The sequence below is a fragment of the Flavobacterium luteolum genome (genome assembly GCF_027111275.1).
In the GTDB taxonomy this organism is placed as follows: Bacteria; Bacteroidota; Bacteroidia; order Flavobacteriales; family Flavobacteriaceae; genus Flavobacterium; species Flavobacterium luteolum.
Window position 1 is genome coordinate 1730144 of record NZ_CP114286.1, and the last position, 57671, is coordinate 1787814.

The window sequence follows — 57671 nt, forward strand, 5'->3', positions numbered from 1 at the left end:
TCTGCGCCAGTCTCTTCTACTAGTGTTTGCAAATCAATCATATTCTTTTATTGTCATGTTTTTGGAGCGTCAAAGATATTTTAATATTGGTAATTGTGCGATAAACACTTGTTAAAAAAAGTTGCTGTATAACGTATTGAGTCACTTTTATTTATCACTTAATCAAACCTGTTTTTTTGCAAAAAAAATGCAAAAAAAATTAACATTAAAATCAAATAACATCAAAAACATAACATTTTACTTTATAAAATTCATTTCTAAAATTAACATTTGCAGATTGTTGCATTTGGCAAAAGTTTTTCTATAGCTTTGCAAAAAAATTTATAAAAATGAAAACTGTTGACGAATTACGCTTTGACTTAAATGTAAAACTAGAAAGGTTTAGAAGATTTCGTATTGAAAACGGACATATTAACAATACAACTTCTGAAGAAAAATCTAAAAAAGGTTTTTTCAAAAAAATATTCAGCTAAAAAACTGATAAATAAAAAGGACTCGTTAAACGAGTCCTTTTTATTTATTGACTATCTGCAGTTAAATTTAATTTACAAGAAAGCTGAATTATACTCTCTCCTCAAAAGGGATATTACTGTCAAAAATTTCACTGAGCAAATTGGCAATTTCTTCTAAGTAAGAACTCAATATCTCGGGCGTTACTACAATATTTAAATCTTTTTCTTCTTTAAAACCAAAAGGTAAAAAACCAGATTTTAAGTTTTTGAATGAAATAATACCAACTTCAATTGGAAGTCCGCCTGCTTCTCTTTCAAACATATAGGCATACGCTAAAACTTGAATTATTTTATCATTTTTAAGCTCTTGAGTCAATCCGCTCCATGTTTTCAAGATAACATTAGCTTTCTCAACTTTTCCTGTCTTATAATCAATAATTCTAATTCTTCCGTCTCGGCGTTCAATACGATCGACATTTCCTTTAATCAAAACAGGAAATGGCAGTTTCGGATGAACAAACTCGCGCTCAAAAGTTTGTTCTAATGCAATAATCTGAATTGCTTCATTATTCTTTATAAACTCTAATTCCATTTTCAAAAAATTAGAAACGTTTCGTTTTGCTACTTCAAAAGCCAGAAGATTTCGTCCTTTTTTGATTTCTCCTTCCTTGTAAACTAGTTTAAATTGCTTTAAAACTTCGTCATCCAATAATTTGAAACAATTGAGAAGATCCGTCTCCGAAATAAATTTCCCTATAAAAGGTTCGTATAGCGCTTTTAAAGTTTCATGAATAATCGTCCCCAAAGTATTCAAGGCTATATTTTCTTCAACCTCTTCCACTTCACGAATTCTTAATATTTTTTGAAAATAAAACTCAATCGGATTTCTAATATAACTAGTCAATGCAGACGGCGAAAAGCCATTAACGGCAATTTCTTTCAACCGTTCCATTACCAAATCAGATTTAGGAACAGAGATTGGTTCGTATGCTGTATTTGGCAATTCTGGATTATAGATATCAAAAGTAAGATTATGACGTGATTTTTTTTCAACTTCTAACTGCGTAATAAAACGGCTTCTTTCACCAGCATCCAATCCGTCATTTTCTGTATTATAAATCAAATAAATATTTTTTGCTCTTTGAAGCAAATGATAAAAGTGATACGTATAAATCGCATCTTTTTCTTTAAATGTTGGAAGTCCCAACTCTCTTTTAACATCATAGGGAATAAATGAATTCTGAGATTTTCCAGCAGGAAATTTCCCTTCGTTCATAGAAGTTATAATCACCGTTTCAAAATCTAAAACACGACTCTCTAAAACTCCCATAATCTGCAAACCCCTTAACGGTTCACCCTCAAAAGACACTTCTGCCAAATCTATAATTTGCTTATAAATTGAATGCAGTGTATCAATATTATCAATATGATGATGTTTTGAATAATAATTTATTAGCTTATTAATTACCTTAAAAACGCCATAAACAAAAGTTTTGGCAATTTTTTCTTCTTCATTATCATTACTAAAATGTTCCTTTATCACAATTAGTAAAGCCGAAATATTCTTTAAAACTGCAATAGATCCACTCTCCCATTTTTCAAATAATAAATTAAAAAAATTCGAAGGTTCCGGATGAAGTTCCAGAATTTTATGATGCGTAATAAACGTATAATTATTCTCTTTAATAATTCTTACCAACCTTTGTGCATTTGCATAAGGCTCAACCAAAGGATGCGTTAAAATATCAAGAACATCTTTATAGTAAAAAACATAACTTCCGCCTTTTCTGGAAAGTGCATTGGTATGCATTTTAAATAATTTAGCAACAAAAATCTGCGAAGGATTATTCTTTCCCGAATATCCCATTGTAATATTTAGCGCTCCAACTGAAGCAGGAAGCGAATACAAAACCGGAACTAATAAGTTTTCCTCGCCAAGCACAACTGCAACTTTATCTAAAGCAGCATCAGGATTTTGATCGATTAAATTTTCAATTATACTGCCAGCCAATTTAGCTTGTCCAATTGTTTTAGGAGTTCCAATAACCTGAATGTTTTTTGGCTCTGAAAAATCATCAACGATCCACTCAAAAACATTTGACTTATAATGTTTCCAGCTTTCTTTAAAACGCCTTAAAAAGAGCCCCGCATCGTGATACGGATCATTTAGAAATGACTGATCTGCATCCCAATAAATTTTTGCTTGATCTAGCGCCAATAAATGTTGCACAATTTTTTCTTCAGCAGCATTCAAAGCATTGAATCCAGCAAAAATAAAAGTGCGATTTCCGATTGTATTTGAAAAATGATTCAGGTTATTTACCGCTTCTCGATAAATCAGCCCTTGATATCCAATCGATTTGAACAGTAAATGATTATATAAAGACTCATAATAAATCGGGAGTAATTTCCAGAAATCAATATAATTCTCTAAAAGCTTTGTTTTTTGATCCACTTCAAGCCCCCATCTTTTTATATCTTCAATATCTTTTAGATAAGATAATACATGTGAAGGATCTAAAAGATATCGGTCAATTTCATTAAAATCCTGCAAAAGGGTTTTAGCCCAATTTGCAAACAACTCAAATGACTGCTGGTTATTTTTTTCTGTAATGGATAAATATACCTCATAGAATTCGAACAAAAGCTCGATCGAATCAATAGAACGAATTGACGCGACATCTTGAACAAAATCTTCTATACTAGTAATCTGTGGCGCAATTATAGTTTTTGAAGTTGCATTTTTAAGCGCTTCAATCAAGAAAACTTTTGCCCTTTTATTAGGAAGAATTATAGTTATTTCTGAAAGTTCCCCTACATAATCCTGAATTACGATAGAGGCAATTTTTTGAAGAAAAGAATCATTTACCATAGTATAAAAATAAAAAAAGCCATTCAATTAAGAATGGCTTTTCCTTTTTATTTAGAAACTAAAATTATAGTTTTCCTTGGTATTTAGAACCAATGTGTCTAATTTCAGTTCTTCTGTTTTGTGCTTTACCTGCAGCAGTTTTGTTACTTGCAACTGGTTTAGAAGATCCAAATCCTTTAGCTTCTAAGTTTTCTGGATTAACACCTCTTTCGATTAAAGCATTTTTCACAGCGTCAGCTCTTTCTTGAGAAAGTTTATCGTTGATTTTAGCAGAACCTGTACTATCTGTGTGTCCTTCGATAGAGAATTTCGCGTTTGGATAGTTTTTAAGGATTTCTTTAATTGCATCTAATCTAGCTGGAGTTTCTTTGTCACCAGTTTTGAAAGTAGCTTTTCCTGAGTTGAAGTAGATTGCTCTAGCTTGAACTTTAAGATCTTCTAAAGCCTCAGAAGTTACTTCTGGACATCCTCTGTTACTAGCAGGACCTGCAACTGTAGGACAGTCGTCATCTTTGTCAGCAACACCATCTTTATCAGCATCTAAGAATGGGCAACCACCATTTTCTTTAGGACCAGCAACTGTAGGACATTTATCGTCTTTATCAGCGATTCCGTCACCGTCAGTATCAGGACAACCTTTTAAAGCAGCTAAACCAGCAACATCTGGACAAGCGTCATCTTTATCAGCGATTCCGTCTCCGTCAGTATCAGGACATCCGTTTAATGCAGCTAAACCAAATACATCTGGACAAGCGTCAGAAGCATCAACGATTCCGTCACCGTCAGTATCAGGACATCCGTTGAATTGTTTTAAACCAGCAACATCTGGACAAGCATCATCTTTATCGTAGATTCCGTCTCCGTCAGTATCTTTACCTCCGAATTTGAAAACTAAACCAGCTGTGTGTTGAAAAACAGATCTGTCATAAGTTTTATCTTCATTAGCAGCAACAGCCCATTTGTACTTTGTAGCTAACTCTAAACCAATAGCATCTGTAAACCAGAATGTGATACCAGCACCTGGGTTAACAGTTCCAAAACTGTTATCTCCGAAGAAAGTATAACCTCCACCAACAGATAACGAAGGATCAACCACTTTAGATTTGATTAATTCTTGGAAGCTGTATTTGATAGTAGCATCAATTCCATAATACATTAAATCCCCAGGATTAGTTACTACGTTACCTCTACCATCATGAGCAGGATTACTTGGATCAAAAGTAACAAATTTATCAATTTTGTTCACAGAACCTTGTAAACCAACTGAGAAACCATGACCAACATATCTATTTACTCCAATGTAAGATAGAGAAGGAAGAATATTCCAGTTGTCTTTTACAGCGAATGGTTGAGAGAAGTGCTGATCGAAAAATCCACTTCCTGAACCTGAACTTGTTCTAGTATCCACAGCATTAACCCCGAAAGAGATCGCCCATGGATTGTTACTGTCTTGCGCGTGAGAACTTAAACCCATCGCCATCAATACAGCAACTAAAAGTTTGTTAAGATGTTTCATACTTAATTTTTTTAATTACAATTTAGTTAATTACAAGCAAAAGTAACACCAAATTTTTTAAATACAAAATGAAATGTTAAAAAAAACCTACAAAAATTTAACGGAAGTGGTAATTATATAACTTTTAACATTTTACCGACAACTGTAAAGGCATATATAGCTTTATCCAAGTGCTCTTTTTCATGGGCCGCAGATAGCTGTACACGTATTCTCGCTTTGTCTTTTGGAACCACAGGAAAGAAAAACCCAATAACGTAAATTCCCTGTTTCAAAAGTTCGTTAGCCATTGTCTGAGATAATTTTGCATCATACAGCATAACAGGAACAATTGCAGAATCTCCATCAATAATATCAAAACCTGCTTTTTTCATACCGTCTTTAAAGTAGTTGGTATTCCACTCTAATTTATCACGAAGCGTTGTATCTTTTTCTAATAATTCAAATACTTTAATTGAAGCCCCAACAATTGCTGGTGCCAACGAATTTGAAAACAAATAAGGCCTTGATCTTTGGCGCAACAATTCGATTATTTCTTTTTTCGCAGTAGTATATCCACCCATGGCTCCACCTAAAGCTTTTCCAAGAGTTCCTGTAATGATATCCACTCTTCCCATTACTCCTTTTGCTTCAAGAGTTCCTTTTCCAGTCGCTCCGATAAAACCAGCCGCATGACACTCGTCTACCATTACCATCGCATCATATTTATCAGCCAAGTCACAAATTTTATCTAATGGTGCAACTAATCCATCCATGGAGAAAACCCCATCAGTTACAATCAATTTAAAACGAGCTCCTGCTTCATTTGCTTTTATCAACTGCTGCTCTAGATCTTCCATATTATTATTTTCATAACGATATCGAGCCGCTTTACACAAACGTACCCCATCAATAATAGAAGCGTGATTTAAACTGTCTGAAATAATTGCATCATTTTCACCTAACAAAGGCTCAAACACACCTCCATTAGCATCAAATGCAGCCGCATACAAAATAGTATCTTCCGTGCCATAAAAATCAGCAATCTTTTTCTCTAATGTTTTATGAATATCTTGTGTTCCGCAGATAAAACGTACAGACGACATTCCAAAACCATGTGTATCCATTGCGTCTTTAGCCGCTTGGACCACTTCTGGATGCGAAGAAAGTCCTAAATAATTATTCGCACAAAAGTTCAACACTGTCTCTCCTGTCGAAATTGTGATTTCAGCGCCTTGAGGAGAAGTAATAATTCTCTCTTTTTTGAAAATTCCATTTTCTTCAATCGTCTGCAATTCTTTCTGCAGATGTTCTTTTATTTTACCGTACATTTTTTATTTATTTAAAACGTTAAAAATTAACAACTTAACCAAAATTAAGCTTCGTTTTTTCTTTAACATCTGATTAATTTTTTCACAAATTTACTACTTCAATTTCTTCGCCAATATACACAAGAGCCTTTTTTAACACCTTGTACCCCAAATCTTCAATTGCATCCTGATAGTCTTGAATTTGCTGCTGATACTTAGCATTAGATACCCCTGTTTTATAATCCAGCAGATAAGCTTCTTTACTATCTAAAAACACAACACGATCAGGCTTTAAAATTCTCCCTTCTTTCTGAACAATCGTTTGCTCATTTAACACAGTATGATTTCCATCAAAACACACACTGAGTTCCGAATGATTTACAATTTCTTTCAAGGTCTGCAGCACTTTATCAACTTGATCATAAGTTATCAAACCGTTTTCAAGTGATTTTGCAACCGCCAAATCAATATCTGATTTATCTCTAACAAAAGCCAAAATTTCATGCACTATATTTCCATACGAAATCGCTTCTTGTTGATGCGTTCCCCACATTAAAGCTTCGCGTTGTGCGATTTTGATATTTTTAGGATTCAAAACCTCTCTCACAATCGGAATCGATTTAACCATATCGACTGTTTTGGAAGATTTTGACAGTCTAGTCTTATTTCCAAACTCGTAATTCAATTTTTCCTCATCATAAACTCCTGCATTAATCAAAAATTTAATAAAAAAGGAAGCCATATTATTTGGATACTCACCATCAGTTTTAGCTCTCAACGATTGAGAAATAACATACAATTGCTCTTCGGCGCGAGTCAGAGCAACATAAAGTACATTTATATTATCTAAAAGCTCTTCTTGCTTTTTTAAATTGAAAACTGCCGATGCACTTTCTCCAAAACCTTCAACTGCACTGCTATTATCAACCAATGCTTTTGGAATCCCTAAATCTATTTCCTCAGTATCAAGCCACAATTTATCTTTTGGTTTTCGATTATAATCTTCATCTGCAAATGGCATAATTACAACTGGAAATTCCAAGCCTTTTGATTTATGAATGGTCATGATTCGAACAGCATTATTCCCTTCTGGAGACGGAATACTAAATTTCTCCGCATTCTTATCCCAGAAGATTAAAAAATCTGCAACTCCAGCTTGATTTCTAATATCTCTTTCTAAAACAATATCCAGAAAAAACTGCACATAGGCATTTCCTTCTGACGGAAGAATAAATTTAGAAATAATAATTTCAACTGCTTCATACAAAGATTTTTTTCGAACATCTTCAAAAGAAAAAGAAACATCAAACGTTAAAAGCCATTCTTCAAAATCTTTTTCAAATCTATGATTCATTCCCATTGCAATAAAATCATGGATAGGCATAGACAAATCTTTGGTTGAAGCTAAGAAATGTAAAAAGTTAGCTTTTGACTCTAAATCTGAGCTATTATTTAAATATCTAAGAAGATGAATTATAAGACGAACTTCCGACGCATTTTGAATCATCAAAGTTTCAGAAGACAGCAGAGGAATTCCCTGTTCTGTCAAATAGTTTGCAACTGCAATTCCCTGATCTCTTTTTCTGGTCAGAATTACTATATCTTTATATTCAAAACCTTGCTTAACAACTTCTTGAATCATATTTAAAGTAGCTAAAACATACAAATCCGATTTCTCCACCACATCGTCTTCATCTGCAAAGTCATTTTTATCAATAATCGGAAGAAAGGAAATGTTTACATAACCGCCTTTTTTTGAATTAGTATTTTGAAAACTATGATTCTCATACAGATTTTTATAATCTTCATTAGAAAATTCACTAGAAATCAATTTGAAAAAAGCATTATTAAACTCAATAACTTCGCTATAACTTCTGTAGTTTGTATCTAGATGTCTTACTACTTTTTCATGATGAAAAAAAGGTATTTCTTCTTTACTCAACTCGATAAATTGTTCTGCTTTTCCTCCGCGCCAGCGATAAATAGATTGTTTCGGATCTCCAACAATCATAAGAGTCCCTTTTTTTCCAAAATCATCCAAACCAGAAAGCGAATTATCAATTAGCGGAATCAAGTTCTGCCACTGCATTTCTGAAGTGTCTTGAAACTCGTCAATAAAGAAATTGCGATAACGCTCACCTAAACGTTCATAAATAAATGGCGCTGGCTGATTTTGAATCTCACGGTGAATTATCGCATTGAATTCCGAAATAGACAAAACGTTCTGTTCTGATTGAATTTTTGCAAGTTCGTTACTTACTGTATTCAACAAAGAAAGCGGTGTAATATTTTTTAGGAAAGCTTTATAAAAATCTCTTTTTTCAAAATTTTGATAAACCTCTTTTAATATCTGAAGTAATTCTGGAATAATATTTTCGATTAAAGCTCGATCCTTTGCCGTTTTATTAATGGCAATATCTTCAAACTCATGAAAAGTTTTATTCTTTGGATTAAACTTTCCGTCTCTAATACTTTGCAAATGATTTGGAAAAGTTCCTCTTGAAAATGATTTTTGATCGATTCCATTTTTATCAATTAATTCAATTGCTTTCGTTGCAAGACCTTCGTTAGTTTCTTCCAATTCTTTGCAAAGCGTTTGCATTTTCTTTTTAATCTCAACAAACTCTCCGATTGTTTTGTTTTGAAAATGCAGAATCTCATTACGATTATTCTCATTCAAAACCAATCTTCCCGTATCGAGAATTTCTCGCGAGATATCCCAGCTTTTGTCATCATCGGTTTTTTCCATTGTAAAATCGATGAGCAATTTGGTCAATGTTTCGTCTTCACCCGCTTGTGCAATAATGGCATCAACAGCTTCAACCAATAAATTTTCGGTATCCAATGTAACCTCAAAAGTCATTGGAAGATTTAAGTCATGTGCAAAAGCACGGATAACTTTATGGGTAAATTTATCAATAGTAGAAATATCAAAAGCAGCATAATTATGAATTAAGTGCTTAATAATTTGCTGTGATTTGGTTTTAATTTTAATAATCGAAAGTCCAGTATCGCGAGAAAGATCCTCCATCAAATCGGCCGCTTTTGGAGACGGATCGTCTTTTGCAAATTCGGACAGGTTTCCAACAATACGGCTTTTCATTTCATGAACCGCTTTATTGGTAAAAGTTATGGCTAGAATATTTCTATATGCATCGTTTTTTGGAGAAGAAAGAATAATTTTTAAATATTCTTTTACCAATGTATACGTCTTTCCTGATCCCGCAGAAGCATCATAAATGGAAAAAGACGGACTTTGCATAGTTTGATTTTTTTGTATTGTAAAAATAATACAATAATATTAAATGCCAATAATGAAAAATTCCAAATTCCAATATCTATTTATTGCGAATGCCTTAAATATTGGAATTTGGAATTTTGAGAATTTTGGAATTTATGTGTGTTTTGGGAAAGCTCTTCTATTAAAAACCAAAAGTATGCCTACACCTGTAGAAATTGCAACATCGGCTACATTAAAAATAGCATTAAAGAATGCAAAATGTTTTCCTCCAAATAAAGGAAGCCATTCAGGAAGATTTCCTTCCCAAATAGGAAAATAGAACATATCTACTACCAAACCATGGAACCAAGTTCCGTATGGGGCTGGAGAAAAAATTGTCGCAAGATTATGAGTACTATCATCAAAAATAACTCCGTAGAAAACAGAATCGATAATATTTCCTGCTGCTCCAGCAAAGATTAATGCAATGGCAACAACTAAATATGTAGAGTGACGTTTTTTTATAGAGTCAGAAAGCCACCAGCCAATTCCGAAAACAGCAAAAATCCTAAAAACCGTTAGAATTAATTTTCCATATTCTCCAGGTATTTTTGTCCCCCAAGCCATTCCTTCGTTTTCTATAAAATGAATTCTAAACCAATCTGCAATTACAACTTCTTCGCCCAGAACAAAATTTGTTTTGACATAAATTTTAGAAAGCTGATCAACAATTAAAACTAGAAATATAAGGAAATACGCTTTTCGTAATGACATTTTATGATTTTTTGATGGGCAAAAATAACAATTAAATCAAAAAAAACGCTCCTAAAGGAGCGTTAATTCTTTTGTAACAAACTAAACAAGTTTATCTGCTAATCTAAACCGAATAAAGTTTACTTTTTCACAGCAGCTTTTGCCGGGGTTTTCGGGCTGTCGGAGAAAAATTCTGAAATCGACTTAAAAATCCCTTTGCTTTCTTTTCCGGCAGCCAGCTTCTTAGCTTCGCCCTTTTTTACATCTGCTTTAAATTTAACACGCAGTTTTTCAAATTCTTTCATTCTGCGTTCTACATCAGAGTTTACTTCTTTGAATTTCAATACTTTAGCCATAATGTAAGTTTTTCGTCGTAAATAATTAAAATTATTACTGATTTGGTACTACAATGATACATAATTTAATTTATATTTGTTAATAAAAATTAACACTTGTTTAGGATAGCATGAATTAATTTTTGAAAACGAATACCAACACAAACTAAATTTAACATTCCTCCCAAAATCCTACAAATCATGAATGAAATCACAACTACACTAAATGACTTCCTTGTCAGCACCAAATCTACTGCAGCATTAATTTTAAACGGAAAAGGAAAACTCATTACCTCCTTAAATCTTGACTATGGCGACAGTATTGCCGCAATGAGCGCAGCTATTTTATCTATGAGCGAAAAATTCTTAATTGATTTAGAAAAAGGCTCTTTAAAACAATTATACCTAAAAAGCGCCGAAGGCGTTATTGTTGGAAACAAAATAAGCGGTTCTAACTTTATCGTTGCTTTTTCTAAAGAAGGAAGCAATCTAGCATTATTAATGCGTTCTACAGAAGAAGTTTCTGCTGAATTAAGCAAAAATTCACTATTGAAATAACATAAAATTCTATTAACAAATAACCCAAATGAACTATGAGCAATGATTTTTTAAACGTGTTTTTAAACGAAATGAAAACTAACGTAAACGGCTTTATCGCTGTAGCAGTAACAGAAATTGAATCTGGATTAAGCTTTGGAAATTTAACTATCGATCCGGGTTTTGACCCTGAATTAGCTGCGGCCTATAACTTAGAAGTTGTAAAAGCTAAATTGAGTGCCGTAAAAGCACTAAACTTAAACCAGGACATCGAAGATATTTTGATTACGCTATCGAATCAAATTCACATTATCGATATTTCTCCGAACAAAAAATTCATGATCTATCTTGCTGCAGATGCTTCAAAAGCAAATTTAGGTATGACAAGAGCTATTTTAAGAAAACACAAAGCAGACGTTGAAAAAAATCTAGCATAATGATGTAACATTTTTACTTTTAAAAAACCGCCATTCATTAAGGCGGTTTTTTTTTGTATTTACTCCTAGGTAATTCTACTTGTTTTATTCTTACAAAAAAAATCGACATTAAAATTAATTAATTTTGACTAGTTATAAATAATTTCTTTCAATAACAGCTTGTAGCTTCAAAACAAAGCTTCATCAAACATTAAACAAAAAAAACGCTCCTAAAATTAGGAGCGTTTTTTCTATTTGATAAGATATTTTTATAATTATCTCTGCAAATTTTTAGCTTCGATGCTCATTGTTGCATGAGGAACGATTTTAAGCCTTTCTTTGCTGATTAATTTACCTGTTACTTTACAAATACCGTATGTTTTATTTTCAACACGGAATAAAGCGTTTTTTAAGTCACGAATGAATTTCTCTTGCCTGATAGCCAACTGAGAATTTGCTTCTTTTGACATGGTCTCACTTCCTTCTTCAAAAGCTTTAAATGTTGGAGAAGTATCGTCAGTTCCGTTATTCAAATCGTTCATATAGGCACTTTTGATCAAATCAAGATCTTCTTGTGCTTTTTTAATTTTTGCTTGGATTATTTCTTTGAACTCCGCTAAGTCAGCGTCTGAGTATCTTGTAATTTCATCTATCATGGTATTATACTTATTTTGAAATTAATATCATTGTTCTAATATCATCAAACTCAATTTCTGTGCCGTTTTCTAAAACATCCACAAAAACCAAATCATCTGTTAATGTCTCAGACTTAATATAGTCTTCATTTTTTGAAACTGCATCTTCTAAAATGCCATCTCTCTTTATCTGTACTTTGATCTTATCAGTAACTTCAAATCCTGAATCTTTACGGATATTCTGAATTCTGTTTACTAATTCTCTCGCGATACCTTCATTTTTCAATTCTTCAGATATTGTGATGTCAAGTGCAACGGTTATTCCGTTTGAATTTGCAACCAGCCAACCTTCAATATCTTGTGATGTTATCTCGACGTCTTCTAATGATAAAGTTACATTATTTCCAGAAATAACAATATCTAGCGTTCCCTGCTTGTCCAGCTGGTTGATCTGCTCTGGCGAAAAACCCTGTATCTCCTTAGAAATCAGACCCATATCTTTTCCAAAACGTGGCCCAAGAGCTTTAAAATTAGGCTTGATTTGTTTTACCAAAATACCCGAAGCGTCGTCTAAAAGTTCAATTTCTTTCACGTTTACTTCGGCTTTTACTAGGTCAGAAATCGCTTCTATTTCAGCTCTCTGATTCTCGTCAAGTACTGGAATCATTACCTTTTGCAAAGGTTGGCGTACTTTGATCATTTCCTTTTTTCTAAGTGATAAAACCAAAGAAGAGATTGTCTGCGCCTTCTGCATTTTGCTCTCTAACGTTTTATTAACAAAGTTTTCGACAAATTTCGGGAATTCAGCCAAGTGAACACTAGCAAAATCCTCGGTTCCCGTCGAAGCAGTCAAATCTCTGTACAATTTATCCATAAAAAATGGAGCTACTGGAGCGCTTAATTTACTGATTGTTAACAAGCAAGTGTAAAGCGTTTGGTAAGCTGCAATTTTATCTTTAGCATATTCCCCTTTCCAGAAACGACGACGACACAAACGAACATACCAGTTACTTAAGTTTTCCTGAACGAATTCAGAAATAGCTCTTGTCGCTTTTGTTGGCTCGTAATCTTCATAACATTCATCAACAAATTTCACTAAAGTATTCAACTCAGAAATAATCCATTGATCGATTTCTGGTCTTTCGTTTAACGGAATTTCTGCTTCAGCATATTTAAATCCGTCGATGTTAGCATATAACGAAAAGAAAGAATAAGTGTTGTATAAAGTTCCAAAGAATTTGCGTTTAACCTCAGCAATTCCTTCAAGATCAAACTTTAAGTTATCCCACGGATTTGCATTCATGATCATGTACCAACGTGTGGCATCAGGACCGTATTCTTCAATGGTTTTAAACGGGTCTATTGTATTTCCTTTACTCTTAGACATTTTAATTCCGTTTTTATCTAAAACCAAACCGTTTGAAACAACGTTTTTATACGCTACTTTATCAAAAACCAAAGTTCCGATTGCGTGTAATGTATAAAACCATCCACGTGTTTGATCTACTCCTTCTGCGATGAAATTCGCAGGAAAATCCTTGTTCCCATCAATTTTATCTTGATTTTCAAAAGGATAATGCCATTGTGCATAAGGCATTGCTCCAGAATCAAACCAAACGTCGATCAAATCGTTTTCGCGTTTCATTGGCTGGCCTGAAACCGAAACCAACGTAATTTGATCCACTACATTTTTGTGCAAATCAATTAAATCATAATTTGATTCAGACATATTTCCAATTTCAAAACCTTTAAACGGATTTTCTTTCTGAAAACCTGCTTCGATAGATTTTTCGATCGCATTGTACAATTCTTCAACAGAACCAATAAGAACTTCTTCTTTTTTATCTTCAGTTCTCCAAATTGGCAACGGAATTCCCCAATATCTAGAACGAGATAAGTTCCAATCATTAGCATTTTTAAGCCAATTTCCAAAACGTCCTTCACCAGTAGATTTAGGTTTCCAATTGATAGTTTCGTTCAGGTCGAACATTCTATCTTTTACATCGGTTACTTTGATGAACCATGAATCTAGGGGATAATATAATAACGGCTCGTCAGTTCTCCAGCTGTGTGGATAACTGTGCACGTATTTTTCAACTTTAAAAGCTTTGTTTTCTTCTTTTAAACGAATTGCGATTTCAACATCTACAGATTTCTCTGGCGCTTGTCCTGCATCGTAATATTCGTTTTTAACGTATTTACCAGCAAGTTCACCAACATGAGAAGTGAATTTTCCTTGTAAATCTACTAATGGAACTGCATTTCCTTCTTCATCCAATACTAACATTGGCGGAACTTCCGGCTGTGCTTCTTTTGCTACCTTAGCATCATCTGCACCAAAAGTTGGAGCTGTATGTACAATTCCTGTTCCGTCTTCTGTTGTTACGAAATCTCCAGAAATTACTCTAAATGCGTTTTCAGCATTTTGATATGGCAATACGTAAGGCAACAATTGCTCGTAACGGATTTCTACTAAATCTGCTCCTTTCGCCTCAGTTAAGATTTTGTACGGAAGTTTTTTGTCGCCATTTTTAACATTGTCAAAATCAGCATCGTCTTCACTTACAAAATATCCTTTTCCAAATTGTTTTCCAACTAAGTTTTTAGCCAAAATCACATTGATTGGCTCAAAAGTATATTGATTGAACGTTTTAACTAAAACATAATCGATTTTTGGTCCAACTGTCAAAGCTGTATTTGACGGCAATGTCCAAGGAGTTGTCGTCCAAGCCAAAATGTGAATATCTCCAAAACCTTGTAAAAAGCTTGGAAGTGTTTCTGGCAAAGTTTTGAATTGTGCTACAATTGTAGTATCCGTAACATCTCTGTAAGCTCCAGGCTGATTTACTTCGTGAGAAGACAATCCCGTTCCTGCTTTTGGAGAGTAAGGCTGAATCGTGTATCCTTTGTACAACAAACCTTTATCATAGATTTGCTTTAAAAGCCACCAAACCGATTCCATGTATTTTGGTTTATACGTCACATATGGATCTTCCATATCAACCCAATACCCCATTTTTTCGGTCAAATCATTCCATACGTCGGTATAACGCATAACGGTTTTTTTACACGCTTCGTTATATTCTTCAATAGAAATCGTTTTGCCAATATCTTCTTTTGTAATTCCTAATTCTTTTTCGGTACCCAATTCTACAGGCAAACCGTGAGTATCCCATCCAGCTTTTCTTTTTACTTGAAAACCTTTTTGAGTTTTATATCTGCAAAAAATATCTTTAATCGCACGTGCCATTACGTGGTGAATTCCAGGTAATCCGTTTGCTGAAGGCGGACCTTCAAAAAATACGAAAGGCTCAGCACCTTCGCGAGTTGTTACACTCTTTTCAAATATATTTTCTTTCTTCCAAAAATCAAGAACTTCAGACGCTACAGTTGGCAAGTCAAGTCCTTTGTATTCAGTAAATTTTGTACTCATTTTATCCTTTTCTTAAACGAGGTGCGAAAGTAAGAAATTTTGAACTATTGACCGCCAATTTCCTTAAATTTCACAAACTTTTGTTGAGATAATAGATACAAAAACATAAGAATTGGTTACTTTCTGATATTATTCTCATTTTTTTGAGCGTAATAAATCAAAAAATAACCAATTCTTAAAGCAGCTTCTAATAAGCTAAAATATTATTTAAATCCTCCGAAATAGACTTCTTTCATAAAAATTCGATTTCCGAAAACTGGATTTATCTCCACCTTTTCTCTGATTTCCTGATAAAAAGTCTCGCCATTAAAATCTTCAATTTCATAGTTGATCTTATGAGGAATTTTTCCAGAATTTAATGCCGTTACAGGGCGATAATCACCAAATAATTTTTTCTCAAAAAAACTTTTATTACCATTATCAAACTCTGTTTTTTCTGTAGAAACTATATTGAAGTTTTCTTTATCAATAAAAACATGATAATCTGTTTTAGGAATTGTTCTGTTTCCAGAACTTAATGTTTTTTCAAAATAATTTAAATGATAACATAATTTCCCTTCATACATTTCCTCACCCAAAACCTCAAAATTATTCCATAGATCGAGTCTTAAATCGGTTAAGAAATTTACCAAGTCAACATTCTTAGACAAATTGCTGTAATCATAAGCGGTTAATTTTGCCCATTTAGCATTTACGCCTTTTTCACGATCGTCATGACTCCATGCTTCTGCTCCATTAACTATTTCATAATAAGATTCAGGCATTTTTTTCTTAAGAAGATAATGAGATGTTGTTGCCCATTTTTCTTCTGTTTGAGGAATATTGGTTCCTTCGATTGAAATTTTAGAATACAAATGTGCTTTTTCTACTTTTTTCAAGGCTTGGCTTCCTCCCAGATTATCGACTACTTTTGCCAAAAGATTTGCATTTAATTGATACGGTATAGAATCAAGTAAATTATGTCTTTGGGTTTTAATCTTTTCTAAATAAGCTTCACGATTCGATTTTTCGATTTCCCATTCTGCATCTTGCTGCTGAATCTTTTCAAAAAATGCTAACCTTTTTTCTTCTTTCTCTTCCGCTATTTTAAGTCCAAGTTTTTTAAGCTCAACAAAACGATTGGTATGGCTTCTGATTTTTTTATCTACAAAATTGGCATTATTTACTCTTTCAATAATGGAAGAACCTCTAGAATCCAACTTGTCATTTTCGACTAATAAATTGGCATATAAAAGCGCTTTTTCTTTATTTTCAAGCAACAAATAGGTTTCAGCTAAATTGTTTGTAACAATGAATCGAATGTTTACGTTCTGTGGCGAAGGCGGATATTTAACCAATAGACTTTCCAAATATTGCAAATGAGGCATCAGCAATTTTTCATCTAAGCCTTTTTCAAGTGTTATTTTCTGCATCTGAGCTGTAATCTCTGTTTCAAAATCCAACATTTGCTTGTATTCTGAATGTCCTTTAGAGGTTACAAATTCAAATCTTACTTTAGATTCGTCAGTAGTATATCCAAATTTATAATTTAGGAAACTCTGTACTCGGCCTGCAGCTTTATAAATAACATTTTCAAAACCATCATCACTATAATCTGAATCGCTAACAGCTGCTCTGATTTTTTTATCATGTTCTGCGGCCGCAATTCTCATAGCCCCCATACTATTTCCAACGCTTATGGAATAAGATTCTGAGCCTCCAAAATCCTTAGTCAATAAAATCTTATCACCATATCTAACATCCAACCTTACACTTGTAACATAGTTCGAGTGTGCATCGTAAACCCATCTATTTTCTTTTTTATTATAAGAACTATCTATTTGTGTTGTTGTATATTTAGGAAGGTCAAAAGTCAGATAAATTTTCAGCTTTCCATTTACAGGATCTTTTATATATCCATCTATATTAAAATAATACTTTTTCAGTTTGGATTCTTCTTCTTGCAATGATTTGTCCATCTGATAAAAAGCAGTCTGTGTCAATACATTGTCTAAAGCAGGATATTCTGAATATCTAATTACAGGGATGTAGAATTTCTTTTTTTTAGAGCTTATTTTTTCTTGCGCTTGAATTGAAGCAATTGCAAGCAAAGCCATAAGGAGTAATATTTTTTTCATAGGCAAAAAAAAGCCATCAGAATCAGATCCTGATGGCTGTATCTTTTTTTTATTTTTCTTTCTTATTGAAGATTTGGATTGACTTATCAGAAACATAAAAAATATTCTGAGTTGCAGGATCCACTTCATAAATTGGTTTGTTGTTGTTAAAAATAATTTTATCAACTTCAACTCCATCAACTTTACTCACTTTTACAAGAATTTTTTCTCCAGAATCTGCTTTTGCAAAAATATAAGAGAAGTCTCTGTTTTGTTTCATTGCATTAAAACGAGAGTTAAATTTAGCAGCCACTATACCTAAAGCCGCTGATCCAGCTGCATAAGTTTTTGCCTGATCTTTATTTGCTTGATCTCCTTTTGCAACTACGGTTCTCATGTTACCGTCAGCATCACGATATGTCATAGTCAAATCAGCACCTTTAACTGAACTTACTCCTGAACCAATTCCTAAACCAATACTTCCTGCAATTGCAGCACTTTTAATTAAACGTCTTGTTCCTTCTCCAGGCTGTGAATAAGTAAGGTGGTATTTAACTGTACCATCCATATTAACTCCCATAACTTCAAGTGGGCCAGAAAGCACAACTCCCCAAGGAAATTGCTCGATACTATTTAATTCTTTTTCTTTTTTGATATTTACTTTAGCAAATGGTTCTGGTTTGTCGCTAATGCTTGGATCAAATTTGTACAATTTCTCGTCATTATAAACTAAGTAAGAATTTGTAGCTTCATCATAAGTTGGTAATACTGGACGGTCTTTTTCGAACTTAATATTACGTTTCCAAAGTTTAACTCCTGTCTTGTAGTCCACCATGTTTCCGTAAGTTCCTGTAAGGTACATTACTTTTTCGCCTACTTTTCCTAAGTAGTAAATTGGATCTTCTTTGTCATCAGAAATTTCGATGAATTTTTTCCAAAGCTTTTCTCCGTCTTTGTTGATTAGCATCATTTCATTTTCTGCAACGTATAAGAAATCTTGATCGATCGGAATTACTCTTTTCAATCCATCACCACGAGCATCTTTTTTCCAGATTTTCTCTCCTGAATTTAAGTCAAAAAAGTTAAATCCGCTATAATGAGCCACTAATATTTTAGTTCCCCAATCCTCAAGATAAACAACTCTCTTTGTTTTGATAGATTCTTTCCAGATACTTTTCCCAGTTTCTGTATTTAATACATTCAAATATTGTTTTGAAGAAAAAGTTCCTGTGTTATTTACCACAACAATATTTTTATCGTTTTGTGTTAAAAAGAATTTAGAATAATCTTCTTCTCCTTTCCAGTTTAACTTTCCAGTAGCTCTGTCAAAAGAATATAATTTTCCGTACAATAAATAATAAATTACTGAACCATGTACTGTAGCAACGTTTGTGTTTACTGACTCTTTGAAAGAAAAACTAAACAATGATCTAGCTTTATCAACAGTTGTATTCCATTTTAATTCACCAGTTGCCATATCTAGCAAAGCAATTGCCATATCTCCATCTTTTTTCACAGTAAGCAGATACTCGTTTGTTTCAGGAATAAAATCTGACTGTGTAACCCAGAAAGACTCTTTTGCAGAATTATAAACTACTTTACCGGTATCTGTATTGATAATAAGGTATTTACTTTCAAGATAAGCTTCTACGTATGGGCTTCCAGGAACATTCGTTAAAGTACTTTTATCAGCGAAAAGCTTTGTAAGATCGGCATCACCTGCCATATCCAATACTGATCTACCTCCAAAATCTTCTTTAGTCAAAGTCCAAATCACTTTTTTTGTCTCTGGATCAAGACCTTTAATACTTGCGCCTTCTTTAAAGACAACAACTCCAGTAACTCCATTCTGTACCAAATCCTGTACAGCGTTTTCTGTAGTAACTATTTCATCATACTTTCTTTGGGCAATTGATGAAACTGCTACCGACAGAAGCAAAATAATCGAAAACGTAATTTTCTTCATGGTAGATTTTTTTTTAAAATTAGTTGGTATTAGATATTTATGAGAATTTGCTTTTTACTAAAAAATGGGATTTTTTTAGTAAAAATTTACTGAGCAAATATATAAAAATAGAAAAGCGATTATGAAAAAAATTCTTTCAAAATATCCAATGATTTTGGGCACTTAAAACCTTCTAAATGAGCAGAATAAAAATTAATTAAAATCTTTAACAATATTTGTCTTTCAATTACATTAAAGATTTTTTGACTGTTATCAAACTTTAGCTCAATAAGTTTTTTTAACAAATTGGTTTCATGCTCAGAAAGCGCGGTTGAATTGTGGAAAACCGTAAAAATCCCTTCATTTATTTCAAAAAAAGGAAGATCAATATCGGACAGATCAGGATAAAATCCGAGATATTTTGTAATTTCTAAAAGAAGAATCAAATGAAAGTTAGAAATTTCGTCATGATGATCCAGCCAAGTCAGCGCAGTTTCTAAAAACAAGAAAAGCTGTTCGTTTTTCTCTTCTTCCTGAATAGAATAATGAAGCATCTCTGAAAGAAACATCACCATGGTACTTTTTACAATATCAGTATGAATACTCTGAAACGGAACGGCAGTTTTTATCTCTTTAAAATTTTCAAGCGTTCCTTTATTTTTATGAACGGCTTCAATTTCTAAAATCGAAAAAGGCTGAAAATAAGCAATTTTCTGACTTGCTTTTCGGCTTGAAAAAGCATCGCGTACAAAATACGATTTCAGTCCGCTTGAAAGTGTAAAGCATTTTACGATCAAGCTTTTTTCCTGAAATTTTAAAGAAGAGATTACTATGGCTTTTGTTTTGACGAGCACAATTTTTGTTTTATTTGTTTCAAGCTTAAAGTTTCAAGTTGTCGAACGAAATTGAAAACTGAAACTGCGACTGAGTACTATCTTATAATCATTACTTTTTTAACCTTAGTTTCTCCTCCGTCTTCTGCAGAAATAAAAACCATATAAACGCCAGACGCAACTTTGTATTTACCAAATGCAGTGGTATCCCATTCAATTGTTCCGCCTGAAGATGTGATTTCATAAACCAAATTTCCTTCAATATCAGTGATTTTTACATTCGCTTTATCAATTAATCCAGCAACTTTTACTGTTCCACTATAATTAGGTCGAACTGGATTTGGATAAACATATACATTGCTCAAATCATCGTTGGCTTCTGTGGCAATTCCGTTAAACGAAACTAAGCCTTTATTGGTAGCTATAAAGACTTCGCCTGTTTTAGCATTTATTTTGATATCATTTATATAATTACTTGGCAATGGTGAATTATTTATAGTAAAATGATATTTGGTTTCCTGACCATTTGGCGAAACCATAAAAACTCCAGAATCTGCCGTTCCAATCCATTTATTATTTGCCCCATCAACAACGATCGAAGTAATAAATTGCTCGTACATTAATTCCTGTGCCAAATTATCTTCTGTAATAATAATTGGATTTGCTTTTAACTGACTTTCCGATTGAAAACTTCCTATATTCGACAAAACTCTCAAACCTTTTGTTGTTCCTATCCAAAGCTGATTTTTTGTATCTAAAGCTAAAGTTCTAACATCGGCTATTGGCAGATTTCCTGTATCGACACCAAAAGTCATTTTTTTGAAAACATTCGTGGTTTCGTTAAAACCAATCACCCCATCTTTATCTGTTCCAATCCATTTTACATTGTTGCGATCAATAGCTAGGCTTGAATAATTACTCTCTTCTGCATTATCCAGAATCGAAGTCATAGCATAACTTCCCCATTGTCCATTTGTTTTTAAAACTTTCAGACCATTTTTTATTCGGCTGTTTGTAACCCAAAGATTTGCAGATTTATCAAATGATGTTGCATTAATACGAACATCAATATAATTTGGACCTTCTGTAGTTATAGACTCCAAACCGCTATTTTTTTCATTGTATAAAAAACTCGGTACATCGTTTTCAACTTTTACTAAACCTGAAAAGAAAGAACTCGCATAAACTTGTTTTTCATTGTTTGGATTAACAAGAACTCTCGTAATTGATTTTGCATCATACACTTCAGAATACGGAATATTTAACCATCCCGAAGTATTGTATTTGCTTATTCCATAATTATCTAAAGGATAAGGATTGTATGAAACATCATAATCTCCGTAAACTGCCCATAAAACACTTGAACCTGTATCTATAGCAAAAATATTGTTGCGGACTGGCCCAGCTGGAGTATTATTTTCGAAAACTCCACCGCTATTAAGAGAAGAAGCAAACAGACCTTTTTCTTTTGTTCCGATAAAAATCTGATCTCCAACCGCCGTTGCACAGCTAAAATTTAAAGTATTATCTAAAACCTGAGAATTTGCAATTTGACGGTTCAAAACCATCTGATTATTGTATACATAAACTGTATTGGCAGTTGTAATAAATAAATTATGATTTTTTGCTCTTGTATCGACCGCTGCTTGAGGCAATTGTGAAAACCCTATAAATGTATTTGAATTGAATCTGTGAATATACCCAGAATCATTTACCGCAATAAGCTCCATATCTAAAGTTTCTACGCTCGACCAAACTCCCGTATTTACAACCGACCATTGATTGTAATCTATCAGATTGGCATTTGTCTTATCTGCTTTTCTAATGCCACTCGATGTTGCAGCAAAAATAAATCCATTAAATATGGCTGTTTGCTTAACATTTATTTCAGCTCCATTATCGCCAATAAAATATGTGTCGCCAAACTGAGAAGTTTTCAAATTAAATTGTACAATTCCAAAATCGCAAGAAACATAAACCAGCCCATTATCTTCCATAAAATGGTTGATCTTCTTCTTGTTTGCTGGAAGCTGTTTATTAATTATGTCAACCACTTTTAAAATACTACCATCAACTTCATTAACTAAAATCATCAAACCGTTTTCGTAACCAATCAATGTTTTTTTGAATGTTTCACTATAATAAACTGCAGAAATTGTCTGACCTGATAGTCCGTCAACAGTAGTTGTTGTTTTAAGAATATTTGTTGAGATATTTTTAGAAAAGAATGCATTTTCGGAAGCTGCAAATACCCCCGTAGTCGATTCAGAAATATCTTTTATTTCATTAAATGAAAAATATCCCTGCCAAGACAATTTGCTTTGTGCTCCGCAAAACTGAATTAGAAGTAAAAACAAACCGCAGAAAAATATTTTTTTCATCATTTAATGTATTCTATTAGGACAAATATACTACAAACGAGATTTTATTTATTTTTTAGCACAAATAAAATACCCCCGATATCTTATAAAGATAATCGAGGGTATTTTTTATAGCAGTAAGTAAATTTTAAACAACACCTTGTGCAAGCATTGCATCAGCTACTTTTACAAATCCAGCAATGTTTGCTCCTTTTACATAGTTTACATATCCGTCTTCTTCAGCGCCATATTTTTTACATTGGTTATGAATTCCGACCATGATTTCTTTCAATCTTAAGTCTACCTCTTCACTAGTCCAGTTCAAACGGATTGAGTTTTGAGTCATTTCTAATCCAGAAGCAGCAACACCACCAGCGTTTGCAGCTTTTCCTGGAGCAAATAATACTTTATTATCTAAGAAAAGTTTAATAGCATCTAATGTAGAAGGCATGTTTGCAGCTTCAGTCACACATAAAACGCCATTATCGATTAATTTCTTAGCATCATCACCGTTTAATTCATTTTGAGTAGCACATGGAATGGCGATATCAACTTTTACTTCCCAAGGGCTTTTCCCTTTATGGAATATTGCGTTTGGATATTTCTCTAAATATCTTTCTGCTCTATTATCTCCAGTAGCTCTCATTTCAACCATATGGTCAATTTTTTCTCCAGAGATTCCTTCTTCATCATAAATGTATCCGTCAGGTCCAGAAATTGTAACAACTTTACCTCCCAATTCATTTACTTTTAAAGCTACTCCCCAAGCTACGTTTCCGAATCCAGAAATAGCTACCCTTTTACCTTTAATCTCATGCCCGATAGTACGAAGCATTTGATCTGTAAAATAAACTACTCCATATCCTGTAGCCTCAGGTCTGATTAATGAACCTCCGTAAGCCAAACCTTTTCCAGTTAAAACTCCAGTAAATTCATTTCTAATTCTTTTATATTGTCCGAACAAATAACCGATTTCTCTTGCTCCAACACCAATATCTCCAGCTGGAACGTCAAGATCTGGACCAATATGACGGCATAATTCTGTCATGAATGACTGGCAGAAACGCATAATTTCTCCGTCTGATTTCCCTTCTGGATCAAAATCAGAACCACCTTTACCTCCACCCATTGGAAGAGTTGTCAAACTGTTTTTGAAAACCTGTTCGAAAGCTAGGAATTTTAAAACTGATAAATTTACTGTGTGGTGAAATCTAATTCCTCCTTTATAAGGCCCAATTGCAGAGTTCATTTGAATTCTGAAACCTCTATTTACAATAATTTCTCCTTTATCATCTACCCACGGAACTCTGAATATTATAGATCTTTCCGGTTCAGCGATTCTTAAAAGGATATTCTTTCCATCATACTTTTTACGTTCAGATATAAACGGAATTACAGTTTCTGCAAATTCTCTAACAGCTTGAAGAAATTCTGGCTCGTTTGGATTTTTTGACTCAACAAGAGCCATAAATTCATTTATTTTTTGTTCCATCTTTGAAATAAATTTTCAGATAATTTAGATTTAATTTTCACTCTTATAAAATAAGAAACTACGTTTAAGAAAACGTTTTCGTTTTAACAGACAAAGATATAGCAAATAATGATTCGCTGTTATATTTTTCGCTTTTTTGAATCGATTTGTGTTTTTTTCAAACATTCCAAAAAAAAGACATTTTTCATGTAGGTGTTTACATGCAAATTGCCTCTTAAAAATTAGTAAATTAAGTATTTTGTTACTTATTTTTCAATACAGGTATTTAATATTTTGAATCGATTAGGTTTTTTATATATTTGCCCAGATTTGTAAGCCCCCAAAAAATGCGTAAAGCCCTATTTATCACATTATTTGCCTTGTTAGGCATCTCAACTACAGTATCAGCACAAGGATTAGCCCAAGAAATCGGAATATACGGAGGACCAGTTACTTTACAGTCTGATTTTGGAGAAAGAAATAACTTCGATAATAATGTTGGAAACACAGGTTTTGGCATTGGAATTATGCACTTCATAAACTTTTCTGCAAATAACAATAGAGAGAATTATTTCACAGAACATTTCAAAGTAAGATCTGATCTTTCTTATAGCAAAACTAATTTAAAGCATCATGGCCAGTGGGTTGATTACAAGCCTAACGGATTATTTGCAAGACAATTAAGAAACATGCATGCAAGTTCTAGCATAGTTAGCTTGGGAGCACAAATGGAATTTTCTCCTTTTATGAAAATTCACGATTTTGAAAACACAGTTGGTAGCTTCAGCCCGTATGGCGCTGTAGGATTTCAGGTAAGCTATTATTCAACAAAAGTTGGATCTCATCTAGGAGACATTACACTTCCAGCTAATACTCCAGGAAAATACTTAACTCCGTCTGATGGCCGTGCGCATGGGTTCTCTACTGAAACTGGTGTAGCTTTATCTGCAACAGCATCAGTTGGTGTTCATTATAAATTATCAGAAATGAGCGATTTAATGTTCGAAACTCGTTTCCAAACGTATAACTCAGACTGGATTGACGGATTAAACCCAAATAAAGATATTTACAAAGAAAACAAATCTAATGATTGGCAGGTTTGGTTTAACTTTGGATACATCTACTATTTAGAATTCTAAAAAAATTAAATCTCAAAACATAAAAATCCCAAATTCCAAAATTATAAAAATTGGAATTTGGGATTTTTTATTGGAATTTATCTATCTTAAGCTAAAGCTTGCTCTAAATCTGCGATTAAATCTTCTGCATCTTCAATACCAACACTCAATCTTACTAAATCATCAGTAATACCAACTTCTGCTCTCTTATCTGCAGGAATAGAAGCATGCGTCATTAATGCAGGATGATTGGCCAATGATTCTACTCCACCTAGAGATTCTGCTAGAGTAAATACTTTCAGTTTTTCTAAAAATGCAATCGAATCTTCTTTCTTTCCCGATTTAAAATCAAAAGAAACCATTCCGCCAAAAGCTTTCATTTGTTTCTTGGCAATTTCGTGAAACGGATGATTCTTCAAACCTGGATAATAAACTGTTTTAATCTTTGGGTGATTACTCAAGTATTCAACTACTTTTTCTCCATTTTCACAATGTCTCTGAACTCTTAAAGCCAAAGTTTTAATTCCTCTTAAAACTAAGAAACTATCCATTGGTCCAAGCGTAGCTCCAGTAGCAAACTGTTGAAAATGCAACTGATCTCCTAAAGCAGCATCTTTTACAATTAAAGCACCAGCAATAACATCAGAGTGTCCGCCTAAATATTTTGTTGCTGAGTGCATTACAATATCAGCTCCCAAATCTAATGGTTTCTGTAAATATGGAGTTGCAAAAGTATTATCTACTGCAAGAAGAATTTTTTTCTCCTGAGTAATTTTTGCTATTTCTTGGATATCTGCCAACTTCATCAACGGATTTGTTGGTGTTTCTACCCAGATTAACTTCGTATTTTCGTTGATTAAACTTTTCAATTTTTCGATATTCGTCATATCAACAAAATGAAACTTAATACCTGAATCTTTGTAAACACGAGAAAACATCCTGTATGTTCCGCCATATAAATCATCCATCGCAATAATTTCGTCTCCGGCTTTAAAAGATCTTAAAACACAGTCTGTCGCAGCAAGACCAGACGAAAATGCTAATCCGCGAGTTCCGTTTTCAATACTTGCCAAAGCGTCTTCTAAAGCAGTACGAGTAGGATTCGAAGCTCTACTATATTCATAATCTGCCAAAGGTTTTCCTGGACTTGTTTGTACAAATGTTGAAGTCTGATACACTGGTGGCATCACAGCTCCTGTACTTGGATCATGATGTTGTCCTCCGTGAATTACTTTTGTATTGAATTTCATATAGTTATAAATTTTAATTCCTTAATTCTTTTACAAATTTACCGCTTAATTTATTTTATCGCGACACAACTTCTTACCTTTGTAGATAATTAACACTTTTTGATATGAAAAATTACTTATTTATACTCTTTTTGTGTTTGATTTTTACAAGTTGCAAAAAAGAGCTTTCATTTGAAAATGAAACGTTTGAAGAGAAATCTACTGTACCGTGCACAAATGACTGCCCAAAAATCACCATAGAAGTTCCAATTGCTAAAAATATTAAAGTAACATCAGACAGCATCAATAAAAAAGTCTTTGCTGTTATTAAGGAGATTGTTTTTTTTGAAGAAGATTCAGTAAAAGTCAATGATTACAAAGCGTTGTCAAAATCTTTTATTACTTCATACGAAGAAATGCATCAAAAATTTCCGAACGATACTTTTGGCTGGGAAGCAAAAATAATCGGGAATGTAGAATTTCAATCAGACCAAATTCTGAATTTAAAAATTGATCATTACACTTTTACTGGTGGCGCACATGGTTATCAAGGTTACCGTTCGTTACTATTCGATAAAAAAACAGGAAAAACCATTTTCAATAAACAGTTGTTTAAAAACGAAAATGAGTTTAAAACTTTTGCTGAGAAAACATTTAGATCGAAATATAAAATTCCCGAAAAAGCCAACATTAATGCTACAGGTTTAATGTTTGAAGGTGACAAATTCCAACTGCCGCAGAATATATTTTATACTTCTGAAGGTTTACTTTTATATTACAACTCATACGAAGCCGCTTCTTACGCAGATGGTCCAAAAGAGCTTTTATTCCCATACGAAGAAGTAAAAAAATATTTAAATTTTCAGTAGATAATTTCAGTATGAATTAGACACACTGCAGTACGTGTCTACAGAAAAACCTTAGAACCTTAGTATCTCAGCAACTCAGAACCTTAGTTTACTGAACATCATATTTCATTTTACGCAAAACTCGTAAAGCTTCTTTAAAAGAAGAATAGATATTCTTATAAGGTTTCAAAAGCAATTTTGCATCAATTAGCTTCTGTCTGGCATCTTCGAAACCATTCAGATGGCAAATCATAAAAGTAGAAGGAAGGTTTTCTAAATCTTTCATTTCACGTTCAGATAATGACATCTCTTTTTCCAGTTTTCTAAGCAGCGCTATATTAGAATTATAAATATGGTGCAACATTTTTCGGTTAAACTCTGGTGGCTGAAAAAGCATTTGGCGATCAATTTTATAATAACCGTTGTCAAAAAAATAAATCGTTTGTTCTTCTAACGGATAATAACTCGTTTTGTCATTTAAGCCAAGTGGCACGTACTCTGTGATGGTAAAAGTATCATCATTATATTCGATTGTAACAACGTCCTGAGCCGAATAAAAAAGCTTAATCTGTTCGTTTATCAGTTCAATATCAACACGAGACAAATAAGTTTTATCGCGTAATTTTTTGGGAACTCCAGCCCAGCAAATCACGAATAATTCTTTAAAAACACGATATTTTGGCGACATATCTTTATGTCTGAAATTCATAAAATCGATAACACCGTCTAAAGTATATTGAATACTATTTCGAGAGCTGTTTTCTATTCCGATTACGGTTTCGGTATTCTGATTGCTTTTTTCGATTTCCTCGTGTTCTTCTAAAGGAATCGAATTACTGCCTCTCCTTATAAAAACACTATTAGCAAGAATGGTGTGGATTCCTTTTTTAAAGTAAGAGATTTTACTTTTGGGTTTTATAGTAACCAGGCCGATTACTTTGTCTTTTGGAAGGTTTGGAAAAGGGACGTTTTCGTATTGAATTTTCGGTGGATTTTCTAAGAAAGCATTGACCAGATTCTGAATTCTGCTATCATCAAAGAAGTCATCGCCTACAATTTCGTTATCTTGATCTTCTACGCCAACAACGATATAAGAATTATTATTTGGGTTGGAATTGGATAATGCACAAATGTGCTTTAAAAACTTTCCTTTTCCTTCTCTGGAATGTAGATTCAACTGCCTTTTCTTATCATAAAAACTGCTTTCGTCATTATGAGCGAGGAGATTTTTTATTAAAAGGCGTTTATTAATCATTATTCCGGATCTTTAGACTGACTTAGATTTTTAGACTTCTTAGATTGGTTTTCAGTTTCCTAAGTTAAACTAAAGATCTGATTTTCTAAGAAGTTTAACCATCTAGTTTTAAATATTCTTTTTAACAATCGTCGAAGACGCCTGCGCTGTACTCATAACAACCAAATCTGCTATATTTACATGATAAGGTCTCGAAACCACAAAATGAATAATATCGGCAATATCTTCTGCTTGCAATGGATCAAACCCTTTGTAGACGTTTGCTGCTCTTTCAACGTCACCTTTAAAACGTACTTCGCTAAATTCTGTCGCTACCATTCCTGGATGAATACCTCCAACTCGAATTCCAAACGGATTCAAATCGATTCGCATTCCAGCAGTTATAGCATCAACCGCATGTTTAGAACCGCAGTATACATTTCCATTCGGATAAACTTCTTTTGCCGCTGTTGAACCAATATTAATAATATGTCCCGATTGTCTTTCGACCATTTGCGGAATTATCGCTTTTGAAACATACAAAAGACCTTTCACATTAATATCAATCATGGCATCCCAATCATCTAAATTTCCGTTCTGAATCGGATCTAAACCGTGGGCATTTCCAGCATTATTAATTAAAACGTCGATTGTAGAAAAATCATTTGGCAAAGCTCCTATTTTTTTTAAAACTTCTTCTTTGTTTCGGACATCAAATGATAAAGAATGAACTTCTGTAAAAGCCGAAAGTTCTTTTTGAAGTTCTTCCAAACGATCTGTACGTCTTCCGCAAAGAATAACTTTATAATTGTTTTTTGCTAGAATCTGAGCAGTTGCTTTTCCAATTCCGCTTGTTGCACCAGTAATTAAAACTGTTTTTTTCATTATTTTTTCTTTAAAAAAGATTTTTTGCCACAGATTAAAGGATTAAAATGATTCTTTAATCTTTGGTAAAATATTTCTAATTCTTATTTTTCCACTCCTCCAAATTCAACACCATATTGAGCGCTGTCCAAGTTTCTCCATCTACTTCTCTTAAGTATTTTTTATCGGGATTTAAAGTAAACCCAACTTTTTCATAACACTTTTGAGCTCCGATATTAAAATCAAAAACATTCAATTCGATTTTTTTTTCTTTTCTGTTTTCAGAAATATATTGCAGCAATAAAGCTACCATTTGTTCGCCAATTCCTTTTCCTCTTTGGTTTTTATCCATAATTAAGATTCGACCTAATTTTGCAAAACCGTCGTAAAAATAAATTTCGCAATGTCCAATAGTATTTCCATTAGAAACATCTACAACTCTAAAAGCAATTCTGTTTTCATCAGAAAGTGTTTTATCTATCTGCTGTTCTGTTAAAGGAAAAGTAAACTCTGGTCCGCCAAATTGCATTAAATCTTTTGCGCTTTTGACAGAATTGATCAATTCAAAGTAATCTTTTCTCTCAAATTTTTCTAGGTATATCATTTTCAGAATAGTACAAAATTAAGGCACATCGTCGCCCATGCTCTCTGTCCAGATTGCAAACCAGTCTTGCGTATCCATTTCCAATTCTACTGCTTTCATTAAAGACTGAATTCTGGCAATATTTACAGTTCCCGCAATAGGAATTATTTTGGCAGGGTGTTTTAAAATCCAAGCTAATAATAAAGTATCAGACCCTAAATGGTATTTTTCTACTAATTCAGAAAACAGTTTTTTCAAACGACGTGTTTTTTTGGTATCTTCTCTAAAAACAGTTCCAAGCGGATTCCAAGACAACGGACGAATTCCATGTGTTTGCATATAATCTAAACTTCCATCTGTCATTGCTTCATAATGAGTTGCCGAAAATTGTACTTGATTATAGCTCACTTCTGTTTTACTACGGATTAATTCGGTTTGAGAGCTCGTAAAGTTAGAAAGTCCAAAATCGATAATTTTTCCTTCTCCTTTTAACTTTTCGATTGCTTCGGCAATTTCATCAGCCTGCATTAACGGACTTGGTCTATGAAGTAAAAAAACATCTACATAATCTGTTTTTAAATTCTTCAAAGATGTTTCTACAGACTTAATAATATAGTCTTTAGAATAATCATAATGTTTGATTTTGTTTTCAGGGCGTTTTTCAGCAATCATCTGAATTCCGCACTTGGTAATTAATTGTAGTTTTTCACGATCAATTTTACTTGCGTGAAAGGCTTTTCCAAAATCGGCTTCGGTCGTATACGAACCGTAAATATCCGCGTGATCAAAAGTCGTAATTTTGTTTTCGATACTTACCTGTATCATGTTTTCCATTTCTTTGGTTGTAAGGTTTTTATCCCAAACTCCCCAATTCATAGTGCCCGAAATTATAGGCGATAAGACTGTTTTGCTCATAATAATTATGCGTTATTTTTGGTAATAATTATGCTTTACTAAAGCATAATCATCAAAGTTCTTAAAAATATAAAAATAGATTCACAATTAGTCCTTAAAATTAAGTCATTGGTCGAAGTTTTAACCATTCTTTAACATCTTACTTCTCAAAAAATATTCAATTTGCACTCTCAAAAATAAGGCGTAAAAATCAAGGTTTTAAAAATATTTATATGGAAGAAAATACAACGACTTTAGACATTAGAGCGATAAATGAAAAAATTGAAAGAGAAAGTGCTTTTATAGACCTTCTTACAATGGAAATGAACAAAGTTATTGTGGGTCAGAAACATATGGTCGAGCGTCTATTGATCGGATTACTTGGACAGGGGCATATTTTATTGGAAGGAGTTCCAGGTCTGGCAAAAACTTTAGCCATTAATACGCTTTCTCAAGCGGTTCAGGGTTCTTTCAGCCGTATCCAGTTTACGCCAGATTTATTACCAGCCGATGTTATCGGAACCATGATTTACAACATTAAAGCAAACGAGTTCTCAATTAAAAAAGGACCAATTTTCGCCAATTTCGTACTTGCCGATGAGATTAACCGTGCTCCTGCTAAGGTTCAGTCAGCACTTTTGGAAGCAATGCAGGAAAAACAAGTTACTATTGGTGACACTACTTTTAAACTAGATCGTCCGTTTTTAGTATTAGCAACACAAAATCCTGTTGAACAAGAAGGAACATACGCACTTCCTGAAGCACAGGTTGACCGTTTTATGCTAAAAACTGTAATCGACTACCCAAAAATTGATGAAGAGCGTTTTGTAATTCGCCAAAACTTAAAAGGATCTTATGAAAAAGTAAATCCGGTAGTTTCTGTAGATCAGATTTTACGTGCGCAAGAAGCTGTTCGTGAAGTTTATATGGACGAAAAAATTGAGAAATATATCTTGGATATCATTTTTGCTACTCGTTATCCAGAAAAATACAAATTAGCCGATTTAAAACCGCTTATCAGTTTTGGGGCTTCTCCTCGTGGAAGTATCAACTTGGCTAATGCTGCAAAATGCTATGCTTTCATCAAACGTCGTGGTTATGTAATTCCAGAAGACGTTCGTGCAGTTGTTCACGATGTGTTACGTCACAGAGTTGGAATCACTTACGAAGCAGAAGCAGAAAACATCACTTCTGTAGACATTATCAACAAAATCGTTAACGAGATTGAGGTACCTTAAAAATTTGTTTCAAGTTTCAGGTTTCAAGTTGTTGCAAGGCAAACTTGAAACTTTTAAACTTTAAACTTTAAACAAATCAAATGGATACAAAAGAGCTTTTAAAAAAAGTACGGAAAATAGAAATCAAAACGAAAAGACTGAGTAATCACATCTTTTCGGGAGAATACCACTCTTCATTTAAAGGACGAGGAATGACGTTTAGCGAGGTGCGTCAATACCAATACGGAGATGATATTCGTAACATCGATTGGAATGTAACCGCACGCTACAACGAAGCTCACGTTAAAGTATTTGAAGAAGAACGCGAATTAACCATGGTTTTAATGGTTGATATTTCGGGTTCGGAATCTTTTGGTTCTAAAAATCAATTTAAAAAAGACATTGTAACCGAAATTGCGGCAACGATGGCTTTTTCGGCTACACAGAATAATGATAAAATTGGTTTAATATTATTTTCTGATACTGTAGAATTATATATTCCGCCAAAAAAAGGACGTTCGCACGTGCTTCGCATCATTCGTGAATTGATCGAATTTGAACCAAAAAGTCATAAAACGGACATTGCTCAAGCCTTGAAATTTTTATCTGGAACCCAGAAAAAGAAAGCTATTATTTTTATGATTTCCGATTTTATGTCTGACTCTTATGAGCACACTTTAAAAATCGCGTCTAAGAAGCATGACATCACTGGTGTTCGTGTGTATGATATCCGTGAAGAAAGAATTCCAAATTTAGGAATGGTAAACATGCTAGATGCAGAAACTGGAAAAATACAATTGGTTGATACAAGTTCAAAAGCTGTTCGTATGAATTATGAAAAGCACTATCAGGAGAAACTAAATTATTTTAAAGATACTTTCCGTAAATCTGGAGCAGGAATTGTTAATACCAGAGTAGACGAAAATTACGTTACTAAATTATTAGGCTATTTTAAATCGAGGTAAGATTTTTGATTTTTGATTAACGATTTTTGATTTATGATGTGTGAGATTTGAGATTATAAGGAAGTATTTAAGAAATGACTAAGCAAGAATTAGAAAATAGATTGATTGATTTTGCAGCAACAATTATAATTATAGCAAGTAAGTTTGAAAAAAATTATGCAGGAAATCATTTATCTGGGCAAATAATTCGATCGGGAACATCGCCAGCGCTAAATTACGGTGAAGCACAAAGTGCAGAGAGTAAAAAAGATTTTATTCATAAAATGGGAATTTGTCTGAAAGAATTAAGAGAAACATTTGTTTGTTTGAAAATAATAGAAAAAGCAAATTTATCGACAGACAGAGAAAGTTTAATGCAGGTAAAAATAGAAGCAAATCAATTAATTTCCATTTTTGTATCCAGCATTAAAACATCAAAAAATAATTCATAAAAATTAAAGATTACAATTTTAGAAAACTATTGACAATCCTTGGAAAAATCAAAAATCAAAAATCGTTAATCTTCAATCACTAATCAAATGAAATTTAAACTTTATATATTTTTATTGCTTTTTTCAACTATGATTTTTGCTCAGCAAAAACCAGTAGAAACAAGCATTGATACTACAAAAAACAAAATTGGTGCAGAGTTCAAACTGACACTAAAAACGGTCGTAAACTCAAAATCAAAAGTTGAATTTCCAAAGCTTAAAAACATTGGACCATTAGAAGTAATTCAATCTTATCCAGTTGATACGGTTAAGAAAGATGATACTTATGAGTTAATCAAAAAATATGGTTTAACACAGTTTGATTCTGGTCGTTATACAATTCCAAGTGTTAAGATTTTAATAGATAAAAAGCCTTTTTATAGCGATTCTATTAAAGTTGAAGTTGCCAATGTAAAAGTGGACACACTACAGCAAAAAATGTACGATATTAAAGATATTTCCACTGTTGACGAAGGCATCGGCAATTGGTGGATTTATGTTTTAATCGCTTTAGTGATTATCGGAATCGGAGTCTTTGTTTATTGGTACGTTAAAAAACGTCAGCTCAAAAAAATCGAAGAGGAAGTTTACAAAACACCTATCGAAAAAGCGACAAGCTTATTAAACAACTTAGAACAAAAAGAACTGGTTCAAAAAGGTGAGATTAAAGAATACTACAGTGAATTAACTGATATTGCACGTAATTATATCGAAGAAGCGATTCATATTCCAGCAATGGAAAGTACTACTTCTGAGTTAATTTCAGCAATTAGAGATGCTTCTACTAAAAAGAAAATGACGCTTACGCCAGAAACAGTTGAAAATCTAGAACGCGTTTTACGTCAGGCCGATTTAGTAAAATTTGCAAAATCGAAACCGCTTGAATTTGAAATTAAAGAGGATAAAAATAAAATTCAGAAAGTAATTTTAACGCTTGATAATGCAATTCCGACAGAAGTTCCTGAGGATATTGAAAATCAACTATTAAACGAAGCGCAAAGACAAAAACAGATTCAGGCACAGCTTAAAAAACAACGTAATGCACGAATTGGTTATGCGGTTGGTGCTATCATACTTTTATTGTTTGCTACAACAACGTTCTTTGTGGTTACCAAAGGATTCAATTATGTAAAAGACAATATAATTGGACATCCTTCAAAAGAATTATTAGAAGGCGAATGGGTAAAAAGTGCTTACGGAAGCCCAGCTGTTATTATTGAAACTCCAAAGGTTTTAAAAAGAATGGATGCTCAAAAAGTACTTCCAAAAGAAGCAATGGCACTTATCAAAGAAATGCAACTTTTTACATACGGAAGTATGATTGACAATTTTTTTGTAACCGTTTCAACATCCAAATTCAAACAGCCAACAGATATTGATCTAAGTAAAACTCTTGAGGGTAATCTAAAAATTATCGAGGCTCAAGGCGGACAAAATATTATTTTAAAACAAGAAGATTTTCAAACAAATGAAGGTATTCAGGGAGTAAAAGGTTACGGAACAATGACTGTTTTGAATCCAGCAACCAAAACAAGTACGAAGGCGTATTATGAATTACTGCTTTTCAAACAAGATCAAGGTTTACAGCAAATTTTGATTTTACATGAAGAAGGCGATACTTATGCAAATGAAATCACTACCCGAATACTAAATTCTGTTGAACTTCAAAGAGCAAACAACTAATGAGCAAGATCACTTTTTTAAATCCAGAGTTTCTTTGGTTGTTTCTATTAATTCCGATTGCGATAATCTGGTTTTTCTGGAAACGCAACCAGCAGTCGGCTACCTTAAAAATGAGTTCGACAGCAGGATTCCAAAATAATGAATCGTTTTGGACCAAGTTCAAACCTGCTTTATACGTTTTCAGAATTCTTGCTTTATGTTCATTGATTATAGCATTGGCTCGACCAAGAACAGTAGACATTAGCAACCAAACCAAAACAACAAAAGGAATTGATATTGTAATGGCAATTGACGTTTCTGGATCTATGCTGGCAAAAGATTTAAAGCCAAACCGTATGGAAGCTTTAAAAAGAGTGGCAGCAGATTTCGTTGAAGAAAGACCAAATGATAGAATCGGATTGGTTTTGTACGCTTCTGAAGCCTATACCAAAACTCCTGTAACAAGTGATAAAGCAATCATTCTTGAAGCTATAAAAGGCATTAAATACGATACGGTTTTACAAGACGGAACTGGAATTGGAATGGGATTGGCAACTGCTGTAAATCGTCTAAAAGACAGTAAAGCAAAAAGCCGCGTTATTATTTTGCTTACAGATGGTGTAAATAATGCTGGATTTATCGAGCCAGAAACTGCCGCTGATATTGCAAAACAATACGGAATAAAAGTTTACACTATTGGTCTTGGAACAAACGGAATGGCAGAATCTCCATACGCATACGCACCAAACGGAGGTTTCTTATTCAAAATGCAAAAAGTTGAAATCGATGAAAGGCTGATGAAAAGTATTGCCCAAAAAACAGACGGAACATACTTTAGAGCTACAAGTAACGATAAATTAGCAGAAATATACAACTCAATCAATAAACTGGAAACAACAGAAATTCAAGAATTAAAATTCTATGATTATGATGAAAAGTACAGAGCTTTTGTTTTATTTGCAGGCTTTTTGCTGTTACTAGAAGTTGGATTAAGAAATACGGTTTATAGAAGCTTTATTTAATATTTTAGTCGCAGTCGCAGCTTACAGTAAACAACTGAAAACTGTGACCAAAAATTGGGACTGAAAACTAGAATTAAAAAATGGAATTAGACGAAAAAAAATATTTATATCTCTTACTGCTTATCCCAATTGTGGTGTGCATTTTCCTTTTCAATATGTATTGGAAAAGAAGAACACAGCGTGAATTTGGTGACTTGGAAATGGTAAAAAGATTAAGCCCAGAGAAATCGGTTTTTAAACCTGTTTTAAAAATTGTAGTTATCCTTTTGGCACTTACCTGTTTGATTATCGGTTTGGTAAATCCGAAGATTGGAACCAAGATGGAAACCGTAAAACGAGAAGGTATCGACATCGTTTTTGCTATTGACGTTTCTAAAAGTATGCTGGCAGAAGATGTCGTTCCTAGTCGTCTAGACAAAAGTAAACAGCTGGTTTCTCAGATCATTAATAATTTAGGAAGCGATAGAATTGGAATCGTAGCTTACGCAGGAAGCGCTTTCCCTGTTTTACCAATTACATCAGATTACAGCGTTGCAAAAATGTTGTTACAAAGTATGAGTCCAGGAATGGTTTCGTCTCAAGGAACATCTTTGGACGAGGCGATTAAATTGTCTTCGACTTACTTTGATGAAAAAAGTAAAACCAGCAAATTATTAATTCTGATTTCTGATGGCGAAGATCATTCTGAAGGTGCAGCTGGCAGAAGAAGCCAATAAACTAGGAATGAAAATCATTACAATTGGTGTTGGTACAGAAAGAGGAGGAACAATTCCATTAAAAGAAAATGGTGTTGTAAGAGGCTATCAGAAAGATCAAAACGGAGAAACCGTAATTACCAAATTAAATCAAGAAGGTTTAAAAACAATTGCAAAAGCAACAAAAGGTGGTTATGTTTATGGCGCAAGCACAAAAGAAGTTTTAGAATATGTCAAAAATGCTTTAAACAATATTCAGAAAACAGAATTTGAGGCAACACAAATGGCCGAGTTTCAATCGCAGTTTCAGTGGTTTATCGGATTTGCATTTTTATTGCTTTTCCTAGACATTTTCTTATTAGAAAGAAAAACAAGCTGGATCAAAGAGTTGGATTTATTTAATGAAAAGAAATAAATGTTCAGAGTGAAATTCAGAACAGAAAACAAAATTAGAATGAAAAATTTACTCCTTTATATTTTACTAACCGTTTCTTTTGCAGTTTCTGCTCAAGAGAAAGACAAAACGTTGCCTACTGGTAATGAAGAATATAAGCAGAATAAATTTACTGATGCTGAGGCAAACTATAGAATTTCGGAATCAAAATTTCCTAAAAAATCAATAGCGCCTTATAATTTAGGAAATACGATTTACAGACAAAATCAGATTTCGGAAGCTAAATTTGCTTACGCGAAAGCGATAAAAAATGCCAAAACAAGACCTGAAAAACACAAGGCTTATCATAATCTTGGAAACACTTTCATGAAAGAGAAAGATTATACTCAGGCAGTTGAAGCTTACAAACAAGCGCTTCGTAATGATCCAACCGATGAGGAAACACGTTACAATTACGCTTATGCAAAACAAAAGCTAAAAGAAAATCCTCCTAAAAACGATCAGAAAGATAAAAATAAGGACAAAGACAAGGATAAGGATAAAAACAAAGACAAGGACAAGGACAAGGATAAAAATAAAGATAAAGACAAGGATAAAAAAGACGATAAAGGCGATCCAGACAAAGACAAAAAAGATGGCCAAAATGATCCTAAGAAAGACGACAAATCAGACAATCAAGGCCAGCCAAAACCACAGCCTGGAGGAATATCAAAAGAGCGTGTTCAGAATTTATTAGATGCGGTTAATAATGAAGAAAAGAAAATTCAGGACAAAGTAAACGCTCAAAAAGTAAAAGGTAGTCCTAAGAAAACAGAAAAAGACTGGTAAAATAAGTTGAATCGTTTAATCGTTTATTTGTTATTACAAAACGATTAAACGGTTTAACAGTTAAACAAACAACGACTAAAACAAGTAATGAAAAGATATTTAATTCTATTTCTAATCACTTTTCAAGGACTTATGGCTCAAGTACAATTTGAAGCCAGAGTCAGCAAAAACTCGCTTGGAATAAATGAAAGACTTCGTATAGACTTCGTCATGAATGTGGACGGAGATAATTTCGAGCAACCTTCTTTTGACGGATTTAAAATGGTTGCGGGACCAAGCCAACAGATTAGCCAATCTTGGATAAACGGACGCAGTTCTTTTCAAAAAATATACTCCTATATCTTACAGCCTGAAAGAAAAGGTGCCTTAACAATAAAACAGGCCGCTATAGAATTCAATGGACAGGTTTACAAAACCAATCCGATAAAGGTTACAGTAACCAATGCTGTGGCTCAAGAAAGAGATCCAAATGACAGACCACAAGGTTCTGGAAATGAATTATTGGAACTTGTTGCTGAAATTTCAAAAACAAACCCTTATCTAAACGAACCTATTACAGTCGTTTACAAGCTGTATTTCAATAATATTGGCGTTACTGGTTTTAAAGAATTAGCAAAACCTAAATACAATGATTTCTGGAATCAGAACATTGATGTTAAGCAACTTTCTGTACAGCAAGGTTCTTACCAAGGCCAGCAAGCTTATTATGTAATCTTAAAAAAGACTATTCTATATCCTCAAAAATCAGGAAGACTTACAATTGAGCCTCTTTCACTAGATATTGGCGTACAGTTACCAACAAATCGTCGTGACATGTTTGGTCAAATGATTATTGCAGAAGACAATAAGGTAGTTTCTGCCGGAGCAAAAACAATCAATGTGCGACCGCTTCCAGAAACAAACAAACCAGAAGGATTTACGGGTGCTGTCGGAAGATTTAATTTTACCGTTACTCCATCAAAAACAACACTTAAAAATGGTGAAGGACTTGACTTAATCGTAAGCGCACAAGGTAGTGGAAACATGAAGTTATTCACACTTCCAAAACCAGTTGTTCCAAATGCGCTGGAAATGTATGATCCAGTTCACGATGAAAACGTAACCACTTCTTTGACTGGCATGTCTGGAAGAATTACAGATAAATATACTATTGTACCGCAATACAGAGGAAAGTATGCGATCAAACCAATGCAGTTTTCTTATTTTGATTTGAGTACTGGCACATATAAAACCATTACTTCAAAAGAAATTATGGTTGATGTTTTAGACGGACCAACGCCAGCGGAAGCAAATACAGGAGCAGCATCTAAAAATGTTGTAGCCAAAGCTGATCAATTCAAAAACATAAAACCTAAAACAATATTAATTCCTATTGCGAAAAAAGATTTTTATGATTCAAATCTATATTTAGGATTGTTGTTAGCTCCATTTATCATTATTCCGATCATCATTTTAGCTAGAAAGAAAAAAGAGGCTATGGATAGTGATGTTACTGGAAATAGAATTAGAATGAACAATAAGCTGGCTAAGAAATATTTATCGCAAGCGAAGAAACATCTTAACAACAAAGAGCCTTTCTATATCGCACTTGAAAAAGCAATGCATAATTTCTTGAAAGCAAAACTACATATTGAAACTTCAGAAATGAGTAAAGACAATATTAGAGAGTTATTGTTATCTAGAAATGCAAATGCAGAAACGGTTCAGAATTTTATTGCTTTGACTGAAAACTGCGAATTTGCACGTTATGCACCAGCATCGAGCGCTTCAATTCAGCAGGATTATGATAAAGCGGTTATGATTATTTCTGAATTAGAAAAACAGATTGTTTAAATGTAATAAAACAAACCTGACAGGTTTTGAAAACCTGTTAGGTTTAAACAAAATAAGATGAAAAACATACTATATCTCTTTTTATTCGTCACGCAGGTTTTCTTTGCGCAAGGTCGCTTTGAATCGGCCAATGCATTGTACCAAAAAGGGCAATATAAAGAAGCAGCACAGGTTTATGAGAACATCATAAAGGAAGATAAATTACATTCTGCCGAAGTGTATTTTAATCTTGGAAACTGTTATTACAAACTAAATCAGGTTGCGCCTTCGATTTATAATTATGAAAAAGCTTTGGTGCTTAAACCAAATGATCCAGAGACTTTAAATAATCTAAAATTTGCCAAAAAACTAACTATTGACGAAATCAAAGAAGTGCCTAAAGTTGGTTTTGCAAAACTGATTCAGAACTTTACTTCCATTTTTGATTATAATACTTGGGCTAAAATTTCTGTTGTCCTTGGTTTTGTGTTTTTATTGAGTTTTATTGGATATTATTTTTCGAGCGTTACAATTGCAAAAAGGATTTATTTTGTCGGAATGTTTATCATTTTGGTAGCTTTTGCTTTAAGCATTTCGGCTGGAATGTCTGAAAAAAGTCATTTTGAAAACGATCGTGTTGCCATTGTTTTTTCTGAATTAAGCCAAGTGAGACATGAGCCTCAAAAATCTTCAAACGGAATTATTTTATTGCACGAAGGGGCAAAAGTTTATGTTTTGGAAAGTGTTGCAGGCTGGAAAAAAATCGAATTGACAGATGGAACTCAAGGCTGGATTGAATCGGCAACAATCAAAGAAGTAAAATAAGGTTTTAAAAATATTCAAATAAAAAATTCCAAATTCCAATTTTAAGTTGGAGTTTGGAATTTTTCTTTTTTGAAATTTACTGATTAATTCACTGCATCAACCAATCGAACAAATTCAGATCTGTAACCATCTTCATCATTTGACAAACCAGATTTTGCTAATCTTTTGATGTCCGAACTTGAACTGTTTGCTATATATTTTGATTCACGCAATTTTAATCCGAACCAAGAAACCGCAGTTGTAAATTTAAAATCTGGAGAGCTATTTTCTAAATCTGTTTTCTGATCTGCTATAATATTTACGATTTCAATACTTTTGTTGCCATCAGGTTTTTTATATCTAAATTTTACTGTCGCCAATTCATCACTGTAATTTCCCTCTGCTTGTTTTGTTTTAGTGTATTTCAGATCTGACGGAACATAGTCACTTTCTACACCTATTGGAACGATTTCATACAAAGCGGTAACTGAGTGTCCGCTTCCCAATTCACCCGCATCAATTTTATCATTTTTAAAATCTTCAGCATTCAGCTTTCGGTTTTCATAACCAATTAATCGATACGCCTGAACATGTTTTGGATTAAACTCAATTTGAATTTTTACATCTTTCGCGATAGCAAACATAGATCCTTTAAATTCTTTTCCAAGAAAACGGTTTGCTTCCTGAATGTTATCGATATAAGCGTAATTTCCATTTCCTTTATCGGCCAGAATTTCCATTTTACTGTCTTTATAATTCCCCATTCCAAATCCTAAAACGGTTAAGAAAACTCCAGACTCTCTTTTTTGTTCAATCAATTTTAGCATATCATCATCTGAAGAAGCTCCAACATTAAAATCACCATCTGTAGCTATTACCACTCTATTATTTCCCTCTTTAATGAAATTTTGTTGTGCAAGTTTGTACGCCAATTCGATTCCCTCTCCTCCTGCTGTACTTCCTCCAGCATGCAAATCGTCAAAAGCATCCATAATTTCATCTTTATTATCGCCAGAAGTTGGCTCTAAAACGACTCCCGCAGATCCTGCATAAACTACGATCGAAACTTTATCAATGCTTCTCAGTTCTTTTACCAAAATTTTCATGGATTCTTTAAGCAAAGGCAATTTATTTGGTTCATCCATAGAACCAGAAACATCCACTAAAAAAACCAGATTAGAAGCCGGCAAATTTGCCATTGGCACATTCTTTCCCTGTAAACCAATCTTTAGCAATCGACTGTTTTTATTCCACGGACAATCGCTGTATTCTGTATTAATTGCGAATGGATGCTGGCCATCTGGCTGTGGATATTTGTATTTAAAAAAGTTGATCATTTCTTCCACACGGACAGCGTCTTTTGGAACTTTTTGCCCTTCGTTTATAAATCGGCGAATATTGGTGTAGGACGCATTATCAACATCGATGGAAAAAGTAGAAAGTGGTTCTTTTAGTGGAGATTCAAACGGATTTTCTTCTAATCCTGCGTAGCTTTCTGTATTCGGTTCAATGTACATTTCCTCTGGAATTGCATCGGTCACAGCCGCAGCAGAATCAACTGCCTCGTAACTTTGGTCTGGTGCATACGCTTTCTTACAGCTAAAAATAGTAAGTACAAGGAATGCCATCATAAAGAAATTAAGATTTCTCATAAAGTAAGTTTTTAAAAAATTAATAAAAGGTTATAGGCTTCAAATAAGGACTAGCATTCCGGATTTACTAGAGGCGATTATTTGCAATTTTTCGAGTAAGCAAAATCGTGCCAATTTTTTTACAAATATTTTTCTTACGTGAAAATAAAATGAGAAACCCTTATTTTTAAAGGGATTTGGTGTGGAATATTTTTTTGAAATGCAAAGATTTTTTTGCCACAGATTAAAAGGATTAAACGGATTGTTTTTTAGAAATCCTTTTTAATCCTTTTAATCTGTGGCATTAATTTTATTTAAATTGATATATTTTATCAGGCGTAACGCAATAATCCAATTTAATATCCGATTCAAAAACATCATCAATCTCGTTTACGGCTTCAAAAAACGAAAGTCCGATTTTGATGGTTTCTGGTTTGCATTCGGCGAGGAATTTATCGTAGAAACCTTTTCCGTAACCAATTCGATTTCCATGAATATCAAAAGCCAAAAGCGGAACAAAGACAACTTCAATTTTAGACGAAGGAACTTCAATTCCGTCAATTGGTTCCGGAATATTGTATTCGTTCTTTTTAATTTTGGTATTATCTGTTAATAGAAAATGAGTCATTTTTCTAGATTCGAAATCGCTTTTAGAAATCAAGATTTCTTTGTCTTTTCCAGAAAGCAAATGCAGAACATATTCGGTATTCACTTCTTTATGCTCTTCAATCGGAAGGAAAACATGATAATAACTTTTATCCCAAACTGGCATTTGAATTAATTGATTGGCAATTGCCAAACTTTTTTCTTCTATATCTTCAAAAGAAAGCGCTTTGCGGAGATTTTTATATTCTAATCGGAGTTCTTTTTTACTCGTCGGCATTGTCTGGAATTTTAGATAAATGATAGATTGCGTCGCCTTCATAAACAATTGGCGAATGATTGGCATTAATTACATAACCATCATGGGGCGCTTTTACTTTTTGCTCAAATTTACCAAACGGATCTGTAATGATTGCCAGGATTGTGCCTTTAGTAACAAATTTTCCGACCAAATTAAAATCATGAAGTAAGCCAGAACATTTTGCGCGAAGCCAAACCGATTGCTTGATATAAATGGAAGGAGTCAAAGCTGGCTCAGCAATTTGTTTAGAATCGAGCATTCCTAAATAATGAAGCAAACGTTTGGTTCCCAAAACACCTTGATTTGCAATTTCGTTATTGATATCTAATGATTTTCCGCCTTCAAAAAGCAACATTTTCACATTGGCATTTTCAGAAGTTTTTCTAAAAGAACCATTTATGTTTTTAGAATACAATGTAAATGGTGCATTAAAAATGTCGGCCAAAACTTTTAATTCAGGATTATTCTCTGTAATTCTGATTTGCGGAGCATTAAAACGGCTTGCACCACCTGCATGAAAATCGACTGCATAATCTAAAATCGGTAAAATTTCTTCGACAATATGATACGCAAATCGACTGGCAAGTGAACCTTTTTTGCTTCCTGGAAAAACACGATTCAAATCACGCCCGTCTGGAAACTCGCGTGATTTATTTACAAAACCATACATATTGATTACCGGAATGCAGATAATAGTCCCTCGCGACGGTCTGTTGATTTTTTTACTGATAATCTGTCGAACAATTTCGACACCATTAATTTCGTCGCCATGAATTCCTGCAGAAAATAAAACAGTCGGCCCTTCATGTTTGGAACGACGTACAATAACAGGAATATTTAGTTTTGTTGTAGTATGAAGCCGAGCAATTTCGACATTTATTGTTCTATGTTCTCCCGGCAAAATCGATTCGCCGAAAATAACCAATGGAGCACTATTTTTCATGTAGAATTATAAAATCTAAATATAGAAATTATTCTTTTGATTTTGTAAATTTGAAACTAATTCAATGTTAAGCTTCTTTTAGAAACAGGAATGGTTTTTGAAAAGCTTATCAAACATCTTCAGAAACACAATAGAATGCAAAAACCGTCCTTAGATCTTCAAATTTTAACGTTGCCTGATAGTCCAGGCGTTTATCAATATTATGATAAAGACGGGAAAATCTTGTATGTCGGAAAAGCTAAAAATTTAAAAAAAAGGGTTTCATCCTATTTCAATAAAATTCACGATACTGCCAAAACTAATGTATTGGTAAAAAAAATCGTGACGATAAAACACATTGTAGTTCCAACCGAAACAGATGCGCTTTTATTAGAAAACAATTTAATTAAAACACTTCAGCCAAGATACAATGTTTTGCTTCGTGACGACAAAACGTATCCATGGATTTGTATTAAAAAAGAACCTTTTTCGAGAATATTTTCAACTCGAAACATGGTCAAGGATGGCTCTGAATATTTTGGTCCATACACCAGTTTCAAGACAGTACATACTATTTTAGATTTAATTAAAGAATTATATCCGCTTCGAACTTGTAACTATGACTTGAGCGAATCAAACATTAATTCAGGAAAATTTAAAGTTTGTCTGGAATATCACATTGGCAATTGTAAAGGCCCTTGCGAAGGTTTGGAACCTTTGGAGGAATACCAAAGACAAGTCAATGCTATTCGCGAAATCCTAAAAGGAAACTTCAAAGAAAGTTTAAAGGATTTCAAGAAATTGATGAACAACTATGCTCAGAATCTACAATTTGAAGAAGCGCAAAAAATAAAGGAGAAAATTGAGGTTTTAGAAAACTATCAATCAAAATCGACCATCATTAATCCGAAGATTACCAATATTGATGTTTTCTCTATTGTTTCAGACGAAAGTGCTGCTTATGTCAATTTTCTTCAGATTTCTCACGGTTCGATTATTCGTTCGCATACTTTAGAAATGAAGAAAAAGCTAGATGAAAGTGATGAAGAATTACTGGAACTAGCCATCGTAGAACTTCGCGAGCGTTTTCAATTGTTATCAAAAGAAATTATTGTTCCTTTTGAAATGGATTTGGGCGAAAACATCAAAACTACTGTTCCGCAACTTGGAGACAAAAAACAGATTTTAGATTTGTCCATTCGAAATGCTAAATTTTATCGAATCGAACAATTAAAACAATTGCAAATTGTAGATCCGGATCGTCACGTAAATCGAATTATGGCGCAGATGCAAAAAGATCTACGTCTTCCGTCAGAACCTAGACATATCGAGTGTTTTGATAACTCCAACATTCAAGGAACCAATCCGGTTGCGGCTTGCGTGGTTTTTAAAGACGGAAAACCGAGCAAAAAAGATTACCGCCATTTTAATGTTAAAACCGTTGAAGGTCCAAACGACTTTGCTTCGATGACCGAAATCGTATATCGTCGTTACAAAAGATTATTGGATGAAAATGAACCTTTACCGCAATTAATTATTATTGATGGTGGAAAAGGACAGCTTTCGGCAGCATTAAAAAGTATCGACGATTTAGGCTTACGCGGAAAAGTAGCAATCATTGGAATCGCAAAACGTTTGGAAGAACTTTTCTATCCTGGTGATTCGATTCCGTTATACTTAGACAAAAAATCAGAAACTTTAAAAGTGATTCAGCATTTAAGAAATGAAGCACACAGATTCGGAATCACATTTCATAGAGATAAACGCAGTAAATCGGCACTTAATTCTTCGGTTGAAAGCATTCCGGGAATTGGCGAAAAAACCATGACAACATTAATACAACATTTTAAAAGTGTTAAAAGATTGAAATTGGCTACAGAAAAAGAAATTTCAGCTGTTGTAGGTGTTTCGAAAGCCAAAAAAATTGTCGACTTTTACAAAACCAATTAAAGTTTTTATGCGTTCATTCCAACTGTACATTTCAAAAATTCGGTTCAAAGGAGCTTATTCGTACGCATTCTCATTTGTTTTATTGATAACATTTTTGTTTTCGCAAGAATCTTTTTCGCAGGAAACAAAAAAAGACAGCGTGAAAAGACCAAAAATTGGTTTGGTTCTAAGCGGCGGCGGTGCCAAAGGTTTTGCTCATATTGGAGTTTTAAAAGTTTTGGAAGAAGCAGGAATCAAAATCGATTATATTGGAGGAACCAGTATGGGTTCTGTTATTGGCGGACTTTATGCTTCTGGCTACAATGCCTCTCAGATTGATTCTATTTTTAAAAAGACCAATTTTGACGAATTAATAAACGATTACATTCCGCGTTCGTCCAAAAACTTTTATGGCAAAAAGAATGACGAGTTGTATGCCGTTGTTTTACCTTTTAGCAATTTCAGAATCGGCATTCCAGAAGCGCTTTCAAAAGGAATGTACAATTATAATTTATTGAGCAGTTTAACTAGAAATGTACGCCATGTTCGCGATTTCAACAAACTGCCAACTCCGTTTTTATGTATCGGAACCAATATTGAAACTGGCGAAGAAGTTTTATTAAACAAAGGAAATCTGGTTCAGGCCATGATGGCAAGTGCAGCTTTTCCTTCTCTATTTACTCCTGTAGAAATTGACGGAAATCTGTTGGTTGATGGTGGTGTTGTAAACAATTATCCTATAAAAGAAGTTCGCAATCTTGGTGCTGATATTATTATTGGAGTTGATGTTCAGGACGATTTGCTGAAAAGAAAAAACCTTAAAAATGCTACGAGAATCTTGGTTCAGATTACCAATCTGCAGTCCATCGAAAAGATGAAGAGCAAAGTAAAAGATACCGATGTCTATATCAAACCAGATATTCGTGACTTTGGTGTTATTTCATTTGACCGAGGCGAAGAAATCATCAGAAAAGGAGAAGAAGCCGCTTTTGCTGTTTACGAAAAACTCAAAACATTGACGGATGAAAGCAATTTTTATAAAAAACCAAAATTAAAAGTTGCAACAGATACTCTTCATATTAAAGACATTAATACTGATAAATTAGAAAATTATACTAAAGAATATATTCGCGGTAAGCTTCGTTTTAAACCTGAAAGCACCATAACTTATGATGGACTTAAAGCTGGGATAAACAACTTAAATGCAACGCAAAACTTTAGCACAATCTCCTATTGTCTTCAGCCAGATGGCGACAAAGACGACTTGGATTTAGTTCTAAGAGAAAATCCGACCCAAACTTATCTAAAACTTGGACTTCATTATGACGGTCTTTACAAAAGTGCCGTTTTATTAAATCTTACTCACAAAAAGACTTTCTTAAAAAACGATGTTACTTCGTTGGATATTATTTTGGGTGATAATTTCAGATATGATTTTAACTATTATGTTGAAAATGGTTTTAATATCAGTTTTGGATTCCGTTCTAGATTGAATCAATTTAATCGAAATGTAACTACGAGTTTAAGTGGCGTTCTAAAAGAGAATCCCAATGTCAACCTTATTAATGTTGACTTCATGGATATAACCAATCAGGCCTATTTCCAGACCATTTTTGTACAGAAGTTTTTAATGGGTGGCGGCTTAGAATATAAATATCTAAAAATTAGCTCACCGACACTTACCAACGAAGACAACATAATAGAAAAAAGCAATTATTTTAGTGCCTTTGCCTATTTAAAATACGATTCGCTAGACGAAAAATATTATCCAAGTTCTGGATTATATTTTTCTACAGATTTGCAAACTTATATGGCATCATCAGATTATACAAAGCAATTCAAACCTTTCTCGATTGCCAAAGCTGAAATAGCAGTTGTTAGACCACTATTTAAAAAAGCAACTATAAAATTTGGAGCCGATGCTGGATTTAATATTGGCAGCGATAGTGTTCCGTTTTTTGATTTTATATTTGGAGGTTATGGATACAACAAAATAAACAATTTCAATTATTTCTATGGATATGATTTTCTAAGTATTGCCGGCAACAGCTATATTAAAACGGATATTAATATTGATTATGAAATCTTCAAAAAAAATCACATCAATTTATCTGCTAATTTTGCCAACTTAGGAGATGATATTTTTTCATCTGTAGATTGGATTTCTATGCCAAAGTACACAGGATACGCAGTGGGTTACGGTTTAGAAACTATTATTGGTCCTATAGAAGTAAAACAATCTTGGTCTCCAGAAATGTCAAAAAGCTTTACTTGGTTTAGTATTGGGTTTCAATTTTAGTAGTATAACAGAGAATACTTCAATAAATTCTACCTATTTTTTTACATCATAAAAATTATATCAAAAAAACTAAGTTATTTTATAGTAATAAATAATATAATTTTTATTTTTACTTCGAAAAAATTACGACATTTGTTATAATGAAAACAAATTGGACAGGTTTATTAGAGTATCTTCAATTCCTCATCAAGAGAAATCCTGAGTAATGGCTCTATCGAATTGAAATAATCAGTCAATTGCAAAAATTGAACTGATTATTATCTCTGCAATTCAAATTTTCGAATTATCTAATTTACTAATTATCTAATTGAAAAAGCCATGCCACTATATCATAAACTTGGGGATTTTCCTCAAAAGCGACACACCCAATTTGAAAAACCAAATGGCGGTTTTTACTACGAACAATTGTTTGGAACTGAAGGTTTTCATGGACATTCGTCGCTATCTTATCACGTACACAGACCAACACAGGTTAAAGAAATTTTAAACTCTTATTCGGTTGAACCTAAAATTGCAATCGGAAAAAATATAAAATCACTTCTTTTTAAAGGTTTTGAATTAAAACCTGAAAATGATTTTCTAGACAGCCGAAAAGCGATGTTAGTCAATAAAGACTGTATTATTGGTTTGGCTGCGCCGAAAGAATCGCTTCGAAATTATTTCTACAAAAATGCCGATGCCGATGAAATGCTTTTCATTCATAGAGGAAAAGGAAAATTAAGAACCATGTTAGGAAATATTCCATTTGAATATGGCGATTACCTAATTATTCCACGTGGTATTATTTATCAGATCGATTTCGAAACAGAAGACAACCGATTATTTTATGTAGAATCGTACTCTCCTTTTTATACTCCTAAACGTTATAAAAATCAGTCAGGGCAGCATTTAGAACATTCTCCATTTTGCGAGCGTGATTTTATTCTGCCAAACGAATTGGAAACACATGACGAAAAAGGTGATTTTTTAATTAAAATCAAAAAAGAAGGAATGATGCACGAAGTGGTTTATGCCACACATCCGTTTGATGTTGTAGGCTGGGACGGCTACAATTTTCCATACGGATTTTCAATTCATAATTTCGAACCTATAACTGGACGTGTTCATCAACCGCCACCAGTACATCAAACTTTTGAAACAGCAACTTTTGTTGTTTGTTCATTCTGCCCAAGACTTTACGATTATCATCCAAAAGCTATTCCAGCACCATACAATCACAGCAATATAGATTCTGACGAAGTACTATATTATGTTGATGGTGATTTTATGAGCCGTAATAATATCGAGCAAGGTCATATCACTTTACACCCTAAAGGAATTCCGCACGGTCCAGCGCCAGCCGCAATGGAACGTAGTATTGGTCACAAAGAAACTCAAGAATTAGCTGTTATGGTGGATACTTTCCGTCCGTTAATGGTTACTGAAGAGGCTATGGGATTGGATGACGGCCAGTACTATAAATCTTGGACGGAATAGTTTTTTAATGTGACAATGTGTCAATTAGATAATTAGAAAATTTCTTTAATTAGAAAATGTGTCAATTTGGAAATTAGACAATTAAATATTGTAATTTTAAACCTACAAAATAAATTATCTCATTATCAAATTTTCTAATTATCATATTAAACAAATGACTTTTAACGAAAAATATAAAGACAACGCTCTTTTAATAAAAACCTTCAACTTTGCATTAAATATAATTGATTATACAACCGAACTTCAAGATCAAAAGAAATTCGTAATTGCAAACCAATTATTAAAAAGCGGAACATCAATTGGAGCTAATTCAAAAGAGTCACAAAACGCAGAAAGCAAGGCAGATTTTATTCATAAATTAAAAATTGCAATTAAAGAGGCAGATGAAACAGAGTATTGGTTGTTTTTATGTGATGCCCATAAGGAATATCCAAATTGCAAGCGTTTAATAAACGATCTTTCAGAAATTTTAAAAATTTTAAACAAAATAATATCAACATCTAAGAGGAATTAGAAAATTAGAAAATGTGTCAATTAGAAAATTGATAAATTAAAGCATTTCAAAAATTATCTCATTTTCTCATTATCAAATTATCTAATTATGAGTAAAGAAGTTAAATCAGTAGAATACGGATTAGAAAAAATATTTGAAGGAGCACAAGATTTCCTTCCATTATTAGGAACAGATTATGTAGAATTTTATGTAGGTAATGCAAAACAAGCAGCTCATTACTATAAATCTGCATTTGGATATCAATCTTTGGCTTATGCTGGATTGGAAACTGGAGTAAGAGACAGAGCTTCTTATGTTTTAAAACAAGACAAAATCAGAATTGTTTTGACAACGCCATTAACAGCTGATTCTCCAATAAACGAACATTTGAAAAAACATGGCGACGGAGTAAAAGTTGCAGCACTTTGGGTTGAAGATGCTACAAAATCTTACGAAGAAACTATGAAACGTGGCGCTCGTTCTTTTATGGAACCAACGGTTGAAGAAGATGAATTTGGTCAGGTTGTTCGTTCCGGAATTTACACTTACGGAGAAACGGTTCACATTTTTGTAGAAAGAAAAAACTACAATGGCGTTTTCTTGCCAGGCTACAGAGAATGGAATTCTGACTTTAACCCAGAATCAACCGGATTAAAATATATTGATCACATGGTTGGAAATGTGGGTTGGAATGAAATGAATACTTGGGTAAAATTCTACGAAGACGTTATGGGATTCGTGAATTTCTTATCTTTTGATGACAAACAAATTACTACAGAATATTCTGCTTTGATGAGTAAAGTAATGTCTAACGGAAACGGAAGAATTAAATTCCCAATCAACGAACCAGCCGAAGGAAAGAAAAAATCTCAAATTGAAGAATATTTAGACTTCTACGGCGGACCTGGAATTCAGCATATCGCTATCGCTACAGATGATATTATTAAAACGGTATCACAATTAAGAGCTCGTGGTGTTGAATTTTTATCGGCTCCTCCTCATACATATTACCAAGCAATTCCTGAAAGATTGGGCGTTCATATGGATATGATGAAAGAAGATTTAAACGAAATCGAGAAACTTGCCATCATGGTAGATGCTGATGAAGATGGATACTTATTGCAAATATTTACTAAGCCAGTTCAAGACAGACCGACGCTTTTCTTCGAAATTATTCAAAGAATGGGTGCAAAAGGATTCGGTGCAGGTAACTTTAAAGCCCTTTTTGAGTCAATCGAAAGAGAGCAAGAATTGAGAGGAACGCTGTAAAATGTTAATTTTCATGCATAAAACAGCATAATTCTCCAAAAAACGATGATTTTTTTGCAAATGTTATGTTAAACTTGACTTTGGCTATTTGTTTTTTGAACTTTCTATCTATCTTTGCACTCGCAAATCAGGAAGGGGTGGTTTCCTTCCGAATTGATATAAATTTCATAATTTATAGTTTTTTGGTTAGTTAATAGCATAAAAACTCAGTCATCTTTGACTGAGTTTTTTTGTTTTGGTACATTTGGAATAAAATTTGCATTTGTCTACCTTTATAAATAAATGTAAAGATTGTACTATGAAAAAGCTCATCCTCATTATATTAGCACTAACACTACTTGCTTTCAGCCCTCAAAAAGAAGACGCTTTCGACACAGGAGAATATTTCAAATTTAGAATACATTACGGAATTGTAAATGCTGGATATGCAACACTTGAAGTAAAAGATGCTACCATAAACAACAAAAAGGTATTTCACTCTGTTGGAAAAGGTTACACAACTGGAATGTCCAAATTTTTCTTTAAAGTAGAAGATTTGTATGAAAGTTATTTTGACAAAGAGACAGGAAAACCGTACCGCTATGTCCGAAAAATTGATGAAGGTGGCTACACCAAAAATCAAGAAGGTTTTTTTAATCAGAATGAAAATAGAGTTTTAGTAAAAGACTATAAACGCAAAACAGAAAAAACAATCATTGTTACGGAAGGCGTACAAGATATAGTTTCTGCTTTTTATTATCTGAGAAACCACCCAAACATTGACAAACTTAAATCGGGTGAAGCCATTACAATTGACATGTTTTTTGATGATGAAATCACAAAATTTAAGTTAAAATATGTAGGTCGTCAAGATATTACGACTAAATTTGGAACCGTTTCTACGATGGTCTTCAAGCCATTGGTACAAACGGGAAGAGTATTTAAAGAAAAAGAGAGTTTAACGCTCTGGATAACAGACGATGTAAACAAAGTTCCAATTAGAATTAAAGCAGATTTGGCTGTAGGATCTCTTAAAGCCGATCTCGATGAATATAAAGGATTAAAAAGTCCACTAAAAGCAAAAAAATAATGAACCCTACAGATCATTCTGAAGCAATTTTAAAAGAAATTGACCTAAAATTTCAAGCCATAAATCAAAAAACTGATGTTCAATTAGAAGGATTGCTTTGGGCTAAACCAATCACTTATTGGGATTATATTCAAACTGATGCTCTATTAAATTTACAAATTCAGCGCACCACACTTCCTGACGAAATGGTTTTTATCATGTACCATCAGGTAAACGAATTAATCTTTAAAATGATTTTGTGGGAAATTGACCAGATTGCAGAAACAGAAAACATTCAGGTTGATTTTTTTAGCGAAAGACTATCAAGAATCACTAGATATTTTGACATGCTTACCAATTCGTTCAGCATTATGGAAAACGGAATGGAAGTAGATCAATACATGAAATTTAGAAATACTCTTACTCCAGCAAGCGGATTCCAGAGTGCTCAATATAGAATGATTGAATTTGCCTCTACAGATGTTATCAACTTAACAGATCGCAGATACAAAGCAAACTTTGATGAAAACACCGATTTAGAAACCAGTTTTGAACACCTTTATTGGCAAGCTGCCGGAAAAGACTATCACACTGGCGAAAAATCGTATTTACTAAATGAATTTGAAAAAAAATACAAAGAGCAATTTTTAAGACAAATGGCTTCGTTTAAAACGAAAAACATTTGGCAAAAATTCACGCAATTACCAATTGAAGATCAGCAAAATGCAGCGTTGATAGATGCAATGCGCCATTATGACAAAACGGTAAATATTACGTGGGTAATGCAGCACTTAAATACTGCAAGAAAATACATCTTGGAAAGCGGAAAAGGCAATGGAGAAGCAACAGGAGGAAGTGACTGGCAAAAATATATGCATCCAAAATACCAAAGACGCATCTTTTTTCCTAAATTGTGGACCGAAGAAGAATTGTCCAATTGGGGAAATGAAACTGAAGTTTAATTTCACCGCAAAAAAATAATAAAGTTTGAAAAGAGCAGTCGTAATTTTAATTGTCCTGTTTTCTATTTTTTCATGTAAAAAAACAGAAGAAAAAGTAGAAGCAAAAATTACTAAACCAGCAACCAAAAAAATAGAATTCGGTTTTAATTACGCAGACTTTAATGTTGTTAATGATACTATTTCAAAAGGAGATTCTTTTGGCTCCATTCTTCAAAGCCAAAATATTGGAGACAAAAAAGTCCATGATATTGTTGAGCAAGTAAAAGATTCTTTTAACGTAAGAAGCATTCGTTACGGCAAACCTTTCACTTTACTTCGCGCCAAAAACAAAACCAATAATTTAGAGGTTTTTATTTATCAGCCAGATGCTTTAAGCTATTATGTTATCGATTTAAGAGACAGTATTGCTAAAGCTTATAAAAAAGTAAAACCTGTTACTTTAAAAAGAAAAATTATTGGCGGAGTTCTAAAAAGTTCATTGTCTGAAACTCTAGGAAACGAAAGTGTAGAAACAGCTTTAGCAAGCAGAATTACAAAAGTTTTTTCTTGGTCAATTGACTTCTTCAAACTAAAAAAAGGAGATCGTTACGGATTAATTTTCACAGAGCGATTCATCAACGGAAAAACGTATGATGGCGTTGAAGAACTAGAAGCAGCATTTTTTGAATATAAAGGCAAAATTGTTTACGCCTTTCCATTTGAAAGAGATACCACTTCTGGAAAAATTGAATATTATGACGATCAGGGAAGAACACTTAAAAATTTCTTCCTAAAAACGCCAATTAAATTCAGCCGAATCACTTCGAGATTTACTATGAATAGATTTCATCCGGTACAGCACACTTGGAAAGCCCACAAGGGAACCGATTATGCAGCGCCAACCGGAACACCAATTTCTACCACAGCATCTGGAGTTGTAGAAACAACTGGATATACGGCAGGAAACGGAAATTTTGTCAAAGTAAAACATAACGGAACCTACTCTACTCAGTATTTACACATGTCTAAAATCTTAGTTCGTCGTGGACAGCGTGTTACTCAAGGTCAGACAATTGGTTTGGTAGGAAGCACAGGTTTGGCTTCTGGCCCGCACGTTTGTTATCGTTTTTGGAAAAACGGTGTTCAAGTTGATGCGCTTCGATTAAATCTTCCAACTGGAGAATCTTTAACAGGAAACGACAGAACTCGTTTTATGACACAGATTGAACCTTTGAAAAGAGAATTGGACAGCATTGGGAATCTGTAAATAATCTATTTTGCAATCTTTTTTGAATCAAAAGTCATGAAAAATGAACGCCTCAAAACCATTTACCATGAAACTTTTTCTGGTTTAAAACTATTCTACAGAGATACGAATCTTTCCGAAAGTTTGATTTCAAATTACAAAGTCGAACAGATTATTCAAGAAAAAGGTTTTACCGACATGAGTTCGATTGGCGGAGGCCTTTTTGGAAATTTCAGATATTTAATTGCAAGCGCGCATGCCAAAGATTTATCAAAATTCAATCCCGACTCTGCTAAGAATGGTCACTTTCTTTTAGATTCAATTGCTTATTTCAAAGTATTGGACATTCAAAAAATTGGTGACAAAACGCAAGTTTTTCTTTTGAATATTCCAGACAATTCAATCTCACTTTTCAAAAATTCATCTTCAAACTTAGAAGAAGAAATTATAGAAAAAGCTCAAAAACGCTTTCGCGAAAGAATCGATGCCGATTTAATTCCGGAATTGCAGACCGAAAATTGGAAAGAAAGAACAAAATCTCCTCTCGGAATGAGTGATAATGGTGAACTTTTTTTTGATGATTCTAAAATTAAAACAGAATCCCCTAAAAGAATTGATGTCGATATTTCGAAGAAAATCATAGAAATCAATAAAAAACCTTGGTGGAAGTTTTGGTAAAAGCCAAAGTTTCACAAAAGCATTTTTTAAAAAACGGTAAGTATTCATGAAAAAAAACTTATTGATACTTTTATCACTAATCACTGTGGGATGCTCCAATCCGAAGGTTTTTATTTTAAATGATAAAGAAGAAAGCAAATCCTTTGTCCAGAAATTAGTCGGCACAGCCTATGAAAAAGATTTAATTGGAAATTCACCTTTAATTGTAATTGATGGAATTCCATTTAAATACAACAAAAAAAAAGATACCATCCTATTGCCACTTAAAAAGTCCGACATCCTTACTTTAGATTTTTTAAACAAAAACAGCAGTCGTATCATTTACAATGAAAAAGAAAATGATGGCGCAATCATCATAACTTCAAAAATTCAAAACTAAAACTCATAAAACGTTTTCGTAACTAATTGTTATATAATCGCAAACCGCTCCCCTTTTAAAAGTTATTTCAGTATTTTTGTGTTTCAGAAAACAAACTCAATTATAGATAAAATGGCTTTAAACACAACAAACCCAACTGGGACTGAAGCGTGGAAAAATCTACAAAACCACTATAACGCAATTCACGAAACCACAATACAAGAATTGTTTCAACAAGATAGTGCGCGCGTTGAAAAATTCAATTTGCAATGGAATGACTTTTTAGTAGATTATTCAAAAAATAATATCAGTCAAGAAACAGTTTCTCTTTTATTAGAATTAGCAAACTCAATCGGATTGAAAGATGCAATTGCACAATATTTTGGAGGAGAATTAATCAATCAGACTGAAAATCGCGCGGTTTTACACACAGCATTGCGTGCTCCAGAATCGGCAGTTATCAAAGTAGACGGAGAAAATGTAATTCCTGAAGTTTACGAAGTAAAAAATAAAATCAAAAAATTTACTGAAGAAGTTATTTCTGGACAAAGAAAAGGCTACACTGGAAAAGCTTTTACAGATGTTGTAAATATTGGTATTGGAGGCTCTGACCTTGGTCCTGTTATGGCTGTTGAAGCTTTACAATTTTACAAAAATCACCTAAACACACATTTCGTTTCAAATGTTGACGGTGACCACGTAAATGAAGTTATCAAAAAACTAAATCCTGAAACTACTTTATTTGTAATTGTTTCTAAAACTTTTACAACTCAAGAAACGCTTTCGAATTCAGAAACTATAAAAGAATGGTTTTTAAAATCGGCTTCTCAAGAAGACATTGCAAAACACTTCGTGGCGGTTTCTACAAACATTAAAAATGTAACAGAATTCGGAATTAATCCAGACAATGTTTTCCCAATGTGGGATTGGGTTGGAGGAAGATTTTCTCTTTGGAGTGCCGTTGGTTTAAGCATTGCTTTGGCTGTTGGATTTGATAATTATAATGATTTATTAAATGGTGCTTATGAAATGGATGAACATTTCAAATCGGCCGAATTTGATGAAAACATTCCGGTTATTTTAGCTTTGTTAAGTGTTTGGTACAATAATTTTTATGGTGCCGAAAGCGAAGCTTTGATTCCATACACACAATATCTACACAAACTTGCTCCTTATTTACAGCAAGCTTTTATGGAAAGCAACGGGAAAAGTGTTGGCCGTGACGGAAAACCTGTTAACTATCAAACTGGAACAATTATCTGGGGAGAGCCAGGAACCAACTCACAACATGCTTTCTTCCAATTAATTCACCAAGGAACAAAAAGAATTCCAACAGATTTTGTGGGATTCGTAAAACCACTTTACGGTAACGAAGATCACCACGATAAATTAATGTCAAACTTTTTTGCACAGACTGAAGCTTTAATGAATGGAAAAACAGAGGCACAAGTTCAGGCAGAGTTTGACAAACAAGGACTTTCTGCTGACAAAGCATCCTACTTAAGACCGTTTAAAGTTTTTACGGGAAACAAACCAACGAATACAATATTGATTCAAAAACTTACTCCAAAAAGCTTAGGATCTTTAATTGCATTATATGAACACAAGATTTTTGTTCAAGGTGTTATTTGGAACATTTTCAGTTTTGATCAATGGGGAGTTGAATTAGGCAAACAAT

General features: G+C 33.4%; 46 protein-coding genes and 1 pseudogene (2 of these 47 running past the window's edge). 25 read left to right on the plus strand and 22 right to left on the minus strand.

What is annotated here, in order from left to right; all coding sequences use genetic code 11:
- Nucleotides 1–41, minus strand: partial view of a roadblock/LC7 domain-containing protein gene (locus OZP10_RS07505; protein WP_008465282.1) — the 5' end (the start) only. Its footprint begins 280 nt before the window's first position; only the first 41 of its 321 coding nucleotides appear in the window; it begins with the start codon at nucleotides 39–41; its stop codon lies off the left edge, out of view.
- 288 nt (nucleotides 42–329) lie between these two features.
- Here OZP10_RS07505 and OZP10_RS07510 point away from each other — a divergent pair, with 288 nt between their 5' ends.
- Complete coding sequence (locus OZP10_RS07510; protein WP_281634124.1) at nucleotides 330–473, plus strand: hypothetical protein; 144 nt, start codon at nucleotides 330–332, stop codon at nucleotides 471–473.
- Between the two features lie 88 nt (nucleotides 474–561).
- Here the strand turns inward: OZP10_RS07510 and OZP10_RS07515 are convergent, their stop codons facing one another.
- The 6 genes from OZP10_RS07515 to OZP10_RS07540 all read right to left on the minus strand — a co-directional run bounded on the left by OZP10_RS07515 (nucleotide 562) and on the right by OZP10_RS07540 (nucleotide 10443).
- The gene (locus OZP10_RS07515; RefSeq protein ID WP_281634125.1) at nucleotides 562–3324 is read right to left on the minus strand and encodes a PD-(D/E)XK nuclease family protein; all 2763 of its coding nucleotides are present in this window, start codon (nucleotides 3322–3324) and stop codon (nucleotides 562–564) included.
- A gap of 64 nt (nucleotides 3325–3388) precedes the next feature.
- Nucleotides 3389–4840, minus strand: a complete 1452-nt coding sequence (locus OZP10_RS07520) for an OmpA family protein (protein ID WP_281634126.1) — start codon at nucleotides 4838–4840, stop codon at nucleotides 3389–3391.
- Nucleotides 4841–4953: 113 nt separating this feature from the next.
- Nucleotides 4954–6147: a glycine C-acetyltransferase gene (gene kbl / locus OZP10_RS07525; protein WP_281634127.1), complete on the minus strand. Its 1194-nt coding sequence runs from the start codon at nucleotides 6145–6147 to the stop codon at nucleotides 4954–4956.
- Nucleotides 6148–6229: 82 nt separating this feature from the next.
- Nucleotides 6230–9388 (minus strand): UvrD-helicase domain-containing protein, encoded by a 3159-nt coding sequence (locus tag OZP10_RS07530; protein WP_281634128.1) that lies wholly within the window; start codon nucleotides 9386–9388, stop codon nucleotides 6230–6232.
- Between the two features lie 132 nt (nucleotides 9389–9520).
- Nucleotides 9521–10120, minus strand: coding sequence for a lipoprotein signal peptidase (locus OZP10_RS07535; RefSeq protein WP_281634129.1), 600 nt, complete (start codon nucleotides 10118–10120; stop codon nucleotides 9521–9523).
- A 119-nt stretch (nucleotides 10121–10239) separates the two neighbouring features.
- The gene (locus OZP10_RS07540; RefSeq protein ID WP_281634130.1) at nucleotides 10240–10443 is read right to left on the minus strand and encodes a hypothetical protein; all 204 of its coding nucleotides are present in this window, start codon (nucleotides 10441–10443) and stop codon (nucleotides 10240–10242) included.
- 192 nt (nucleotides 10444–10635) lie between these two features.
- Here OZP10_RS07540 and OZP10_RS07545 point away from each other — a divergent pair, with 192 nt between their 5' ends.
- Both OZP10_RS07545 and OZP10_RS07550 read left to right on the plus strand, forming a co-directional pair.
- Nucleotides 10636–10992 (plus strand): roadblock/LC7 domain-containing protein, encoded by a 357-nt coding sequence (locus OZP10_RS07545; RefSeq protein ID WP_091494460.1) that lies wholly within the window; start codon nucleotides 10636–10638, stop codon nucleotides 10990–10992.
- A 35-nt stretch (nucleotides 10993–11027) separates the two neighbouring features.
- Nucleotides 11028–11408 (plus strand): hypothetical protein, encoded by a 381-nt coding sequence (locus OZP10_RS07550; protein ID WP_281634131.1) that lies wholly within the window; start codon nucleotides 11028–11030, stop codon nucleotides 11406–11408.
- A gap of 254 nt (nucleotides 11409–11662) precedes the next feature.
- On the opposite strand, the gene OZP10_RS07555 is transcribed toward OZP10_RS07550, so the two are convergent.
- The 7 genes from OZP10_RS07555 to gdhA form a co-directional block, all read right to left on the minus strand.
- Entirely contained in the window at nucleotides 11663–12043 is a 381-nt protein-coding gene (locus OZP10_RS07555) for a TraR/DksA family transcriptional regulator (RefSeq protein ID WP_012022792.1), read from the minus strand.
- A 10-nt stretch (nucleotides 12044–12053) separates the two neighbouring features.
- Nucleotides 12054–15455: an isoleucine--tRNA ligase gene (ileS, locus tag OZP10_RS07560; protein WP_281634132.1), complete on the minus strand. Its 3402-nt coding sequence runs from the start codon at nucleotides 15453–15455 to the stop codon at nucleotides 12054–12056.
- A 203-nt stretch (nucleotides 15456–15658) separates the two neighbouring features.
- Nucleotides 15659–17572: a hypothetical protein gene (locus OZP10_RS07565; RefSeq protein WP_281634133.1), complete on the minus strand. Its 1914-nt coding sequence runs from the start codon at nucleotides 17570–17572 to the stop codon at nucleotides 15659–15661.
- A 49-nt stretch (nucleotides 17573–17621) separates the two neighbouring features.
- Complete coding sequence (locus tag OZP10_RS07570; RefSeq protein ID WP_281634134.1) at nucleotides 17622–19517, minus strand: outer membrane protein assembly factor BamB family protein; 1896 nt, start codon at nucleotides 19515–19517, stop codon at nucleotides 17622–17624.
- 119 nt (nucleotides 19518–19636) lie between these two features.
- Nucleotides 19637–20350, minus strand: a complete 714-nt coding sequence (gene recO, locus OZP10_RS07575; protein ID WP_281634135.1) for a DNA repair protein RecO — start codon at nucleotides 20348–20350, stop codon at nucleotides 19637–19639.
- A 77-nt stretch (nucleotides 20351–20427) separates the two neighbouring features.
- Nucleotides 20428–22710, minus strand: a complete 2283-nt coding sequence (porZ, locus tag OZP10_RS07580; protein ID WP_281634755.1) for a type IX secretion system anionic LPS delivery protein PorZ — start codon at nucleotides 22708–22710, stop codon at nucleotides 20428–20430.
- Nucleotides 22711–22837: 127 nt separating this feature from the next.
- The gene (gdhA, locus tag OZP10_RS07585; RefSeq protein WP_281634136.1) at nucleotides 22838–24181 is read right to left on the minus strand and encodes an NADP-specific glutamate dehydrogenase; all 1344 of its coding nucleotides are present in this window, start codon (nucleotides 24179–24181) and stop codon (nucleotides 22838–22840) included.
- 326 nt (nucleotides 24182–24507) lie between these two features.
- Between gdhA and OZP10_RS07590 the strand changes: the two genes are divergently transcribed.
- Complete coding sequence (locus tag OZP10_RS07590; protein WP_281634137.1) at nucleotides 24508–25299, plus strand: THC0290_0291 family protein; 792 nt, start codon at nucleotides 24508–24510, stop codon at nucleotides 25297–25299.
- An 86-nt stretch (nucleotides 25300–25385) separates the two neighbouring features.
- Here OZP10_RS07590 and OZP10_RS07595 read toward each other — a convergent pair whose 3' ends face one another.
- Complete coding sequence (locus OZP10_RS07595; protein ID WP_281634138.1) at nucleotides 25386–26528, minus strand: cystathionine gamma-synthase; 1143 nt, start codon at nucleotides 26526–26528, stop codon at nucleotides 25386–25388.
- Nucleotides 26529–26632: 104 nt separating this feature from the next.
- Between OZP10_RS07595 and OZP10_RS07600 the strand changes: the two genes are divergently transcribed.
- Complete coding sequence (locus OZP10_RS07600; protein WP_281634139.1) at nucleotides 26633–27376, plus strand: DUF3298 and DUF4163 domain-containing protein; 744 nt, start codon at nucleotides 26633–26635, stop codon at nucleotides 27374–27376.
- Nucleotides 27377–27464: 88 nt separating this feature from the next.
- Here the strand turns inward: OZP10_RS07600 and OZP10_RS07605 are convergent, their stop codons facing one another.
- From OZP10_RS07605 to OZP10_RS07620, 4 genes are all read right to left on the minus strand, one after another.
- Nucleotides 27465–28610 (minus strand): ATP-binding protein, encoded by a 1146-nt coding sequence (locus tag OZP10_RS07605; protein ID WP_281634140.1) that lies wholly within the window; start codon nucleotides 28608–28610, stop codon nucleotides 27465–27467.
- A gap of 108 nt (nucleotides 28611–28718) precedes the next feature.
- Nucleotides 28719–29474 carry an SDR family NAD(P)-dependent oxidoreductase gene (locus tag OZP10_RS07610; RefSeq protein WP_281634141.1) on the minus strand — a complete coding sequence of 252 codons (756 nt, stop codon included), beginning with the start codon at nucleotides 29472–29474 and terminating at the stop codon, nucleotides 28719–28721.
- Between the two features lie 76 nt (nucleotides 29475–29550).
- Nucleotides 29551–30057 (minus strand): GNAT family N-acetyltransferase, encoded by a 507-nt coding sequence (locus tag OZP10_RS07615; protein ID WP_281634142.1) that lies wholly within the window; start codon nucleotides 30055–30057, stop codon nucleotides 29551–29553.
- Between the two features lie 18 nt (nucleotides 30058–30075).
- A complete protein-coding gene (locus OZP10_RS07620; protein WP_281634143.1) occupies nucleotides 30076–30951 on the minus strand; it encodes an aldo/keto reductase in 876 nt (291 codons plus the stop codon).
- 212 nt (nucleotides 30952–31163) lie between these two features.
- On the opposite strand from OZP10_RS07620, the gene OZP10_RS07625 reads away from it, so the two are divergent.
- The 9 genes and pseudogenes from OZP10_RS07625 (at nucleotide 31164) to OZP10_RS07665 (ending at nucleotide 40820) form a co-directional block, all read left to right on the plus strand.
- A complete protein-coding gene (locus tag OZP10_RS07625) occupies nucleotides 31164–32168 on the plus strand; it encodes an AAA family ATPase (RefSeq protein WP_177211766.1) in 1005 nt (334 codons plus the stop codon).
- A gap of 80 nt (nucleotides 32169–32248) precedes the next feature.
- Nucleotides 32249–33112, plus strand: coding sequence for a DUF58 domain-containing protein (locus tag OZP10_RS07630; RefSeq protein WP_095928411.1), 864 nt, complete (start codon nucleotides 32249–32251; stop codon nucleotides 33110–33112).
- A 74-nt stretch (nucleotides 33113–33186) separates the two neighbouring features.
- The gene (locus tag OZP10_RS07635) at nucleotides 33187–33543 is read left to right on the plus strand and encodes a four helix bundle protein (RefSeq protein WP_095953888.1); all 357 of its coding nucleotides are present in this window, start codon (nucleotides 33187–33189) and stop codon (nucleotides 33541–33543) included.
- A gap of 87 nt (nucleotides 33544–33630) precedes the next feature.
- Complete coding sequence (locus OZP10_RS07640) at nucleotides 33631–35265, plus strand: hypothetical protein (protein ID WP_281634144.1); 1635 nt, start codon at nucleotides 33631–33633, stop codon at nucleotides 35263–35265.
- A complete protein-coding gene (locus OZP10_RS07645; protein ID WP_177211764.1) occupies nucleotides 35265–36266 on the plus strand; it encodes a vWA domain-containing protein in 1002 nt (333 codons plus the stop codon). The genes OZP10_RS07640 and OZP10_RS07645 overlap by 1 nt, the downstream gene beginning before the upstream one ends.
- Before the next feature lie 80 nt (nucleotides 36267–36346).
- A pseudogene (locus tag OZP10_RS07650) lies at nucleotides 36347–37376 on the plus strand (vWA domain-containing protein).
- Between the two features lie 39 nt (nucleotides 37377–37415).
- Nucleotides 37416–38183 carry a tetratricopeptide repeat protein gene (locus OZP10_RS07655; protein ID WP_281634145.1) on the plus strand — a complete coding sequence of 256 codons (768 nt, stop codon included), beginning with the start codon at nucleotides 37416–37418 and terminating at the stop codon, nucleotides 38181–38183.
- Between the two features lie 87 nt (nucleotides 38184–38270).
- Nucleotides 38271–40016 (plus strand): BatD family protein, encoded by a 1746-nt coding sequence (locus OZP10_RS07660; RefSeq protein ID WP_281634146.1) that lies wholly within the window; start codon nucleotides 38271–38273, stop codon nucleotides 40014–40016.
- A 57-nt stretch (nucleotides 40017–40073) separates the two neighbouring features.
- Nucleotides 40074–40820 (plus strand): tetratricopeptide repeat protein, encoded by a 747-nt coding sequence (locus OZP10_RS07665; protein ID WP_281634147.1) that lies wholly within the window; start codon nucleotides 40074–40076, stop codon nucleotides 40818–40820.
- Nucleotides 40821–40903: 83 nt separating this feature from the next.
- Here OZP10_RS07665 and OZP10_RS07670 read toward each other — a convergent pair whose 3' ends face one another.
- The 3 genes from OZP10_RS07670 to OZP10_RS07680 all read right to left on the minus strand — a co-directional run bounded on the left by OZP10_RS07670 (nucleotide 40904) and on the right by OZP10_RS07680 (nucleotide 44277).
- Nucleotides 40904–42451 (minus strand): vWA domain-containing protein, encoded by a 1548-nt coding sequence (locus OZP10_RS07670; protein WP_349293757.1) that lies wholly within the window; start codon nucleotides 42449–42451, stop codon nucleotides 40904–40906.
- 289 nt (nucleotides 42452–42740) lie between these two features.
- Complete coding sequence (locus tag OZP10_RS07675; RefSeq protein WP_281634148.1) at nucleotides 42741–43313, minus strand: 5-formyltetrahydrofolate cyclo-ligase; 573 nt, start codon at nucleotides 43311–43313, stop codon at nucleotides 42741–42743.
- The gene (locus tag OZP10_RS07680) at nucleotides 43300–44277 is read right to left on the minus strand and encodes a succinylglutamate desuccinylase/aspartoacylase family protein (RefSeq protein WP_281634149.1); all 978 of its coding nucleotides are present in this window, start codon (nucleotides 44275–44277) and stop codon (nucleotides 43300–43302) included. The genes OZP10_RS07675 and OZP10_RS07680 overlap by 14 nt, the downstream gene beginning before the upstream one ends.
- A gap of 135 nt (nucleotides 44278–44412) precedes the next feature.
- On the opposite strand from OZP10_RS07680, the gene uvrC reads away from it, so the two are divergent.
- The 11 genes from uvrC to pgi all read left to right on the plus strand — a co-directional run.
- Complete coding sequence (uvrC, locus tag OZP10_RS07685) at nucleotides 44413–46206, plus strand: excinuclease ABC subunit UvrC (protein WP_281634150.1); 1794 nt, start codon at nucleotides 44413–44415, stop codon at nucleotides 46204–46206.
- A gap of 7 nt (nucleotides 46207–46213) precedes the next feature.
- Entirely contained in the window at nucleotides 46214–48484 is a 2271-nt protein-coding gene (locus OZP10_RS07690) for a patatin-like phospholipase family protein (RefSeq protein WP_281634151.1), read from the plus strand.
- Nucleotides 48485–48802: 318 nt separating this feature from the next.
- The gene (locus OZP10_RS07695) at nucleotides 48803–49960 is read left to right on the plus strand and encodes a homogentisate 1,2-dioxygenase (RefSeq protein ID WP_281634152.1); all 1158 of its coding nucleotides are present in this window, start codon (nucleotides 48803–48805) and stop codon (nucleotides 49958–49960) included.
- Between the two features lie 154 nt (nucleotides 49961–50114).
- Nucleotides 50115–50474 (plus strand): four helix bundle protein, encoded by a 360-nt coding sequence (locus tag OZP10_RS07700; protein ID WP_281634153.1) that lies wholly within the window; start codon nucleotides 50115–50117, stop codon nucleotides 50472–50474.
- Between the two features lie 87 nt (nucleotides 50475–50561).
- Nucleotides 50562–51722 carry a 4-hydroxyphenylpyruvate dioxygenase gene (gene hppD / locus OZP10_RS07705; RefSeq protein ID WP_281634154.1) on the plus strand — a complete coding sequence of 387 codons (1161 nt, stop codon included), beginning with the start codon at nucleotides 50562–50564 and terminating at the stop codon, nucleotides 51720–51722.
- Nucleotides 51723–52020: 298 nt separating this feature from the next.
- Nucleotides 52021–52791, plus strand: a complete 771-nt coding sequence (locus OZP10_RS07710; RefSeq protein WP_281634155.1) for a DUF3108 domain-containing protein — start codon at nucleotides 52021–52023, stop codon at nucleotides 52789–52791.
- A complete protein-coding gene (locus tag OZP10_RS07715; protein WP_281634156.1) occupies nucleotides 52791–53732 on the plus strand; it encodes a tryptophan 2,3-dioxygenase family protein in 942 nt (313 codons plus the stop codon). The genes OZP10_RS07710 and OZP10_RS07715 overlap by 1 nt, the downstream gene beginning before the upstream one ends.
- Nucleotides 53733–53757: 25 nt before the next feature.
- Nucleotides 53758–54978, plus strand: a complete 1221-nt coding sequence (locus OZP10_RS07720) for a peptidoglycan DD-metalloendopeptidase family protein (protein ID WP_281634157.1) — start codon at nucleotides 53758–53760, stop codon at nucleotides 54976–54978.
- Nucleotides 54979–55014: 36 nt separating this feature from the next.
- On the plus strand, nucleotides 55015–55635 hold the full coding sequence (locus tag OZP10_RS07725) for a hypothetical protein (protein WP_281634158.1): 621 nt from the start codon (nucleotides 55015–55017) through the stop codon (nucleotides 55633–55635).
- A 46-nt stretch (nucleotides 55636–55681) separates the two neighbouring features.
- Complete coding sequence (locus OZP10_RS07730) at nucleotides 55682–56014, plus strand: hypothetical protein (protein WP_281634159.1); 333 nt, start codon at nucleotides 55682–55684, stop codon at nucleotides 56012–56014.
- Nucleotides 56015–56125: 111 nt separating this feature from the next.
- Nucleotides 56126–57671, plus strand: the 5' portion of a protein-coding gene (pgi, locus tag OZP10_RS07735; RefSeq protein WP_281634160.1) for a glucose-6-phosphate isomerase. It continues 98 nt past the right edge of the window; the window shows 1546 of its 1644 coding nt (coding positions 1–1546); it begins with the start codon at nucleotides 56126–56128; its stop codon lies off the right edge, out of view.

Bases quoted from the DNA above. Each gene is read 5' to 3' on its own strand.
- OZP10_RS07635 (WP_095953888.1), top strand. From the start codon at position 33,187: ATGACTAAGCAAGAATTAGAAAATAGATTGATTGATTTTGCAGCAACA.
- OZP10_RS07510 (WP_281634124.1), top strand. From the start codon at position 330: ATGAAAACTGTTGACGAATTACGCTTTGACTTAAATGTAAAACTAGAA.
- OZP10_RS07660 (WP_281634146.1), top strand. From the start codon at position 38,271: ATGAAAAGATATTTAATTCTATTTCTAATCACTTTTCAAGGACTTATG.
- OZP10_RS07645 (WP_177211764.1), top strand. From the start codon at position 35,265: ATGAGCAAGATCACTTTTTTAAATCCAGAGTTTCTTTGGTTGTTTCTA.
- hppD (WP_281634154.1), top strand. From the start codon at position 50,562: ATGAGTAAAGAAGTTAAATCAGTAGAATACGGATTAGAAAAAATATTT.
- uvrC (WP_281634150.1), top strand. From the start codon at position 44,413: ATGCAAAAACCGTCCTTAGATCTTCAAATTTTAACGTTGCCTGATAGT.
- OZP10_RS07675 (WP_281634148.1), bottom strand. From the start codon at position 43,313: ATGCCGACGAGTAAAAAAGAACTCCGATTAGAATATAAAAATCTCCGC.
- OZP10_RS07630 (WP_095928411.1), top strand. From the start codon at position 32,249: ATGGATACAAAAGAGCTTTTAAAAAAAGTACGGAAAATAGAAATCAAA.
- OZP10_RS07710 (WP_281634155.1), top strand. From the start codon at position 52,021: ATGAAAAAGCTCATCCTCATTATATTAGCACTAACACTACTTGCTTTC.
- OZP10_RS07690 (WP_281634151.1), top strand. From the start codon at position 46,214: ATGCGTTCATTCCAACTGTACATTTCAAAAATTCGGTTCAAAGGAGCT.
- OZP10_RS07530 (WP_281634128.1), bottom strand. From the start codon at position 9,388: ATGCAAAGTCCGTCTTTTTCCATTTATGATGCTTCTGCGGGATCAGGA.
- OZP10_RS07535 (WP_281634129.1), bottom strand. From the start codon at position 10,120: ATGTCATTACGAAAAGCGTATTTCCTTATATTTCTAGTTTTAATTGTT.
- OZP10_RS07670 (WP_349293757.1), bottom strand. From the start codon at position 42,451: ATGAGAAATCTTAATTTCTTTATGATGGCATTCCTTGTACTTACTATT.
- OZP10_RS07715 (WP_281634156.1), top strand. From the start codon at position 52,791: ATGAACCCTACAGATCATTCTGAAGCAATTTTAAAAGAAATTGACCTA.
- OZP10_RS07550 (WP_281634131.1), top strand. From the start codon at position 11,028: ATGAGCAATGATTTTTTAAACGTGTTTTTAAACGAAATGAAAACTAAC.
- OZP10_RS07700 (WP_281634153.1), top strand. From the start codon at position 50,115: ATGACTTTTAACGAAAAATATAAAGACAACGCTCTTTTAATAAAAACC.
- OZP10_RS07665 (WP_281634147.1), top strand. From the start codon at position 40,074: ATGAAAAACATACTATATCTCTTTTTATTCGTCACGCAGGTTTTCTTT.
- gdhA (WP_281634136.1), bottom strand. From the start codon at position 24,181: ATGGAACAAAAAATAAATGAATTTATGGCTCTTGTTGAGTCAAAAAAT.
- OZP10_RS07515 (WP_281634125.1), bottom strand. From the start codon at position 3,324: ATGGTAAATGATTCTTTTCTTCAAAAAATTGCCTCTATCGTAATTCAG.
- OZP10_RS07605 (WP_281634140.1), bottom strand. From the start codon at position 28,610: ATGATTAATAAACGCCTTTTAATAAAAAATCTCCTCGCTCATAATGAC.
- OZP10_RS07620 (WP_281634143.1), bottom strand. From the start codon at position 30,951: ATGAGCAAAACAGTCTTATCGCCTATAATTTCGGGCACTATGAATTGG.
- OZP10_RS07555 (WP_012022792.1), bottom strand. From the start codon at position 12,043: ATGATAGATGAAATTACAAGATACTCAGACGCTGACTTAGCGGAGTTC.
- OZP10_RS07520 (WP_281634126.1), bottom strand. From the start codon at position 4,840: ATGAAACATCTTAACAAACTTTTAGTTGCTGTATTGATGGCGATGGGT.
- OZP10_RS07565 (WP_281634133.1), bottom strand. From the start codon at position 17,572: ATGAAAAAAATATTACTCCTTATGGCTTTGCTTGCAATTGCTTCAATT.
- OZP10_RS07655 (WP_281634145.1), top strand. From the start codon at position 37,416: ATGAAAAATTTACTCCTTTATATTTTACTAACCGTTTCTTTTGCAGTT.
- OZP10_RS07640 (WP_281634144.1), top strand. From the start codon at position 33,631: ATGAAATTTAAACTTTATATATTTTTATTGCTTTTTTCAACTATGATT.
- OZP10_RS07730 (WP_281634159.1), top strand. From the start codon at position 55,682: ATGAAAAAAAACTTATTGATACTTTTATCACTAATCACTGTGGGATGC.
- OZP10_RS07680 (WP_281634149.1), bottom strand. From the start codon at position 44,277: ATGAAAAATAGTGCTCCATTGGTTATTTTCGGCGAATCGATTTTGCCG.
- OZP10_RS07725 (WP_281634158.1), top strand. From the start codon at position 55,015: ATGAAAAATGAACGCCTCAAAACCATTTACCATGAAACTTTTTCTGGT.
- ileS (WP_281634132.1), bottom strand. From the start codon at position 15,455: ATGAGTACAAAATTTACTGAATACAAAGGACTTGACTTGCCAACTGTA.
- OZP10_RS07570 (WP_281634134.1), bottom strand. From the start codon at position 19,517: ATGAAGAAAATTACGTTTTCGATTATTTTGCTTCTGTCGGTAGCAGTT.
- OZP10_RS07545 (WP_091494460.1), top strand. From the start codon at position 10,636: ATGAATGAAATCACAACTACACTAAATGACTTCCTTGTCAGCACCAAA.
- OZP10_RS07590 (WP_281634137.1), top strand. From the start codon at position 24,508: ATGCGTAAAGCCCTATTTATCACATTATTTGCCTTGTTAGGCATCTCA.
- OZP10_RS07615 (WP_281634142.1), bottom strand. From the start codon at position 30,057: ATGATATACCTAGAAAAATTTGAGAGAAAAGATTACTTTGAATTGATC.
- kbl (WP_281634127.1), bottom strand. From the start codon at position 6,147: ATGTACGGTAAAATAAAAGAACATCTGCAGAAAGAATTGCAGACGATT.
- OZP10_RS07610 (WP_281634141.1), bottom strand. From the start codon at position 29,474: ATGAAAAAAACAGTTTTAATTACTGGTGCAACAAGCGGAATTGGAAAA.
- porZ (WP_281634755.1), bottom strand. From the start codon at position 22,710: ATGAAAAAAATATTTTTCTGCGGTTTGTTTTTACTTCTAATTCAGTTT.
- OZP10_RS07600 (WP_281634139.1), top strand. From the start codon at position 26,633: ATGAAAAATTACTTATTTATACTCTTTTTGTGTTTGATTTTTACAAGT.
- OZP10_RS07625 (WP_177211766.1), top strand. From the start codon at position 31,164: ATGGAAGAAAATACAACGACTTTAGACATTAGAGCGATAAATGAAAAA.
- OZP10_RS07695 (WP_281634152.1), top strand. From the start codon at position 48,803: ATGCCACTATATCATAAACTTGGGGATTTTCCTCAAAAGCGACACACC.
- OZP10_RS07595 (WP_281634138.1), bottom strand. From the start codon at position 26,528: ATGAAATTCAATACAAAAGTAATTCACGGAGGACAACATCATGATCCA.